This window comes from Dyadobacter sp. CY347 (assembly GCF_021502655.1).
In the GTDB taxonomy this organism is placed as follows: Bacteria; Bacteroidota; Bacteroidia; order Cytophagales; family Spirosomataceae; genus Dyadobacter.
Window position 1 is genome coordinate 57,672 of sequence record NZ_JAKFFT010000009.1, and the last position, 56,750, is coordinate 114,421.

Consider the following 56,750-nt stretch of genomic DNA (forward strand, 5'->3'; position numbering starts at 1 on the left):
GCCTGGAAAAACTGGAACCGACCATTAAGGAAACCAAAACCGCTGCCGACGGAAAGCTCACTATTGACGGCGGAACGCTCAAAACGCCTGGTTTTTTAAGATGTATTGCCTGGGTAACCGTGGATGGCAACGAATATCGCGGACTGGCAACAGCCGGATTTGAACCACAAAAAATTGAACCGACAGTGGCTAACCCGCAGGATTTCGATACATTCTGGGCTGCTGCAAAACAGGAACTGGCCGCCGTTCCGATGGACGCCAAAATGACGCTCCTGCCCGAACGTTGCACCGAAAAGGTAAATGTGTATCATTTGAACCTGCAAAATAACCGTAAAGGCGTCCGCGTTTACGGCATTTTGAGCATTCCCAAAAAAGAAGGAAAATACCCTGCGTTACTGCGTGTTCCGGGCGCGGGTGTCCGTGCTTACTATGGCGATGTGGCCACTGCCGAAAATGACATTATTACATTGGAAATCGGCATTCACGGGGTTTCGGTCATCATGGATCCTTCGGTATATCTGGACATGGGCCAGGGTCTTCTGAACGGATACCCAGCCTATAACATGGATGATCGTGATAAATTTTATTACAAAAGGGTTTACCTAGGCTGCGTACGCGCCAACGATTTCCTGACCAGCCTGCCACAATACGACGGGACTAACCTGGCAGTAACCGGCGGAAGCCAGGGCGGCGCATTATCCATCATCACAGCAGGTCTTGATCCGCGCGTTAAATGGCTGGGCGCATTTTATCCCGCATTGAGCGATGTAACAGGTTACCTGCACGGACGCGCGGGCGGATGGCCACATTACTTTGATAAGAACGGTGTGAAATGGAATAATACGAAAGAAAAAGTGAATACAGTAGCCTACTATGACGTGGTTAATTTTGCCAGAAGGGTGAAGGTCCCCGGATTTTACATTTGGGGATATAACGATGAAACCTGCCCGCCTACTTCCATGTACGCGGCCTATAATGTAACCACTGCATCAAAAGAGCTGAAATTATATCTGGATACCGGACACTGGACTTACCAGGAGGAAAAGGACATTATGAACAACTGGCTCATCGAAAAACTGACCAAAAAATAGTTTTAAAGCATTCATATGGATCGTAGAACATTTATAGAAAAGTCGGCACTATCGGGTGCGGCACTTTCGAGTGCCGCCTTCTCATCACTCCCACTCCTAAGCGCCCTAAGCCGCGCTGCCCCGTATCGCACGGCATTGATCGGAACGGGCTGGTGGGGAACCAATATATTGCGCTGCGCACTGCAATCAGGCGAAAACAAACTGGTTGCGCTGTGTGACGTGGACGATAACCAACTGAAAGTCTGCGCCGCAGAAATGTCTAAACTAACACCGGACAAACCAAAGATCTACAAGGATTACCGCGAGCTTCTGGCCAAGGAAAAACCGGAAGTGGTGATCGTTGCAACACCGGACCACTGGCATGCACTGTGCTGCATTGCGGCAATTGAATCAGGAGCGCATGTGTATGTTGAGAAACCCATTTCACATACGATCAAGGAAGGCCGGGCCATGGTGAATGCGACGCGTAAGCATGGAAAAATCGTGCAGGTGGGCACGCACAGGCGCGTTTCTCCGCATAATGTTTCGGGGATGGAGTTTTTGAAATCGGGTAAAGCAGGGAAAATCGGCATGGCGCGTGCATTTGTACATTATGGCGGCGGCCCGGGACAGAAAACGCCTGATTCGGAACCGCCGCAGGGACTCGACTGGGATTTTTACTGCGGTCCCGCGCAGTTGCTGCCGTATAACAAAACCATGCATCCGAGAGGGTTCAGGAATTATCTCAATTTTGCCAACGGAACATTAGGCGACTGGGGCATTCACTGGCTCGACCAGGTGCTGTGGTGGTCGGAACAAAAATATCCGAAGAAAATTTACTCAACCGGTGGCCGGGCCATCCGCCAGGATAGCACGGACGCGCCGGACCATCAGGTTGCTATTTACGATTTTGACGGTTTTACACTGGAATGGGAACACCGGAATTTCGCTGCAAACAATGCAGAGAAAACGCATCCGCAACAGGCAGTAGGCGTTTATTTCTATGGAACGGAAGGCACATTCCACATGGGCTGGCTGGATGGCTGGACATTTTACCCGACAGATCCAAAGAAACCGATCATTCACGAGGATGCAAAGCTCAACAAGCCGGACGATCAGAATATTAAGGAACTTTGGGCAAACTTCATCGAATCGATCAAAACAAACAAGCCGCCGATCTGCGAAATTGAGATTGGACAACGTTCAACGAATGTGGCGCTGCTGGGAATGCTGTCGCTCAAACTAGGCAGAAGCATTATCTGGGATGGAGAAAAGGAAACGATTGAAGGAGATCCGGAAGCGAACAAGCTGCTGAGCCGGGAATACTGTGGAGAATGGAAATACCCGCAGGCATAGAAACGAAAAAGGGATTGTTAGCGCTAACAATCCCTTTTTCATTTTAATCGATCTTCACAACTTCCGCCGGAATGTTGTACTGATCTATAATTTCGCGTGTGAACCTGACATGTCCTCTTGGCGCCATCAGATATAATTTAGCACCTTTCATGCCTGCAAGTTCGCTGAGCAACTTCCATTTCGAGATACTTCCCCGAAGCTGGTCTGTTTTCATTGAAACTTCCAGATAGTGCCTGTTGAACATATTTACGCCTGTCACATCGGGGGTAAATTTGGCATTATCAGCGGCCCGTTCGTAGGACTTCGGTGTTTCAAATCCTTCCATATTGGCCTGGATATCCTTGAACCCATGCGCCTGTGCCCACTTTACCACAAGTGGAATAAATAATTCCTTTTCCATAATATTAAATGAATAATTTTTTCTATCCCGTCAACCAGGGAACTCCTTAAAAATCAAACTAAACTGAGCAGAGGAAGTAATTACCGAAAGCAGTCTGGATTGTAGTACTCTTACTAATCATGAAAGGTACGGCATTTTGCGGCAATCAGCAAATTTTTGCACCAATGAGTTAGTCGTCCAATTCGTCCAGAAAGTTGTTATAAGCCCTTACAAGCTCCTGGTGTGTCCTGGTATTTTTCTGTAAAAGCGCCAGGGCCACCCCTTTGCAATAAATTTCCTCAGCCTTTTCCACTTCTTCATTAGCAGCAAAAAATGAACCAGCGTGATAGTAAGTGGCCAGATAAAGCGGATGTTCGTTTAAAAGGATGTCAAAAAAGTGCGCAGCTTTTGCCGGATCAAACTTGGCATACTCGATCGCAAGGGCATAAACATTAAAAGGATCGCCCGGATCTTCCTCATAAAAGCTGATCAGATTGTTGAGTAAAGTGGTGTTCATTATGGATTATTATGCTTGCATACTATTTAAGATTTCCCTTAATTTGCCCGGACAAAGTTATGTTCATAACAAGCAATAATTTTAAATAAAAGCTCATGAAAATACTCGTTTGTATATCCAATGTGCCCGATACAACCGCTAAGATAACATTTACGGACAACGACACCAGACTTAATAAAAACGGCGTCCAATATATCATCGGCCCTTATGACGACTACGCGCTGGCCAGAGGCGTTGAATTAAAGGACCAAACCGGAGGAACATTAACCGTGCTGCATGTGGGTGAAGCCGAAGCCGATCCACAGATCCGCAAGGCGCTCGCCATCGGTGCCGACGACGCGATCCGCGTAAATGCCGATCCCCTCGATTCCTACTTTGTGGCCGTTCAGATCGCAAATGTGGCGAAACAGAACAACTACGATCTTATACTAATGGGCCGCGAATCGATTGATTATAACAGTGGCGTTGTGCATGGTCTGGTCGCTGAAATGCTGGGAATTGCCTCTTACTCTCCCGTGATGAAACTCGACATTGCCGACGGTTCGGCCACGATCAGCCGCGAGATTGATGGTGGAAAAGAAATCCTGAAAGCACCTTTGCCGCTTGTCCTGGGATGCCAGGAGCCGATTGCAGAATGGAAGATACCGAATATGCGTGGCATTATGACGGCCCGTACCAAGCCATTAACCGTGGTTGAACCTGTTTCCGTAGACGAATTGACCGTGCCGGAAAAATACTTCCTGCCTGCCCCAAAAGGTGCCTGCAAAATGATCCCGGCCAGCGAGGCCGCAACATTGATCCGGCTTTTGCAAACAGAAGCAAAAGTGCTGTGATCTTTTTGAATCCATTATAAAATTAAAACTGAGAGAAAATGTCAGTCCTTATATATGTAGAACTGGATAACGGTTCCATCAAAAAAACATCGCTCGAAGCAGTGGCTTACGGCGCAAAAGTGGCAGAAAAAACAGGTGATAAGGCGGTGGTTCTGGCCATCGGAAGAGCGGATGCGACTGCATTGGAAATTGCCGGAAATTATGGCGCTTCCAAAGTACTGCATGCTGCTGATGACAAATTATCACATGAAAACAGTCTCGCATATGCGGACGCGTTAGCGCAGGCCGCTGAACAGGAAGGCAGTAAGATCATTATTCTTTCTAAATCCGGCCTCGGCGACGCCATGGCTGCCCGTGCAGCTGCAAAATTGAAAGCAGGTGTTGTTTCCAATGTCACCGCTTTGCCTGAGATCAACGGTTCATTTAAAGTAACCCGCGGGATTTTCACAGGAAAAGCATTTGCCACGACTGAACTGAAATCGGATATAAAAATCCTGGTGATCAAAAAGAATGTCATCGAGATCAATGAGGATGATGTGGCTTCTGCAAATGCGGTTGTGGAAACATTCTCCCCGCAATTGCGCGACGCTGATTTTCAGGCTTCCGTTGTGAATGTTGAAAAAGCGAGTTCGGAACTATCGCTTACCGAAGCACGAATTATCGTCTCAGGCGGTCGTGGAATGAAAGGACCCGAACATTGGCAGCCGCTGGTTGATCTGGCCAGGGCGCTGGGTGCAGCAACCGGATGTTCCAAACCCGTGTCAGACCTCGACTGGCGTCCGCATCATGAGCACATCGGCCAAACCGGGATCAAAGTTGCGCCGAACCTGTATATCGCTTGCGGGATTTCCGGCGCGATCCAGCATCTGGCCGGCGTGAATGGTTCCAAATGCATTGTGGTGATCAATAAAGATCCCGAAGCGCCGTTCTTCAAGGCAGCAGATTACGGAATCGTCGGTGATGTTTTCGAAATCCTGCCAAAGCTGACGGAAGCAGCCAAAAATCTGTAAAATATGCGATTTCGGGCCATATTGAAATTAATTGTAATAAATACCTGAGAGCATATCTGGAAAAATAGCTTAAAAATCAGATAATTAAGCCGCTTTATTCCCATCCGGCTGTCAATGAGCATCTTCTTAACCCGTACTTCATTTTTTTATGCAGTACGGGTTAATTATTTTTGCAACTTCGAATACATTTTCAGGCATATTCACCACAACTGTTAACCAAACTTGCGCATTTAGTTTAAACGTGAAAAAAATCAAGTTAGAAATTCTCGGGCTGTCTCCAAGCCAATCACAGGCTGGTTCCTTCGCACTGGTTCTCGGCGAAGAGCTGGGTAACCGCCGCCTGCCCATCATTATTGGTGTGTTCGAAGCACAGGCCATTGCCGTTCAAATTGAAAACATTGTCCCAAACCGTCCGATGACGCACGATCTCTTCAAATCGTTTGCGGATGGAATGAACTATACATTAAAAGAAATCGTCATTTCGGACCTCAAAGAGGGCATTTTTTATGCCAAGATCGTCTGCACAGACAATCTCCGGGAGGTGGAAATCGACGCGCGCCCTTCTGACGCCATCGCTATCGGCCTGCGATTTGACATTCCGATCTTTACATATGAAGCCATTCTTTCCGAAGCAGGAATCGTTTCAAGCTCCCTCACCGAAGACGAAGAGGATGAGGAAGATGGAGTGAAAGAAACATTAAGAACCACCGGCTCGTCCAAAGACCAGCTGCGTGACCTTACATTTGACGAGTTACAGCGCATGCTTGATGACGCCCTCTCCAAAGAAGACTACGAGAAAGCCGCAAGTATCCGCGATGAAATGGGCCGCAGAAATTAGTTTGCATTGTTTTGTTAAAGTTAAAAATAGTTAACAAAACGGCCGTTTCCGTCCATATGCCATTATAATGCTTATTTTTGCCCTCGTTCATACCAAAGTTTGAACCAACCGCTAAGCGAAACCTTACGCTCTTATGCCTAAAAAAAAGAAGATTGGAAGTTATCCCAATGCAATGATTGTAATGAGCCTCACGGCTGCATTGTTCCTGATCGGTTTTTGCGGGCTGCTTGTGATCCAATCCAAAAAACTGGTTTCCATCATCCGTGAAAACATTGAGGTCCGCGTATTTTTAAATAAAGAAGAAACCAAAGCGGGCCAGGATTCTATACTAAAAGTTATCCAGGCAAAACCTTTCGTACTCACTTCCACGGAAGTTAAGGCCATCACATTCGTTTCGAAGGAAGAGGCTGCCAAAGAATTTATCGAAGGCACGAAAGAGGATTTTGTTACTTTTTTGGGAGAAAATCCGTTGCGCGACAGTTACCGCGTAAAAATCCAGGAAGATTATTTCGAAGAAGCTAAATTACAAGCGATCAAGAAAGACCTGGAAACGATTAAAGGCGTTTACGAGGTTGTGTATCAGGAAGATCTGGCAGATAACATTAACCGTAACGTCACCAAAATCTACGTCGTGCTGGCCAGCTTCGCCTTAGTCATGCTGATCATCATTGTCCTGCTAGTCAACAACACGATCCGGCTCGCCATTTATTCTCAGCGTTTCCTGATCCGCAGCATGCAGCTTGTGGGAGCGACAAACGGTTTTATTCAACGTCCTTATGTTATGCGCGGCGCCATTCAGGGGCTTATCGGCGGCGTTCTGGCGGGAGCATTATTGGTCGGCCTGCAACAACTTGCGGTTCGGAATGTTGAAGGATTAGGCATGCTGCAGGAATATGACAAGATCACGATTTTGGTAGGATCTGTCCTGGTTCTTGGCATTTTGATCGGCATCGCGAGCACTTACCAGTCGCTTACACGCTATTTGCGGATGGCATTGGATGACCTTTATTAAGGTCATTTTCGAAAAAATATTACCGTTCAGATCATAGTAAATCTCAAAAATGATGAGCAACACAAAAAACGAACTTCCATTTTCGACATCGAACTACACCACGATGTTAATCGGCATTGCACTGATCCTGGCCGGATTCCTGATCATGACATTTGACAGCACGGAATTCGGTTTCGGCTTTCTGGGACTGACATTAGGCCCGCTGGTGACCATTAGCGGTTTCATCATAGAGTTTTGGGCGATTTTACGTAAACCCCGTAATCCATGAGTATTTGGCAAGCCATTATATTAGCAATTATTGAAGGGATTACCGAGTTTTTGCCCGTTTCATCTACCGGCCATATGATCATCGCCTCCTCATTCATGGGGATCAGTCATCTGGAATTCACCAAAATGTTCACGGTTAATATCCAGTTTGGTGCGATATTATCCGTTCTCGTCCTTTACTGGAAGCGTTTTTTCCAAACCACAGATTTCTATTTTAAATTATTCGTCGCGTTTCTGCCCGCTGCCGTCATTGGTTTTTTACTGAACGATTTCATTGACGCCATGCTGGAAAATGTGGTCGTGGTGGCCGTTTCACTGCTCGTAGGCGGGATTATCCTGATATTTATCGACCGCATTGCGAATGACAACACCCGAGAAAGAGAGATTTCCTATTTCGACGCGCTCAAAATCGGTTTTTTTCAATGCATAGCCATGATCCCGGGGGTTTCAAGATCTGCTTCGACGATTATCGGCGGCATGTTGCAGGGACTGTCCCGCAAGCAGGCAGCTGAGTTTAGCTTCTTTCTGGCAGTGCCAACTATGGCCGCAGCCGGCGGTTATAAATTGCTTAAAACCTATGATACGATCCAGGCTGAAGACATTAAGGTGCTTTTGATCGGAAATGCGGTTGCATTTGTGGTTGCCATGCTGGCTATTAAGTTCTTTATCAGCTTTTTGACCAAATACGGTTTCAAAGTTTTCGGCTATTACCGCATCATTCTCGGGCTGATCCTTTTGGGATTGCTTGCTTCGGGCTACAAGCTGGACGTTGTCTAAGCGCTTCATTTTATAGACATTCCACATTTGAATAACGACAATAACATACCGGACGAAGGCGAAGTCATTCTCATTGACAAGCCTTTAACCTGGACCTCATTTGACGTGGCCAACAAGCTCAAAAGGGCTTGCAAATTCAAGAAAATCGGCCACGCAGGCACATTAGATCCGCTTGCTACGGGTCTGCTTATTTTGTGCACAGGAAAAAAAACCAAACAGATCGACACTTATCAGGCGCAGGAAAAAGAATACACCGGCACATTGGTGCTGGGCAAAACAACTCCCTCTATTGACCTGGAAACTGAATTTGATGCGGAATTCCCTACCGATCACATCACTGCCGAGATCATGGAAACCGCCCGGCTGGCATTAACAGGCAACATTGCGCAAACGCCGCCCATTTACTCGGCATTGCGCGTGGACGGCGAGCGGCTTTACAAAAAGGCGCGCCGTGGTGAAGAAGTTGAGATCAAAAAGCGCAATGTTGAGATTTCCCTTTTCGAAATAGATACTACACATTTTCCGTCGGTCGATTTTAGGATCATTTGTTCAAAAGGTACTTATATTCGCAGTATGGTTCGCGATTTCGGCCAGATGGTCGGCAGTGGCGCTTACATGAGCGTGTTATGCAGGACCCGGATCGGGGCGTTTGAATTGAAGGATGCGTGGAATCTCACCGATTTCATTCATCAGAAAAGACTTGAATTGAAGTTAGAAGTGGACGAATGAATATTTATCACAGCCTGGATTCCTTCGAAAAACTGGAATATGGCGTCGTAACAAGCGGCACTTTCGACGGCGTGCATCTTGGACATAAAAAAATACTTTCCCGGCTCCGGGAAATCAGTGAACAGTCTGGCGGTGAAACCGTTGTGCTAACTTTCTGGCCACATCCGCGTATGGTTGTATCCGAAGACAGCCAGGGTTTGCAACTCCTTTCGACCATTGACGAGAAAATCGGGCTGTTCTCCGAACTCGGCATTCACCATTTGCTGATCATTCCCTTCACGAGGGCTTTTTCTGAGCTGTCCTGCCACGAATATATCAAAGAGATCCTTGTCGAAAAGATCGGCACGAAAAAACTCGTGATCGGTTATGACCATCGTTTCGGGCGAAATCGCGAAGGTAGTTTTGAGTTTTTGAAGGAAAATTGCGCTTCGTATGGTTTCGAAGTGGAAGAGATTCCCCGCGAAGACATTGAGGATATGGGCATCAGCTCTTCCCGGATCCGCAAAGCATTGGTTACCGGGCATGTAGGCGAAGCAAACGGATTGCTGGGCAGGCCCTACACGCTCTCGGGCACTGTTGTGAAAGGCAAGCAGCTCGGTCGCACCATCGGCTTCCCGACCGCAAATGTGCATTTGCATGAATCCTACAAGCTGATTCCGATGAATGGCGTGTACGTCATTCATGCAACCTACAACGGCGAGACATTTAAAGGCATGCTTAACATCGGTGTCCGGCCAACTGTTGATGGCACCATGCGCACGATCGAAGCCAATTTGTTTGATTTTGATAAGGAAATCTACGGCGAAGATCTCAAACTGGAACTGCTGCATTACCTGCGGCCCGAGCAGAAGTTTGAAAGCCTGGACATGCTGGTGCGCCAGATCAATGTGGACAAGGAAAATTCCCTGGCTTATTTTTCTTAGAATCTGACGGAATATATTGGAATAGGCGTGTTCCGGCGGCACGCTTTTATTGTTATTTGGTGTAATTGCATTTTCAAACTTTACAATCCAACTAACACACCGCCTCTATGCAACATTACGATGCCATAGTAATCGGTTCCGGACAAGCCGGAACTCCTCTTTCCAAAAAATTAGCCGAATCCGGTTTAAAAACAGCATTAATAGAAAAAAGATGGGTAGGCGGCACTTGCGTGAACGACGGCTGCTCACCTACCAAGGCCATGATCGCTTCGGCAAAAGCAGCCTGGTCTGTTTACCACAACAAGAGCCTGGGCGTGATCACAGATCATTTTTATCTGGATTTCTCAGCCATCATCAAACGCAAGGACGACATTGTGCATCGCATGCGCGGCAATTCTGAAAAGGGAATTAAAGAAACCGAAAATCTGGATCTGCACTACGGCACCGCCACTTTCTCCGGTCCGAAGGAAATCACAGTAACATTGAATGAGGGCGGGACTGTTGTTCTCACCGCGGATAAATTTTTTATCAATACAGGAGAAAAGCCATCGATTCCAAAGATCGAAGGCATTGAAAACATAGATTACCTGACTTCCACGACCATTATGGAGCTGGATAGCATTCCTGAACATTTACTTGTGCTCGGCAGCGGCTACATCGGGTTGGAATTCGGGCAAATGTTCAAGCGGTTTGGCAGTAAAGTGACGATTATAGAGCCCTCAGAGCGGATCCTGAAAAAGGAAGATGCCGATATTGCGGAAGAAGTTGTAAAGGTTTTGAAAGAAGAAGGCATTCAAATTCTCACAAATACCAAAGCCAAATCGATCGTTAAACAAGGTGAAAGCATTGAGGTTGCAATTGAGGCAAATGGAAAAGAAACATCACTTGAATGCTCGCATATTCTCGTGGCAACGGGCAGGAAGCCGCAAACCAAAGATCTTGGCCTGGACAAAACGGGCGTAGACGTTGATGAAAAGGGTTATATCAAAGTCAACGACAAGCTGGAAACTTCGGCTGCGGACATTTATGCATTAGGCGACGTGAAAGGCGGACCGGCATTTACACACATTTCCTACGACGATTACCGCATTATCAGCGAGAATGTTATAAACAAGGGTAATGCATCTAAAAAGGAAAGGCTTGTCCCCTACTGCATGTTCATCGATCCGCAACTAGGGCGTGTGGGCATGACGGAGCAGGAAGCACGCGAGCAAGGGCTGGACATTCTGGTAGCGACGATGAAAAATGAAAGTGTGGCGAGATCGATTGAAACCGGTGATGAACGCGGCATGATGAAAGCCGTGATCGATGCCAAGACCAAACAGATCCTGGGCGCGTCGGTGCTGGCTGAACAAGGCGGTGAAATTGTTACTATTTTGCAAATGGCAATGATGGGTAATGTAACTTACGACCGCATTATGAACGGCGTATTTGCACACCCGACCTATGCAGAGTCGCTGAATAACCTTTTCATGTCGCTGGAAAAATAACCTATGATCACTGCCGAACACATCACCAAAGTTTTTCATGATATCAAGGCAGTGGATGATATTTCTTTTGAAGTAAAAGAAGGCGAAACCATGGTTTTGCTAGGCACCAGCGGATGTGGAAAAACCACAACATTGAAAATGCTAAACCGCCTGATCGACGCATCGAGCGGTTATATTTCCATTCACGGCAAAAATATTTTTGAGCAGCAACCCGAAATTTTGCGACGTACAATCGGCTACGTTTCCCAGAGCAATGGCCTTTTCCCGCATTATTCGGTTGAAGAAAATGTGTCGGTTGTTCCAAAACTATTGAAATGGGATCAGGCAAAATCCCGAAAACGGGCGCAGGAATTGCTGGATCAGTTGAAACTGCCGCTGGAAGAGTATGGCCACAAATATCCGGATGAGCTGAGTGGTGGTCAGCAGCAGCGTGTTGCCATTGCACGTGCGCTCATTTCCAATCCCCCCGTCTTGCTGATGGACGAGCCATTTGGGGCGTTGGACCCGATCACGCGCGCGGGTGTGCGAAAGGAGTTTCTGGAATTGCCGGAACTTAAACAGAAGACCATTGTCCTCGTCACACACGATGTGCAGGAAGCTTTCGAGCTGGGCGATCACATTTGTCTGATGGATAAGGGTAAAATTGTGCAGACAGGCACTGCAAAAGAATTGATTTTGAAGCCTGCCAATGCATTCGTCAGCACTTTCTTTGATCACCAACGGCTTTTTCTCGAACTGAGCGCGCTCACATTTCAGGATATCTGGAACCTTGCTAATGATACAGGTATGAATGTTCAAGAGAATGCTGATAGAACATTTAGTGATCATATGGATGCCAAAACAAGCTTGTGGGCGGGAATGGAAATGCTTTCGAAGTCTGGTAATGCGCAGTTAAATGTGCGTAACAATGCTGACGGCACATCGAAAACATTTACAACCGCGACCATTCAGGAAGCTTACAAAAATTTAAAACAGCGGATTTGATGGAAGTGCAGCAAAGCTTGTGGGAATTCATGGCGCAGCAATCCGATAAACTCTGGAGCCAGACGCTCGCGCACATCGGGCTGACCTGCATCTCCCTCCTGATTGCCGTCGTGATAGGACTTCCACTCGGCATCTGGATCGCGCAACGGAATAAGGCGGCGTGGCTTGTGCTGGGTATTGCGGGCGTGCTGCAAACCATTCCCAGCATCGCGCTGCTAGGATTTATGATCCCATTGCTGGGCATAGGCGCGCTTCCGGCTATTACGGCGCTCTTTTTATATGCTTTGCTTCCCATTATTAGGAACACTTACACCGGCATCCGCGGCGTAAATCCGGCTGTTACCGAATCGGCTCGGGGAATGGGCATGAGCCGCTGGCAGGTTTTGTTCAATGTGGAGCTTCCGCTGGCTATGCCGGTCATCCTTGCTGGGGTCCGCACGGCGACGGTGATTAATGTGGGCGTTGCTACACTGGCGGCTTACATTGCGGCGGGCGGCTTGGGCGAATTTATTTTCGGTGGCATCGCGCTGAACAACTCCAACATGATCCTCGCCGGTGCGATCCCTGCGGCATTGCTGGCCATATTTTTTGATTTGCTGCTTTCATTGGTCCAAAAAGCGAATGTCAGGAAAATGCGCAAAGTTTCTGTCGTTATGCCTGTTCTGCTGCTTTTGCTATCCTCATTTTACATTTTTCCTTATGCCGATGCCAAAGTCCTTGGCGGCTTCACACCCGAATTCATGGGCCGGGAAGATGGTTATCTGGGTTTGAAATCGAAATACAAACTGGACATGCCGACTGTCGTCATCAGTGATGCAGTAATGTACAAGGCCGCATATGAGAAAAAAATCGATGTGATCAGCGGTTACAGCACCGACGGGCGGCTTAAAGCGTACGATCTCATTACACTGGAAGACGACAAACGTATTTTCCCACCCTATTTTGCCTCTCCATTGGTTAGAAAAGAGGTTTTAATTAAATATCCTGAACTGGAAAATGCATTAAATCTCTTGTCCGGAAAGATCAACGATTCAATCATGACGGATTTAAATTACAGGGTGGATTATCTTAAACAAAGCCCGGAAAAAGTGGCGCAGGATTTTATTTTGGCCCAAAATCTTTACAAAAAACCCCGAAACGGAAACAAAGGCATTATCCGGCTGGGCTCCAAGATCTTTGCAGAACAATACATTCTGATCAACATGTACAAAGCGTTGATCAAAGGAAATACGGATTTAAAAGTTGAAACAAAAACAGGACTTGGCGGAACGAAGATTTGCTTTGATGCATTAACCAATAATGAAATCGATATGTATCCGGAATACACCGGAACAGGGCTTTTGGTGATTTTGAAACCGTCCAAAAATGACCTGGCGGCGCTCTCGGGCAGCCGCGAAAAGGTTTTCAATTATGTCCGGAAAGGTTTTGACGAACAGTACAACCTGCAATGGCTCACACCGATCGGTTTCAATAATGCCTATGCGTTAATGATGCGTAAAGAACAGGCACAATCCTTGAATATAAGAACTATTACAGATTTAAAAGATTATGTATCCACTGACAACCACCGCCATTAGTGAAGCATACAATCGTGTCAGGCAACATTCAGAAACGATATGCGAACCGCTTGAAACCGAAGACTATGTGCCGCAGCCCGTTCCGTTTGTAAGTCCGCCAAAGTGGCACCTGGCGCATTCAACGTGGTTTTTTGAAACATTCATCCTCAAACCGTTTCATCCTGGTTACCAGGTTTTTGACAACGATTACAACTATCTCTTTAATAGTTATTATAACAATGTCGGCGAACGCACCTTGCGCACCGACAGGGGAAATGTTACACGGCCTACGACTAAAAATGTGTACGCTTACCGGCAACATGTGGATCGTCATATGTCCGACCTGCTCGAAACATTGACCGATCCCGATGCATTGACGCTGGTGGAACTTGGCATGCATCACGAGCAGCAGCATCAGGAGTTGCTGGTTACCGACATTAAATATATTCTGGGGCATAACCCGTTGTTTCCGGTTTACAAATCGGGCCATAACCTTGTTGGTGACATCAATACGGAATCTGGTTTTGCAAGAATTTCAGAGGGCGTTTACGAAGTAGGATTCAGTGGCGACGGCTTCTGCTTTGATAATGAACTGGGCAGGCATAAAGTGTATCTCCATGACTTTGAAATCTCCAAAACGCTGGTTACCAATGCAGAATACATACAATTTATGGAAGCAGGCGGTTATCAGGATTTCAATTTGTGGCTGGATGCCGGCTGGTCTTGGGTGAATGAACAGGCGATTGATTCCCCTATGTACTGGCATAAAATAAAAGGTGTTTGGCATTATTATACATTGGATGGACTACAAAAAGTAAATCCGGAAGCCATATTGAGCCACATTAACCTTTATGAGGCTTCGGCTTTTGCACAATGGAAAGGCATGCGGTTGCCGACCGAATTTGAATGGGAAATCGCGTCGGAACATTTGAATTGGGGCAAGCGCTGGGAATGGACAAACAGTGCCTATCTCCCCTATCCCGGCTTTTCCAAGGCTCCCGGTGCAGTGGGTGAATACAACGGAAAGTTCATGATCAACCAAATGGTCCTGCGCGGAGCTTCCATTGCAACTTCCCCAGAGCATAGCCGTAAAACTTACCGCAACTTTTTTCACGCACATGAGCGCTGGCAATATACCGGCATCAGGCTGGTGAAGTAATTGAATTAACACAATATTATGTCGGACAATACATTCGCAAAAGATATACACAAGGGCCTCTCGGAGCCATCGAAGCACATTTCTTCCAAATATTTTTATGATGACATCGGCAGCGGCATTTTCCAGGACATTATGAAAATGCCGGAATATTACCCTACTGCCTGTGAATTTGAAATTTTGTCACTGCAAGGGAATCAGATCATTGAAAAGCTGAACTTTGATCAGCCTTTTAATATCGTGGAATTTGGCGCTGGCGATGGCATAAAGACGCGCCAATTGCTCAAAACGCTTGTTGACAAAGGTGTGCAATTCTCATACGTGCCCATTGACATTTCAAAAAAGGCGATCGAAGAGCTTGAAGCCAACATGCTCGACCATTTGCCTGATTTACAGATCAAACCAATGATCGGAAACTACTTTTCCATGATCGAGGAACTGGCTTCTTCCGAAACGCCAAGTTTGTTCCTGTTCCTAGGAGGCAATATTGGAAATTATGAAAAAGATGAGGTGAATGATCTGCTGACCAGCTTTAACCAAAGCATGAAACCAGGAGATAAGCTGCTCACCGGCTTCGATTTACAGAAAAATCCTGCAACAATCCGCTACGCCTATGACGATCCGCAGGGCATTACCAAGGCGTTTAATATGAATCTGCTCCACCGGATCAACCGCGAGCTGGGCGGCAACATTAAAACCAACCAGTTTGATTTTTACTCCCATTATAACCCAATCAACGGCGAGGTGAGAAGTTATCTCGTCAGTCTGGTTGCGCAGAAAATCCATTTGCAACGCCTGGATAAATGCTATGACTTCGAGCAAAACGAGCTGATTCGCACAGAGTTATCCAAAAAATATACATTAAAAGAAATTGAAGGAACCGCTGAGAAAAATGGCTTCCAGGTCCTGGAACATTTCCTGGATTGCAAGCATTATTTCACGGATAGTCTTTGGGTGAAATAGTTTGTCGCTTCACCTTAAAATATATCTCGCAATGAAGATTGAGATCAATGAAAGAGAATCGCTCGACACTCGGAATCCCCGGTTGTATAATTTACTAGAATATAATAAAAACCCTTATCAAATTTTTCTATGTTAATCTCATTATGATTCAGTAGTTTAGCCGGTGTTACAATTCCATTAGAACCGAGAATATTAATATCCTTAATCGTTAAATTGTTCTTTGTCTCAATTGTAAGTTTCGAGCTTGCTGGATTCGGGAAAATTTTTAGTTCCTTGTTATCAATTCCATCCTCAAAATAAATATACTGGATGCTGCTAAAAGTAAATTTGCTATCTACATCAACCATTTTTAAACGGTACAAATTACTTTTCATAGGAAGATTATCCACAAACACGTAATTAATTGCCGAGTCCGAGTTGCTTATTGCTGGAATGGATCCAATTTGATGCCATTCCTTTCCATTATCACTTCTCTGTATTTCAAAATAATCGCTATTGTCTTCGAAGGATGTTTGCCAGCGAAGATATACCGACTCAGCCTCTTTTTCTGCAAGAAATTTTTCTAGTTTAACTGGCAGCGCATCATCATTCATATACCTGGCTACTGCAAAATCATAGTCATTTCCAAATTTTGCATAACCTCCAACAATAACTTTACCGTTTTTCTGAATTGCTACGCTAGTTCCTAAATCCCAATCATTGTAGAAGTCGGTAGTAACCTTACCATTTAAACCAAAAGAGTTATCCAAAGTTCCGTTTGCAAGATAGCGGACTAGCGCAAAATTCAGTGGGGAACCGTCGGTAAGAGCGGTAAATCCGGCTGCAATAATCTTCTGATCTGGTTGTACCAATAGGCAATTACCAACATCGTTAGTGTTGTCGAATGTAGTAATTACCATTCCATTATCTCCAAAATTTCCATCAAGAACTCCATCGTCATTATATCTCAGTAGTGCAATTTCATCATTACCGCCGCTTGTGAGACTCGCTTTACCAAGTAGAAGTATTTTTCCACCACCATCAACAGCAACAGACTTCCCTATTGAATGAGCTCCAATTAACGTCTCAACACTTCCCATATTTCCAAAAGTTGGGTCCATGGTTCCGTCAGGTAATAATCGTATTAGCAAGAAGGCCTCGGTATAAGTATTATTAACAAGTTGATGGTATTCAGTGTAACCCCCTGCTAAAATCTTACCATCACTTTGAATTACGAGGCCATTAATTGACTGGAAAAGCCCGGATTCACTGATACTACAAACAGCTTTACCACTGGTACCAAAACTAGTATTCAGACTGCCATTTTGGTCGTAACAAGCAAATGCCGCATCCATTTCAAAAAAATAGATCTCTTCAGTCGATCCGCCAGCAAGGATATTTCCGTTGGGAAGAAAAGCAAGCGAATTCACTTTGTCATCTTTACCAGCAAAATCAGTTAAGACTAATCCACCACTACCAAAAGTCAGATCTCGTTTTCCAGCGGATGTGTATCGCATAATAACAAAATCATAATTACCTCCACTCCATGCATATCCTGCAACAACTATTTTACCGTCCGGTTGTAACAGTCCTGCCTGAGCGTGAGCTTCGTCATAATTTAAATGTGTTTCTACAAACCCGTTAACTCCAAAGCTTTGATCTATTGATCCATCTGTTTTATATCTTACCAATGAGAAATAACCCTGATAAGAGCCTGACGAGGAAGAACCAATCACAATGACTTTGCCGTCGGGCTGGATTAGGGTGGCACAAGCAAGGTTGTTGACATCGTTTATGTCAGTGACAATTTTCCCTCCTTGCCCAAATGACATATCAAGTGAACCGGGCTGAGCGTTGCTACGCCCTATGAGACATAAAAATGTGACAACGAGAACTGGAAAGTGTTTAGTCATTGGGAATGTTTTAAAAATTGATTGGCTAATATAATGTCCAATGCAACCTGCAACATGCATGACTTTTCCTGGGGCAAGAATGAATTATTTAAAGGCGGACTCGCAACTAGTAAACAAAGTTGCTAGGGTAATATCATCGTCAACGACCTCTCTGCTGACTAAGAATAATTATTCGGATGCAGGCAGCTTTGCCAGTATTCAAAGATGATCCTGATCCGCTTTTTCAGGTCTTCGAAGCTGTTTTCCTTTTTAAAAAATCCTTGGATTGTAGCGTCATACGCTACGGAAATGATGTGGGGATTATCGGCTGTGCTTAAAAAAATGAATGGGATCGACTTCTTTTTCAGATACTCATTCTGCTCGATGCGCTGACGGAGTTCCAGCCCATTCATGACCGGCATGTTGATATCGCACAGGATGACGAACGGCTGCTCTGTAGTGGTTTCAAGAAAAAGTAGTGCTTCTAACCCGTTGGAAAAGAAAATAATGGGATTTGGGATTTGTAACTCCTCTACGACGCTTTTGAGCAAAAACTGATCATCGGAATCGTCTTCAATCAATATGATAGGCCCTTTTACTGACATTACAGGGATTTTAGTTCTGGTTCCTATCTGTAAATATCACATTTATTCAAACGAATACCTATTCCAACGCCAATTTGGAATAATTCGGCTTCCGAAGGTTTTCCTTCAATTTGCGCAGGCGCTTCCATGTGGACGCGCCCGCGACGATGTCTGAAATAAAACAGCTTTGAGCTGCATTAATGCCTGCCTGACAAAAGGTTGAATATCAAAGGTTCATCCCACCCGAGGCTTCGATGCGCTGAGCATTGATCCAGCGGGCCCCATCAGTGCAAAGGAATGCAACGACTGCGCCAATGTCCTGTGGCTCACCTACCCTGCCCAATGCGGTAATGGAATTTACATGGGCTTCCAGTCCCTCGTGAGCAGCAAATGCTCTTTCCGTGAAATCGGTGTGAATAATGCCTGGCGCAACCATATTAACGGTAATGCCTCTGTGACCCAACTCTTTAGCCAAGTATTTGGTCAGCACTTCGATTGCACCCTTCATGGAGGCATAAGCGGCATAACCTGGTGTCACAAAGCGTGTTAATCCGGTTGACAGGTTGATTATGCGTCCGTTATCTGCTATGTAAGGCAATGCTTTCTGAGTCAGGAAGTAAACACCTTTGAAATGCACATTCATTAATGCATCAAAGTCCTCTTCGGTTGTATCAGCAAATTGGGAATTGGCATCGATGCCTGCATTGTTGATCAGGAAATCGAAAGTTTTGCGGTTCCAGTTGGTTTCCAGAACTGTTTGAAGGTCACTGAAAAAAGTATCAAAGTTTTTTGTGTTAGCCGTATCCAGCTGCATGGCAACCGATTTCCTGCCCAATGATTCAATGCTCTTCACAACTTCAAGCGCTTCCTGTTCCTTGCTGCGATAGATGACAATGATGTCGTTTCCCTGTTGAGCCAGATTAAGCGCCATATTTTTTCCTAATCCTCTGCTGGCGCCCGTGATCAATGCTATTTTATTACCTTGTTCCATATGGTTTGTTTTTTGATTTTGATGAAACAAAAGTATGCCGTGCGACAAAAAGAATTCTGTCTGTTTCAAATCAAAACTTACGAAAATCAAATCTTATGCCCTAAAAGCGCGTGGACTCAGTGCAGTGTGTTTCTTGAAGAGATTATTAAAATGCGAAGGTTCCTCAAATCCGAGGCTATATGCGATCTCGGAAATATTCCAGTCTGTGTGTTTGAGCAAAATCTTGGATTCCTTGATAATGCGCTCAATGATGAGTTCGGTGGTAGTTTTGCCCGTTACGAGCTTCAACACCTTGTTCAGATAGTTCACATGGATTGCCAGCTGATCCGCGTAATCCTTCGCCGAACGGAACAAGAGTTTTTGATGGGGCGGTTCAATGGGAAACTGGCGTTCGAGCAGTTCGATAAACAGGGAAGAAACGCGCTTATGCGCATTGGTTTCGTTAAAAAGGCCGGTTGCCGGCTGCAATTTCTGTCCGCTATGGATCAGTTCGAGCACATAATTGCGCAACAGATCATATTTAAACGCGTAGTCAGAAGAAACTTCTCTGAACATTTTGTTAAAAATGTGCGTCACGTCTCCGATCTGCTCATCATTCAGAAAAAAAACAGGAACATTCCCTGGCTTAAAAACGGGCAGGTCTTTTAACAAAATCCCGCTGTTGTTCTGGGTTAGAAAATCTTCCGAAAAAATGCAGAATATCCCGGATTGCTTGTCATCGAGCGGCTCCCAGTTATAGGGAATCTGCGGCGTAGCAAATAGCAGCGCATTATGCTCGATATCAATGACTTTGTCAGCATACTCGGCGCGGTTTCTACCAAGGATCAGACTGATCTTATAATATGCCCTGCGGTTATAAGGCACTGTTTTTGGCTTGGAATCCCTGAAAAGATCCTCTGTTCTGAAAATGTTGAAATGACCGATCTCCTTCTGGACCGGTTCGGGGATCAGCTGTGAAGTGTCTTTGTAAAATTCCGGGATTGAAGTCGGTTTGTCCATAAACAAAGTTACAAAATTCAATCCCGGAATTTCAAGGCTTAATTGTATTCAACGAACGATTCGTCCTTATAACACCAAAGCCACTGTTCTCCCGGCTCGGCTGAGCTGGCAACGGGATGGCCTGTGTGGTGATAGTGCTTGGTCATATGCTTGGCGGGCGAGCTGTCGCAGCATAAGGTTGCTCCGCAAGTCTGGCAGGTGCGCAGATGCAGCCATCTTCCATAGACTTTTACACATTCCTCGCATTCGTATGCCGCCGCTTTTTTAATATCAGTAATCTCGCTGATGTGTTGACAAACCTGCTCCATTATACTTCACTTAAATATTGATGAACAAAACTAATCGACATAGAACCTTCCCCGACTGCCGAGGTGACCCGGTTCATTGCGCCCGCGCGCACATCGCCCGCCGCAAAAATACCGGGAGAGCTCGTTTCGAGCAAGTAAGGGTCACGCTGCATTTTCCATACCTGACGGAAGCTTTCGTGACTTTTCATATCACGGCCGGTTTCGATAAAACCTTTATTGTTTTTAATGATCTGTAAACCAACCCAGTCCGTGTACGGCCGCGCCCCGATGAAAATGAATAACGCATCGGCAGGAACGTCGCGCTCTTCCGAAGAATTGAGATCAACCAGCCTCAAACTTTCCAGATGATCATCCCCTTTTGCTTCCACGATTTCAGTGCAGCCCAGGATCGATACATTCTCGGTGTTTTTGATCTGGTCAATGAGGTAGGACGACATGGATGACGTCAGATCGTCTTTGCGGACAATAATGTAAACGTTTTTTGCAAATTTGGATAAATACATCGCCGCCTGGCCCGCAGAATTGCCTCCTCCGAGCACATATACGTCCTTATTTCCGCAAGAACTGGCTTCCGTGCTCGCGGCGCCATAGTAAATGCCTTTGCCTGTGAATTCCGAAATTCCCTTCGTTTCCAACTTCCGGTAATCAACGCCGGTCGTGATCACCACCGCTCTCGCATTGATTTCTGTCCCGTCTTCGAGGACAATGGTTTTGTACTGATCTTTTAATTTAATCTCCTTCACGGATTGTGGCGAAAGGAATTCTGTTCCAAAACGCGTGGCTTGCGTAATGGCCCGTCTTGTCAATTCCGAACCGCTTAAACCGGCTGGAAAACCCAGATAATTTTCAATACGAGAACTCGTACCCGCCTGACCACCAGGTGCTTTGCGCTCGATCAGTAAAGTACTTAAACCTTCGGACGCACCATAAACAGAGGCAGCCAGCCCAGCCGGACCCGCGCCAATAATAACCACATCATAAACCTGCAATTTCACCTTCGCATTCAACCCGATATGGGAAGCTACATCCAACAAGGAAGGCGTTCTCAGGATCGTTCCGTCGTCAAATATGACTGTTGGAAAATCGGTCGGGCACAATCCATTTGTTTTGATGATCTGTTTACCAGCATCATTTGTACTTGCGTCCATCCATTGATACGGAACCAGATTACCCGCTAGAAAATCCTTGATCTCGTGAGACTTAGGCGAAAATTGATAACCTATCACTTTAATGCCGGTGAAGTCGGGCCGGTAATTTGCCTGCCAGTCGTGCAGCAGTTCGTCGATGGCCGGATAGAGCTTTTCTTCCGGCGGATCCCAGGGTTTCATCAAATAATAGTCCAGCTGCACATCGTTGATCGCCTTAATGGCTGCATCCGTGTCCGAGTAAGCGGTCAGTAAAACCCTTTTTGCAAACGGAAAGATAACCATGGCCTTTTCCAGGAAATCCACGCCCTGCATTTCCGGCATCCGCTGGTCGGAGACAAATATGGCCACTTCCTCGCCTTTATTTTGAAGTTCTACCAGGCTTTCCATCGCTTCGCTAACAGAGGAAGTGCTCAGCACCCGGTATCTATCCCTATATTGGGCTTTCAGGTCGCGGCTGATGGCCCGCAAAACCTGTGGATCGTCGTCAATTGAAAATATAATGGGCAAACCCATAGTAAGATTGCTGTTAAAGGGTAAAGAAATCTAAATTAACTATTGATAGGAAAACAAACTAAAAATTCCGTCTTACCGGGTCCGCTATGCAGCGTTACCGAGCCATGATGCTGTTTGATAATGCGAATGACCACATCCAGCCCCAATCCCGTCCCTTTCCCAACTGACTTTGTCGTAAAGAACGGATCGAAGATTCTGTTCTTTATCTCTGCCGGGACCCCAGGACCATTGTCACAAATGGAAACCTTCACAAATTCCTTATCATGATGTGTAATGATCCGCAATTCAGGATCGGGCTGATTTTCCAGTGCATCTATCGCATTGTCGATCAGGTTCGTCCAGACTTGATTAAGCTCGCCGACCATCACCTTAACATGTGGTAGGGTAAGGTCAAACTCTTCTGTAACTTTAATATTAGCCTTTTTCAACTTATAGTTCAGCATCGTGAGCGTATTTTTGATGCCGACGTGAATGTCTATCACCTCTTTTTCTCCGCCCCTGTCCATGTGCGTGAAGGTCTTCACCGATCCGACAAGGTCAGCGATCCTTTTGGATGCTTCCTGAATGTCCGCCACCATCCGCTCAGTGGTCAGGTTATTATTGATCCAAAGCAGGATCGGCGAAAAATCGTCCTTATTGATTTTGCTTTTGAGTTCTTCCAGATCGTCCTCGGTGATGCCAAATTCTACAATATTTTCCGCAATATCGTCGCATTCCCCAATGCTGTTCACATCCAGCCAGTCCAAGATCTGATCCTCGCGCTCGGAACGCTGCATCATACTCAGCACGGGCCGGTCTTTGGTGGCCATGATTTGGAGCATTTTAGCATTGATGAGCTCAATTTCTTCGGGAGAAAGGTGAATAGAGATCAGTTTCTTAAATGCGCCCGGTTGTAATAAAAGGTGTTTTTTTAACGAAACAGAACCCCTTACAATGGCAGCAGCGGGATTATTCAGCTCATGCGCAAGGCCGGCCGACAGCTTTCCAAGTGCCATCATTTTTTCATTCTGCTGTTCCAATTCCGTGAATTCACGAACCCGCGACGTCATCACGATCACCAGCGCCTGCGTAAGCTCATAATGTGAAACGATCAATTCACGCATCAGCTCCACCGGAAACGTCATAATCTGCGTCAATTCCGTGCATTGGCCATAAGCCACGCCTACTTTTCCTCTCGAAAATGGCAATGATCCCGTAACCGTTCCGGGAAGGAGTTCGGCAATAAATAGTTTTGCATTGTTTTGAATGCGGTACAATTCGATACGGCCCGAAATGATGACATGGGTGCCGCTCAATGGTTCGCCGGGCGTTGTCATAAACTCCCCTTCCGGCAATTCGTAATGTTTACTTCTGTCGATCATCCATTGCAGCTGATCATCAGGCACATCCTGGAAAACCTTGATGGCTTTCAGGTCTCCGACTGTAATATCCTTCATACATTTAGGGCTTGGCGTAACTCAATGTCCCAATTTCGAAATAATTGAGGATTTGAAGGACATTTTTTTACGCAAACCTGCCGAATTTGAATGTGAAGTTAGGCGTGGCTTCCTAGGCGGCCCCGCCTAGGCGGCCCCGCCCGACACAATGCGGTTGTACAACTTGTATTCGGGAAATCCGCTTATGTGCTCCGCGAGGCTGATCTCAACCCAGTCGCGGTTTGCCTGATGCACAAAAACACCATTACAGGCCGGAAAAAGTGATTTCAGGATGTCCATGGATGCTTCTTCCATATGAATTTCTTCATGTCCTAGCTCGCCGGAGTGATAGTAGCCCCTGCAAAGCCCCATCGAAGTTTCGAATTCGATCTTCACCAAGCTGCCTGAAAGCTCCTCCTGCATACTTTCGACAATGATCTCTTCGCGAAGGTCTTCCGCAGTTCCCAATGTTTCCTCTTGTTCGCCGAGAATATCAATAACGCTCATCATAAATTGAGTTGGTTCGTAGCGATCAGACAAAAAACCATTCCTGCCAGCAGCTCACTGTCAAGTCGGTATGATTATTTTATTTAGTCATTCCCACATCATCGCGTTACCACCAAGATCATGAGCCTGACCAAATACAACGAAAAACGTTCCTTTGAAAAAACACCGGAACCAAAAGGCGGCAAAGCCGATTCGGAAGAACTCATTTTTGTGATCCAGAAACATCACGCTTCCAGGTTGCATTATGATTTCAGGTTGGAAATGGATGGTGTTTTGAAAAGCTGGGCCGTTCCCAAAGGTCCTTCACTCGACCCGGCAACGAAGCGGCTGGCCATGATGGTGGAAGACCATCCTTATGATTACAAGGATTTTGAAGGGATCATTCCAAAGGGCAATTACGGCGCTGGAACTGTAATGGTTTGGGATGAAGGCACGTATGAGCCGCTGGAAGAAGCCAAAACAAAAAAGGAGAAGGAAAAAATACTGCTTAAAGAATTGGCCTCCGGCTCAGTGAAGATCAGGATGAAGGGTAAGAAGCTGAAAGGAGAATTTGCTTTGGTCAAAACAAAAGGAATGTCGGAAAACTCCTGGCTGCTCATAAAGCACCGGGATAAATTTGCTTCGGAAACGGACATTACCAAAAAAGACAAGTCGGTTATTTCCAATAAAACGCTGGATGGAATAAAAGCAACCACAGATAACATTTACGGAGAATCAAAAGACGATCAGAAAAAAGACGATAAAGAAAAGAGCGATAAGACCAAAAAGAAGAAGGAAGACGAAGAACCCCCGATGGATGACATTGTGCCCATGCTTGCCACGCTGGTGGACGGCCCTTTCGATGACCCGGGATGGGAATATGAGGTAAAGTGGGATGGTTACCGTGCCATTGCCTATATGAATAAAGGGATTACGGAGCTGAAATCACGTAACAAGAAGTCTTTCAATGACAAGTTTTATTCAATTTACGAAGGGCTCTGCGATTGGAAAATAAATGCCGTGCTGGACGGAGAAGTCGTTGTGATCAATGAAAAGGGCCATTCAGATTTTGGCGCATTGCAGAACTGGCGCAGCGAAGCGGATGGAGAATTGATTTACTATGTGTTTGATATTCTGTGGTATGAAGGCAAAAATTTAATGCATCTGCCTCTTACCGAGCGGAAAGCCATTTTACAAAGCATTGTTACTGAGGATAGTCCGGTTAGGATCGGTTACAGCATCGCTTCGGAAGGAATTGCCTTTTTCGAAGCGGCAAGAGAAATGGGACTGGAAGGAATCATTGCCAAGCGCTCTGACAGTCCGTATAAGGCTGGTTTGCGGACTAATGATTGGCTCAAAATCAAAGTTAACAAGCGCCAGGAAGTCATTATTGCCGGTTATACCCGCAATGCAGGCACGTCGAAGCATTTCAGCGCGCTGTTACTGGCTGCTTACGATCAGGGAGTTTTGCAGTATGTTGGAAAGGTAGGAACTGGTTTTAAAGACAAACAGCAAAAGGAAATGCTGGAACTGTTCAAGCCTTTGGAAACGGAAGACAGCCCGTTTGAGGAAACGCCCGATTACAACAAACCTTCCCGTTTCAGACCAAACCCGCCCAAAGCCAATGCAACCTGGCTCAAACCCGAGCTTGTTTGTGAAGTAAGCTTTACAGAAGTCACATCCGACGGCGTATTCCGGCATCCGTCGTTTGAAGGCATGCGAGAGGACAAAAAAGCCAAGGATGTGGTGCGGGAAGTTGAGCAACCGACGGAGAGCGTGGTTGAAGACGAGAAAGAACCTGAGAAAAAGGCTGCCAAGAAACCCGAAAAGAAGGATGAGATCATCGCCAAACCTGCGAAGTCAAAACGCAAGACATTACTGAACCCCACCGACGAAACGCAGGTCAGGAAGATCAATGGTAATGAGGTGAAATTTTCAAACCTGAGCAAGATTTTCTGGCACCAGGAAAAAATAACGAAGCGGGAACTGATCAATTATTATTATCAGATTGCGCCTTTCATGCTGCCCTATCTTGAAAAAAGACCTCTTTCACTAAACCGCTATCCGAACGGGATCGACGGCAAAAGTTTTTACCAGAAAGACGTTACGGGCAAGGTGCCGGCCTGGGTTGAAACATTCCCCTACACGTCCAATGATGAAGAGCAGGAAAAAAACTTCATGATCTGCAATGATGAAGCCGCCTTGCTGTATATGGCTAACCTGGGCTGCATCGATATGAACCCCTGGAACAGCCGCACCGACAAGCCGGACAATCCAGACTGGTGCCTGCTCGACCTGGATCCCGACACCACCAACACATTCGAACAAGTCATTGAGACCGCGCTGGCGATCAAGCAGTTGCTGGACTCACTCGGCATTGAAGGCTATTGCAAAACTTCGGGCTCTACGGGACTGCATATTTACATTCCGCTGGGCGCGAAATATTCTTATGACCAATGCCAGCTTTTTGCGCAATGGATTGCCAGCCAGGTGCAGCAAGAACTATCCAGCTTCACGAGCATTGAGCGGATGACGAAAAACCGCAAAGGAAAATTGTACATTGACTATTTGCAAAACAGGCCCAAGGCAACTCTGGCCGCGCCATACTCGGTAAGGCCCAAACCAGGCGCTACGGTTTCGATGCCATTGCATTGGGAAGAAGTAAAAATAGGCCTGCAACTGCGCGATTTCACCATTCTGAATGCAATGGACCGATTGCAAAATGAGGGAGATCTTTTCAAACCTGTGCTGGGCAAAGGGATTGATCTGGAAGCGGCGATCGCGAAAATTGAATCTGAAACCAAAGGATAACGTTTCATTTCATGCCTGCGTGAACGTCCACACCTTGTAACCGGGAAAATATCTGTAAAAACGGGCTGTTCAGATTATGTTTATTTGATAATTTGGATATATATTGTGAATATACTCTGCGTTTACCTCCATTTTAAACCCGAATAACTAAATTCAGAAGCATGGATTTAAGCTTGGTTAATGGACTGGTCGACGAAAAGCTCCGGAAAGACGCGCAGGCCAATGCCCGTTCGGGAAGCTGGGAGGATCGCTTCGAGTCACTCGTGCAGACTGTCGATGGGATTGTCTGGGAAGCGGATATTGCTACATTAGAATTCTCCTTTGTCAGCGATCAGGCCGTTCGCATCCTCGGTTTCTCTCCCGAAGAATGGGTAAAGTCAAAAAATTTCTGGCAAGAACACATTCACCCCGACGACCGGGAATTGGCGATCGGCTATTGTCACCGCAATATCAGGGACGGGAAAAACCACATTTTCGATTATCGGATGATTTCAGCAACGGGCGACATCGTCTGGCTGAAAGACATTGTTTCCATCATCAAAACGAATGGTGTGCCGACGCTTCTGCGCGGTGTAATGGTGGACGTTACCGAAAACAAACGCTTTGAAATCCTCGAACAATTAGAGAAAAAGATCCTTGCATTGAATTCTGACGGGGAACGATCACTGCAACAAGTGCTTTCTGAATATTTGCTGGGCATTGAACAGATTTACCCACGAATGAAATGCTCCATCGTCGGCGTTGTCGATAACAAGCTGACAAACTGGTCGTCGCCCAGTTTACCTGCCGCCTATATCAGCTCGATCAATGGATTGGAAATCGGATATGAATGCGGTTCTTGCGGCACTGCTGCCTACCTGAAAGAAAAGGTGATCGCAAGTGACATTGAACATGATCCAGTCTGGACGAAATACAAACATCTTGCGCTTCCGCATCACCTCCTATCGTGCTGGTCCCATCCTATCCTGGATTCTGACGGTAATGTTACCGCAACTTTTGCCATTTATTACGACCATATCAAAACGCCCAACGAGGATGAACTGAATGTGATAGACCGGGCGGTTGCAATTTTAACGGTGATCCTTGAAAACAGAAAAAATTCTGAGATCATAATTTCCAACATGTTACGGCAGAAGGAAGAAGAACGCAAACTGCGGGAAATTGCGTTCATGCAGTCGCACGTGGTGCGTGCCCCACTGGCCCGGCTCATGGGCATCGTGGACCTGATCAAAAACTACGAGCACAGCGATATTGAAAAAAACGAACTCCTGGATCACCTGCTCATGTCAGCCAAAGAACTGGACAATGTGATCCGTGACATTGCCAGAAAAACAGGAGAAACGAACATTTAGAAGCCCAGCCGAACCCCGATTGCCAAGTTCACAATGTCTGACGGTCGCAAATAGCCCGTATTTTGGACATAACTGATCAGCAACAGATCGTAAGTTCCCAGCTCATAATACATTTCCAATGACCGCTGGCGATTTTTAAATGTCAGATCCTTGCCGACTTTACCTCCGATATATGCACCCGACCGAAAAGAGGTCGCCCACCAGTAATAGCCGACGGGATAGTGAGAAGGAAGCTTTGTATCAAACTGAGTTCCAAATGTATAGCTCAGATAGAACCCGAGCGAGAATGGTTTGATATAATAATCGCTTTTAACCGGAATACTCCATGGCGAATAGGTGGTTTTCAGCGTCGTGGTCACCAGGGCATCCCCGCCAAACTTTTGGGGCAAAAACCCGAAAAGCAAATCCGTTTCCAATGTTCTGTTTTTCGAAATGTAGCCCGGCCCGCCCGATAAGAAACCAATGTTACCGGCGAACTGCAGTTTGATATGATCGGGAAGAAACCATTTGCGACTGGCATCCACGTCATCGCGGATCTGTGCAGAAGTGAAAAGCGGTGTAAAGAGGATGAGTAGTAAAATTATTTTTCTCATAGCGCTTAATATTCAATTCGTTCTGCTTTATAACCGCCTTTCCAGGTCGTTAAAAGCCAATATCCGCGCTCTCCCATCGCAGTAGTGAGATAATAATGCACGCCGTCATTGTAAAACTCGCCGTCTTTAAATGTGTGCTGGTGACCGTAAAGTGTAAATTTCACATTCTTATCATTGGCCAGCAGGCCCGAATAATCGTCCTGCAAATTCGGGTCAAAATCTCCGTCGAAAGGCGGGATATGCGCCACGACGATCGCATTCTTATTTTCAGGATTGTCGGCCAGTTGCGATTGCAGCCAGTTAATGTCAGGAACTTCGCCGTTGAAGACGTATTCCCTGGAATTTGTATTGATGAAAATAAATTTGTTATGCCCATACTCGAACGAGTAGTTCATAGGGCCATAAATTTTTTGGTAAGCAGCAGGACCGTTTGCTACAAGGTCGTGATTCCCGATGACCGTCAGATATGGGCAATTAAGCTTCACCATAATCTTGTTCACCCACTTGAATTCCTGCGAAAGGCCAAAATCGGAAATGTCCCCGGCATGCACGACAAATGCAACGTCTTTCTGACTGTTGGCACTTTTTACAAAAGCATCTGTCTCGTCATACCAGCGCTGCGTGTCACCCATGAGGATAAACCTGACTGTATCCTTCAATGGAATCGCCTGGATGCGATCAATGTTCTTTTGATTTAAATTGGTCTCGTTCTCCTTAAAAATAACCTGATTGGGATTGTACTGAAATACGCCTTCGCAAGCTGTTAAAGTCATTCCCCAAATCAGCAGAAGTGCTTTTGGAAAATTTTTCAATGTATGGCTAATTTAATTTGCTAATTGATGCAGGCCGTTGCAGCCTGTCTTGTAACCGGGAACCAATGCTTATAATTCCCACAAAAGCAGGCTTTTTTCCCAAAAACAGCATTTTTCAGAGGGCACGATTATTGCAATGTTGCTTTTGACCTTACAATAAAAATTATGAAAATTAAGACCATCCAGACACTAGCGTTGCTAGGACTCCTCTCTATTGCAATGCCACTGACCGCTCAGGTCGTATCCAAGGATTCCTTGAACACCTTGAAAGAGCAAAAGGAGAACATTGAATTGAATAAAAAATTAAATGAGCGCAAAACGGAGCTCGCGAAGCTTGAAAATGAACTTGAAGGCGCAACAAGGGATGTTGAAAAAACCGCTGAGCAGGCGCAACAGTCAGCCGATGACAACCGGAAGAATGCGGAAAAACTAGGTGGCGATCCGCAGGACAAAAAGCTCGCGCGCCGTGCAGGAAATAGCGCAAGCGGAGCCCGAAAAGATGCAAAGCGCGCCAGAAAAGCCGCAGATCATCTGGATGATTTGAGAAAAGATATTGAATCATTAAAGAGAAAGATCGCTGATGACGAAGCCAAGTTGGCGAACATGCCAGGCTGATCTTCTTCGAGGTAATCACATGATCCTCTTCTTTTTAGCGGGTGTATCCAATATTTTGGGTACCCCCTTTTTTTGTGATTCCGCGGCATGCTTTTTTAACAAGACGGCTTAAATCAACAAACAAAATCATGGCTACTACAACAGCAAAATCAGATACAAAAAAATCAGAATCAAAAACCGCAACGAAGTCCGCACCGAAAGCTGCTGCTAAGTCGGATGCTAAAAAAACAACGGGCTCGGCCGCTAAGAGCACTGCGGATAAGGCACCTGCGAAAACGGCCGCCAAAACTGATTCAAAAACAGATTCAAAGAAGACCGCAACTTCGGCAAAAGGCTCAGCAGACAAAGCTGCGACTAAGGCGCCGGCAAAAACTGCTTCGAAAACCGCTTCAAAAACGCCTTCAAAGAGCACTGCGAAGAAAGACAGCGATTCCGATTCCAAATCGAACACGACAACCGACCATGAAGAAATTCGCGCATGGGTAGAGCAGCGGGGTGGAAAACCAGCAATGGTAAAAGGCACAAGCAAGAAAAAATCTGATGCTGGAATATTAAGGATCGACTTCCCTGGATACTCAGGAAAAGACACATTGGAGGAGATCGGTTGGGACGAATTCTTTGAAAAGTTCGACGAAGGAAACTTGCAATTCCTTTATCAAACGGAAACCGCGGACGGAAAAGAAAGCCGTTTCAGCAAGTTTATCTCAAAATAGACTGGCCAAATAACAATGAAAAGCCGTGCATTCAGCATGGCTTTTTTTTTGATCAACTAAAAATACTTTTAATAATAATTATACATTAAAACAATATGCAAAGTATCTAATATATGTAAATTGGATGGTCATTAAAAACAGCAAACATAATCCGATAATTCGGCGGAAACATTATTTTTGGTGCGGCAACACTAGCCAAATCCAACCTGCGAATGATCCGGGAATTTATTAATAAGCACAAACCGACAATTCTTTACGGCATATCCCTGGCCCTGCTGCTATTTCTGTTGAAGTGGCTCGAACTTCGGTTTATCATTATCAATCACATTTTCGAAATTTACGCAGGAGCAATCGCTTTGCTCTTCACAGGCCTGGGCATCTGGATCGCCATGAAACTGACCAAACCAAAGGTTGAAACGGTTGTGATAGAAAGGGAAGTTTTGGTTGAAAAGAAGCATTTTCAATTCAACGAGCAACAGCAGGCCCAGCTCGGATTGAGCAAAAGAGAACTTGAAGTCTTAAACCTGATTGCAGAAGGCCTGAGCAACCAGGAAATTGCCGGGCAGCTTTTTGTCTCCCTCAACACGATCAAAACACATTCTTCCAAATTATTCGAAAAGATGGAAGTCAAGAGTCGCACGCAGGCTGTCGAGAAAGCCAAACGGCTGAGCCTCATTCCCTAGCGACAAATCATACTTTGGTGTGAAAAAGTCTTTACAATGGTAAAATCACCCAAAAGTATGAGTTAATTTAGCGACCTACTCTTCAATTTTGCTGCATAACCAAACCAAACGATCGCGTTATGAGAAAAATAATCCTTGTTTGCGGCATCATTGCCGGGATAATTGTTTCAGTGTTTATGGTATCGTCCATCGCAGTCTGTTATTCAAGCAATAACTTTGAAGGGAACATGTTGCTGGGCTATGCGGCAATGCTCCTTTCCTTTTCATTGATTTTTGTGGGTGTCCGCAATTTCCGGGACAAATACAATGGCGGTTTTGTCTCATTCGGCAAAGCATTCCAGATCGGCCTTTACATTTCATTAATAGCATCCACAATTTATGTGATGGTCTGGCTCATAGACTATTACTTTTTCGTTCCCGAATTTATGGATCGCTATTCCACGCATGTCATGCGCGAATTACAGCAAGAAGGAGCAACGGCTCAGGAAATACAGGCTGAATCCGTGAAAATGGATGGTTACCGTGAAATGTATAAGAATCCGCTCATGGTCATTTTGTTCACTTACTTTGAAATCCTGCCCGTTGGACTTATTGTATCACTCCTGTGCGCATTGATCCTGAAAAAGAAACCAACGCAATCGCTTCCAGCGGCTTGATTTTGCATTTTATAAAATATTAACCAATCGATAAGCAAATGAAAATTATTGTAACAAGTGTGATGGTCAATGACCAGGAGAAGGCCAGGCAATTTTATACTGAAAAACTGGGCTTTACGATAAAAAACGAAATCCCGCTCGGAGAATACAAATGGCTAACGGTCGTATCGCCGGAAGATGCTCACAATGTGGAATTGCTGCTGGAACCGACCGCGTTTGGTCCGGCGCAAGTTTACCAGAAAGCACTGTTTGATGCGAAGATCCCCGCGACCATGTTTGGGGTCGATGATATCAGCGAAAGTTATGACAAGCTGGTGAAACTTGGGGTAATGTTCACCGGGGAGCCCAAAACAATGGGTAATGTTACTATTGCAGTGTTTGATGACACCTGCGGAAACCTGATTCAAATCGCCGAGCAACATTAAGTGAAGCACATTCGGCGTTAGAACAAATTGGGATAGCTTTTATCTTTTTGTATCCCAAAATAAATATAGTGTGCGTATAGGTGAAAAATAGTGTGTGTACCAGAACTTTTATAAGCCGTTACAAATAAACGTTAATAGAATTTTGTTCTCAAAGCCGATGATTGACTGGCAGGGTTCAGTTAGCGATCGGTAAATTGAAGGGGTAAATGTCGGTTTTGTACAAGTTTTCGAATGCTTCCTGCTATTACATTTACTGACGTCGAGCCTCTAAGGCTTATTTATCTCTGTTTTGCAACAAAAATGTACTACATATGAAGCCAATCATCAGGGAATCAACCCTTAAAAAGTACATTAAGAACATTTGGGTCCTGGAAAATCATGACATTGAGAAAACGGACCACTCGCTAAAATTCTTCGCCGACGGGTGTTCAGGGCTCATGTTCCAACAAACCGAGTCGGGTGTTTATATTGGTGATAAAGCGCTGTCCAGCTTTCTGTTATATGGCCAGACGGTCAAACCGATTGAAATGAAATGCTCAGGCAGCTACAAAATGATCGTGTTCGTGTTATATCCTTATGCCATTCACGCGCTGTTTGGCATCAATGCCTGTGAATTAACCGACACTTGCCTCGATATGCTAAGTTATTCCTCCGATTCAAATGGAGTCGAGGAAAATTTACGGAAAGCAGTTACGACCGAAGAGCAAGTGAGCTTAATGGAAGCATTTCTGCTGAAACAGGCCAGCGCTGCAAATGCCGACCAGCAAATACAAAATATGACGATGTTCATGATGAATTCGAACGGCACATATTCCATCAAGGATTTGCAGCAAAAAACCGAAATGTCTGAACGTACATTTGAAAGAAAATTTGCCACCCAGGTTGGCGTGCCTCCGAAATTATTTTCCAAAATCGTTCGCTTCCATTCTTCCATCCGGCAAATGGATAAAGGCAAATACGAAAAACTGTCGGACGTCGCCTATGAAAACGGTTATGCAGATCAGTCCCATTTTGTCCGGAACTTCAAGGAATTCACGAGCATTACGCCGCGCGCTTACAAATCGAAAAAATCAAAAGAAAAAAAGCCGGTTGACGGTTCTGTTCAATTTTAGGCTTTTTGGCTGCCGTAGTTTTGGTCAAAATTATTATTGATCCAAAACAATTAGCTCATGAAAACCTTAGTATTGGGAGGAACCGGGAAAACAGGCCGCAAGGTTGCACAAAGATTACAAGCGAGGCATGCAGATGTCAGAATCGGTTCACGCACCGCATCACCCGCTTTTGACTGGGAAGATCCATCCACCTGGAACGGCGCGCTCGAAGGCATAGGCCAGGTCTACATTTCTTATCAACCTGACCTGGCCTCACCGGGAGCGCTCGAAGCGGTCAGCACTTTCACAAAGATCGCATCGCAAACGGGCGTTAAGAAACTTGTCCTGTTATCCGGACGCGGTGAAGCGGAGGCGAAGCAATGTGAACAGGTCGTCATGGGTTCGGGATTGAACTGGACGATCATCAGGGCCAGCTTCTTTAACCAGAATTTCAGCGAAAGCTTCATCGTCGATTCAATTCTGGCCGGATATGTGATGCTTCCCGTCGGAGACGTGCGGGAACCATTCATCGACACCGACGACATTGCGGACATAGCCGTGGCGGCACTGACTGACGAAAAACACAATGGTAAGCTCTATGAAGTGACAGGCTCCAAGCTCTTGACTTTCCGCGAGGCAGTTGAAGAAATCGCCGAAGCCTCGGGCAGGGAAATTGTTTACCAGGAAATTACAGGCGACGAATACGAAGCAATGCTCACGAAATACCAGGTTCCGGCGAATGTCATTTCCCTATTAAAATATCTCTTCATCGAAGTCCTTGACGGCCGGAACGAATATCTCTCAAACGGGGTCGAAGAAGCACTCGGCCGCAAGCCAACGGATTTCAGCACATTCGTAAAAAAGGCAGTCCAAACGGGTGTTTGGAACCAGCGGGAATAGAAATGAGCGGTTTGGTGAGCAATCCGCGTCATTTTTGACCCTACCAAAATTTCCATCGGCCTATTATCACCTGATTGATTTCAAGTGTTAATAGGCCGATGAAATATTACAATCCTCCACGAGAAATACGTTTACTTCCGAACGACAATTTTTGTCTTAATAATGTGCCCCTCTTCGTCGACGAATTTAAAAATGTATGAACCGTTTTCAAGCTTCTGAATGTCCAACTGATCATCGGTTTGGGATACCGAATGGCTGCGGTCACGACCACTTAAATCTGTAACAGTAATGCTTAATCGGTCAAGAGAAATGTGCTTAGATCGAATGGTTAAAAAGGACGAGGTCGGATTGGGATATAAAAGATCATTTTCTAAAAATTGGTCGAAAAATACCGATCGGACGGCGCTGTACGTAAAAGATTGATCTGCATCTACCATTTTTAGTCGGTAAAGACTGGTGCCGGAAACTGGTTTTGGATCGACAAAACTATAATCTTTTCGCTCTGTACTTTCCCTACCAGATACAACCTCTCCAATTCGCTGCCATCCTTTTCCATCGCCACTTCGCTCAATGACAAAATGATCACTATTTGTTTCGAATGTCGTCCTCCAATCCAAAACCACCGCAGCACTTTCAGCCCTTGCCGTAAAATGACTTAATGTAACAGGAAGCGAGCCTGAAACCGTGCCGAAGGTGTAAAATTCATAGCGGTCCGGAAGCAATGTATTGGAGGTAGTTATAGATCCAGTTTGAAGGGACGAAGTTCTGCCCAGGATTGACGTGACATCAACCACCGACGGAATCAATTCCCATTTACCATTCCTCCATCCTACAATAGTAAGCTGATCCATTTCATCCGCAAATGATGGAATCGCACTGGAGTTTTCCCACGTCAGCGTAAGTTTTGTCGGATTTGTGCCATTGATGTCCCAATACTCTGTCTCGCTGACTGCTGCTACGAAAACATCTTTGGCGGTTGTATTCAGTGACGCAGCAGATGGGTTCGAATGGAAGTACGCACCGGTGGTATTGTCTGCCGCGGCTGCGAAAGGTCCGTAAAAGCCATTATTACCAACGGGAAAAACAAATAAAGAAGCACCGAATTTCCGGACATAGCCATCAACAAACCCATTTGCCCCTGCATTGCTAACCTGCACATTTTGCGCAAAATTCAAAACTCCAAAGGGTGATGTACGCGCCACAAGGACAATAGCAGCAGAAACACCGCTTCCGCCAGCAAAGCTCTGCGCTCCATAAAGTGTTATTTGACTACCAGAAGGAATTTGCATATTGCCATATATCCGTTGCTGCGCATTGCTGCTAAGAGCCGTAGCAAAAAGGGAAAATGAGATAAGACATTTGGCATACCTTCTACCAAAAGAGAATACCAGTCGCTGTTTGGTTACTAACACAGGTCGAATCATGGGAGATAGCTAATTTTAAATTCCCCGCCGAGCACTTTAACGACACAGCCATCCTGAGGCGACTTGATATTTGGTAAAATTGAAAATGACAAATTTGAGTTTGGCATCAAGTTGGTGAGAACAGTTGCTTTCAAAATGTATCTATCCTGATAAACAGGTGCGAGCCTTTCATCTAAGACGGCATACTCTGATAAAACTCCGCTATAAACCGGATTTACCTCGATCCCCATCAAGGATGTGCCTGTGCAACCTTCGCTATTTTCGATTGTAAGGCTGGTTTCTACGTTATATTTACCTTCGTACAAAACATTGTAAACGCCACTAAGCGGGATGTGAAAGCCGCCTTGTGCCCACATCAGCGATGGGAAACTAAGATAAACACGCTCTCCATTTGTCAACGGGCCAGTTGCGGCTCCCGCTGCCAGCAAAAAGGGAAAAGCACTCAAATTACTCGGTGTCAAAAGCCTCCACCTGGCATTACCTTCGGCGTCAGAAACCAAAACCTTTTCATTTTCCTGAGATCCATCTTTAATGGTAACCGTTCCAGTGGTCTTGTCTATTTTGAATTTTCTTCCATCGGAAGCCTCCACTTCAAGGTTCGAAGTTGCTTCAATGGTGGCAGGATTGTTCCCGATTTTAAGTTGTGCCATCAAATCATTACCACAGAGATTGATGAGCAGGAAGGTAAAAACTAAGGGTAGAATTTTAAATTTCATAAATGGAATGAAGAGTTAAATAAATGTTCTCAGTAAAGATGTAACTTTTTTGTGTAAATGAAGGTCCGAATAGGCTTCATCATTCACATTCCCTAACACCCGGAGCAAATGCACAAAAAAAAGCTGGCGGCCACATTCGTGGCCGCCAGCTTCACCATTGCTTGCTGCAAATTATTTCATCTTATCCAGACTTTTTGCATGTTCTGCGTGCGCTTTGATCACGGGCAGCGTTTTATCGATAAACGCTTTCAGCTCTGCGTCTTTCACTTCTGTTTGTGCGTCTTCAAAAAGTTTCACAGTTTCATCGTGATCCTTTTTCATTTGTGCCACGTAGGCTTTGTCAAAATCACTTCCGCTTTTGCCACCCAGGTCAGCTGCTGCCTTTTGCTTTTCTTCATTTGGTGCCGAAGGCAAGGTAATGTTTTTGCTTGCAGCCAGTGTTTTAAGCTCATCATTTGCTTTCGAATGATCTTTAATCATTTGTTGCGCAAATTCTTTCACTTTCGGATCTGTTGCTTTGTCTACTGCGATTTTACTTAATGCAACTTCCGCCATTCCGCCATTCGCAGCTTCTACTGCAAATTCAGCATCGTCTCCCGCAGAAGCGGATGAAGTGTCTGAAGCGGAAGTGTCGGCGGCAGCCTCGTTGGTGCTGTCTGCAAACTCAGTCGTGTCCGTTGTTTCAGTCGATTTTGACCCGCAGCCGGATAGAATTGCTATCGTTCCCAGCGCCATGATTGTTGATGCGATTTTCATTGGTAATGTTTTGTTTAAGTGGTGATAAAATCAGCTAGGCCGGATATGCCGGCATATGTCGCACTCATGTATAAAAAAGCATGCCCGGCCAGGCTGAGATTGCAGCGATTTAGCCCGGCAGTATGAATGGAGATATTTCGACGTGAAAATCACAGTTAGTGAAATCGTCGCTTGGATAGTAAGATTTTGATAATCGTGCTTTTATACAGAGGTTAGGAAATTCACTTAACGTAAAAATAAACAATCCTCTTTTCTTAAAAACAACTCATTATCATGAAAATCATTATCATCGGCGCTACGGGAACAATCGGTAAGCACGTCGTAAAAGCACTGGAAAACGGAAACGAAATTGTTCAGGTCGGTTCAAAAAGCGGCGATTTACAGGTCGACATTGCAGATGCTGCATCAATCACAGCTTTATTTGAGAAAGTTGGACCGTTTGACGCGATCGTTAGCACTGCCGGTTATGGCCACTTCGGTCCGCTCGCCAACATGACGGAAACGGAGTTCCGTGCGGGAGTAGACAGCAAACTAATGGGCCAGGTAAACCTTGTGTTGATAGGCCAGAAATACATTAACCCAAACGGTTCATTCACATTAACATCAGGAACCATGGGTGACGATCCGATCGTACTTGGGGCCGCTGTAAGTGCGATAAACGGTGCTATCGACGCTTTTGTCAGAGCTGCTGCCATTGAACTGACGAATGGCGTCCGCATCAATGCAGTCGGACCAGACGTAGTGGAAGAGTCGCCGGGTTATTTCCCTTTCTTCCCGGGCCACGTTCCGGTTTCCATGCACCGCGTCGCACAAGCTTATGTAAAAAGCGTAGCAGGCGGTCAAACCGGCCAGAATTATAAGGTTTTGTAATAATTGAAATAAACATAGACTAGCATAAGAAAGCCCTGGCAATGCACCAGGGCTTTTTTTAGTATTAGTATAAGCAGGTTGCTGACTGAATAACTGCGTCGGCCGAAAATTTTTAATAAAATAGTTTTTTGTCAGGCAACCATTCGTTCTGCAAGATTATTCTTACCAATAGAACATTCGCAAGGGACATTGATTACGCTCTTAATTATTCATCAAGCTCAGCAAAAAGACGTCTGTTCGCAGCGAAAGCTTTTTGATGCCTACGGGAAAATCCTGCACCGCACTGCAAGACGCTATCTGCCGGATAATAACAAAGTAGAAGATGCCGTATCCAATGCGATTTTTATTATGCTCGAAAAAATGGGCCGCTGCCAGTTTGAATCGGTAGGCGCGTTTGAAAGCTGGATAAAAAGAGTTGTTGTGAATGAATGCCTCGCGATCATTAAAAAAGAGAAGCCCTTTAAAATGTTGGAGGATCAGGAAACAGAAAGTTATTTTCTCGACGAAATTGTCATTGAAAACCTGACTGCGGACAGGATCATGGAAGTGATCGCAGGGCTTCCGGTTGGCTATCGGACGGTATTTAACCTCTTCGAGATTGAAGGTTACTCCCATTCTGAGATATCAGAAATGCTGGGGATCAGACTTGGGACATCAAAATCCCAGCTTAGTAAGGCGAAAGTAATGTTGCAAAAAAGAATTATCGACTTAGATCCGAGTTATGAAAAACGAAGACTTGTCTTGTAAGATCAGAGCGCTGCTGGATACGTCTGATAAAAGTGACCCCGATTGGGATCCCGATAAGTTTTGGGACCGGTTCGAGGCCCGAAAGAAAAGACAGCAGAGATGGGTCGTGCTCTCCTATTCAATGGCGGCGATGGTAATTTTTGGGATATTGTCTATTGTTGTCACGGGTGATGGCATGAATGGTTACTTCGGGACCAAACCTAGGGTAAGCAGCATTAGTCAAACTAAAAACATTGATCCCACATTAAAATTAGAAACTCGCAGACCTTTGCGTCGTGATGCAGAAACGCCTGTGCAGCATAGCGTTTTTAAACCAAACATCAAGCAGAATGTATCTCATGTTGCAAGTTCTAATTCAAATAAGCCATTAACAGAACCATCTGAGGTTTTTGCAAAGAAACGCGGCAATTCTTTCCGGCAGGTATCTTATGGGAATGACCTTTTATTCGGGCAAAGCATCCCTGTCTCAGACGAGGAGCATAATGAACTGCCTTCCCTGCTGGAAATGTTTGAGCAGGCCAAAAAGGAACGCGAGCTTCGCAATCAAAGTGTCCAGCTACAAGACCCGGCAAACTTCCGCAGTTTCTGGCTCACTGTAAATCAGCACGTTCTGGCGAGTAAGCTTAGCAGCGATCAGCTCCATTACGAGCGTTACTGATTGTTTTTTGATTAAACAACATTAAGCCGAAATGCGCTTTTAATTTTCTAATAAAAATTTATATACATGAAACGTTTAACAAACTTAGGTCTGTTTGCCTGGATGATATTGACCCATTTGCAAGCTTTTAGCCAGGCAACTGAATCTACTGACACCCCGAAAATTGGTTATACAAATGTTGATTTGGTCATGGCCCGGTTGCCGGAAAGCAAGGCTATGTTCAATGAACTGGAGATCACCAAGACCCAGCTCGAAAAAGCGATCGATGAATCCATCAAAGAGTTTCAGGGGAAGGCTGATGCCTACCAGAAAACAGCCAGTCAGATGACCGATATCATCCGGGCTGATAAAGAAAAGGAGTTGGAGAATTTACAGACACGTATCCAGGAAATGCGCAGTAAAGCGCAATACTCACTGCAAAACAAACAGCAGCAGCTTATGGCGCCCATTCAGGATAAAGTCAATGCCGCGATTCAACAGATTGGTAAAGAGCATGGTTACGTTTATATTTTAAATATGGACGGCGGGGAAGGAACAGTGCCATTTATACTATTCGCCTCTGCGCAGGAGAATAATGTTACCAATTTGATATTGGAAAAATTAGGTGTAGATCCGAACCAGCCTGAGCCGTCTTCGAAATCCGAAAAGTCACCAACCAGTCCAGCCCCCTCAAATCCAGCCAAGCCAATTCCCGCCACTAAAAACGCCAAGCCGTAAACACTCCACGCCAATGACTTTCATGGATTGTCATACCGTATAAATTGTTGCGGGAATATCACGTATATTCACAAAGGCCAGCAAATGTGCCGCTTTGAATATTGTTTTGTATGGTATTGGAAATTACGCAGTTGAGGCAGCGGTATGGCGAGCGCGAAATCCTATCGATCCCTTCTTTTTCAATTGAAAAAGGCATTTATTGGATACAAGGAGAAAACGGCGCTGGTAAGTCGACACTTTTCAGGACGCTCGCCGGAATGTTACCGTTTGACGGAAGCATCAGGCTGGAAGGTAAATATGATCAGAAAAAAGATCCCGTCGAATACCGGCTCCGCCTCAACCTCGGGGAAGCAGAGCCGCTTTATCCGTCTTTTCTCACGCCAGCCGACCTGATTGCATTCGTCGCCGAAGCACAGCGAGCCAGCGATGCGCAATGTGCGATGCTGATAAAAGCATTCGGGATCAACTATCTGGATAACCCGTTTGGGAGCTGTTCCAGCGGCATGGTGAAAAAAGTTTCGCTGGTACTTACCTTTCTGGGCAACCCGGCGGTCATTATTCTCGACGAGCCGCTCATAACCATCGACCGCGAAGCCCGGGAAGTGCTTCTTGAATTGATCAAGGAATACCATCGCAACGGCGTTACATTCCTGCTATCATCACACCAGCAATTCGAGCAGGAAGGGCTGCATGTTTCTCAAAGTTTCCAATTGAAGGATCAAACGCTCATAGCCAACGGTGCCCTATGAACATGCTGCTGCTTTCCACCGTTTCAGTATTTTTCAGGCAGCGCGCGGGAACATTTCTGATGTTGTTATGTGTGCTTTTCGGATTCCTGAGCGCCAATGAGCACCACGCTTTCGCCGTATTTTTCCTGACCGGAACCTATGGAATGCTTACGCTTTTTGGGATCTGGTTGCTTTACAGCCTACTCTGCGGACAGTTCGTGATTAGCACATGGAAGTTACCAGAATACAGGTTCATCTATCACAGCCGCGCTTGGCCTGTGTTCGTACGCACGCGTAGATTTTTATTACAAGCATTGGGCTTTCTTCAACCCATTCTGTATTATGGCATTTACCTGTTGATCATGGCCGTTCAGGATAAGCTGCTAAATCGCTTTTGGCCGGTCATTCCTTTTTATATTTTGTTAATATTACTCCTCGCCGTCACAGCAGAATGGCGCATCAGGAAGCCAGTTTTGTATGTGCCGGTCAGCCGCAAAAGCATTATTAAATGGTCTATCCCAAGACCCGCATCCCCGCTTTATTGGTCCATGGAGTGGCTCGTGCGCGAACGGGGCATTACTTTGTTAGTTGGAAAAACAGGCGGAATGCTGGTAACCGCCGGAACAATGCTTTATTACAGCTCGGGCGAATACGACATCAGAATGCCGGCCGTCGGCATGTCGCTGGCCTATTTGCTCAATCTGGGAATTTCATTGGAGTTATATAAATGGGAAGCGGAAATCTGGCTCTGGGGCAGATCGCTGCCTGTTTCATTATGGAGGCGATGGGCCGGGATTGTCGTGCCGCATTTGCTGCTGCTCTTGCCCGAGACAATCGTCGTGATGCGAAATGGTGCAATCGGCATTTCCGGGATCGTACAATTGTATATGCTGGGTGTGACCATTCTTATACGGTCGCATTTATATATTTATAAAAAGTCAGGACTGCCTGAGAATGCCATGCAGGTTATCCTGTTCGGTTTTACCATTCTAACCTTATTGATTTTATATAAAATACCCCTCCTCCTGCTTTCTGCCTGCGGCCTGATGTTTTCACTTTATGCCTTTCCCAAATTTTATCCTCTTCGCAGGATTAGAAATTGTTGAACTGCAACTAAAACAGACCCGTTACATGGGTTACAATGTTCCTAGTCATTGCTATTGGTATGATTCTTTCCCTGCTCACCAAAAATCGCAAAATCTTAACTTACTGTACTTTGGACTGGCAAGAATTGTTTATTAACGACCTGGATTGGGAATTCGCCATTGAAATCGTAATCCGAACCTTAATCATGTTTGCCGCAATTCTGATCTTCCTAAGAACCTCGGGCAAAAAAGGAGTCAAGCAGCTTTCCATTTTCGAAGTTGCCATTATTCTAGGCTTAGGCTCGGCAGCCGGAGACCCAATGTCCAACAAAAAAATGCCATCATACCCGCCCTGCTGGTTTTCATTACAATATTGGGGTTTTATCGGTTGATCACCTGGTTTGCCATGAGGAATGAAAAATTCGAAAGAGTGTTGGAAGGTAGCCCGGTTTACCTGATCGAAGACGGCATATTTAACTTAGACACGGGCGACGAAACCTATGCAAAAGACGAATTTTTTTCTGAAATGCGCCAGCAAAGCATTGAGCATCTCGGCCAGGTCCGGACCGCCATACTTGAACCCAATGGAAATATCAGTTTCTTGTTTTTCGAGGACGATGAGGTAAAACCGGGGCTTCCCGTGATGCCCAAACTTTATAAACAAACAACCAAAAATGTAAGCGAGCAAGGTAAGTATGCCTGCGTTGTTTGCGGAAACATCGAGCACATTCCCACAGGCCCAAAAAAGTGTGGAAGATGTGAAAACAACGACTGGGTGAAAGCAATACAAACCAAACGCGTGGCTTAACGGCAGGTTTCCCGATTTCGCTTACGTCCCATGAGTTTAGAGAAGTTTCCGGTTACAACCAGTAAAATTCCACGTTTCTGAGTTATTACTGATATGAAAACGAAATCGATCATTTTAGTAATCCTCGTTGTTACTGCAGCTGTCCTGGTATATTTTGGCCTGAGGACAAACCCGGTTGTAACAAAAGCGCAGGAACCAACATTACCTTATCCCTATCAAAGTGAAGATGTGACTTTTGCAAATAATAAGGCCGGCATCAAGCTCTCAGGAACATTTACCTATCCTAAAAAAGAAGGCGCGTTTCCAGTAGTGATATTGATCAGTGGAAGCGGACCGCAAGATCGAAATGAAGAAGTATTTGGCCATAAACCGTTCCTTGTCATTGCCGATCACCTCACCCGACAGGGAATTGCTGTCCTGCGCTATGACGACCGGGGCATTGGTAAGTCAACAGGCAACTTCATGATGGCCACCACGCTCGATTATGCAACGGATGCAGAAAGTGCCGTAGCCTATCTCAAAACGAGAAAAGAGATCGATTCGCAAAAAATTGGCTTGGCCGGGCATAGCGAAGGTGGATTAGTGGCTGCTATTGCCGCGTCCCGGACGAAGGACATTGGCTTTGTTATTTCGCTTGCCGGGCCGGGTGTCAAGGGGATTGAAGTCATTAAATTGCAATCCGAGCTGATTGCGCGTGCTGGCGGCATTGAGGAAAACGAGATAGCCATGATGAAGAAAATGGACGAGGAAACGATTGAAATCCTACTTAGCACACCAGACACCACTTTATTGCGGACAAAAATGGCAGCACATGCTAAAAGAAATTTGAAAAACTTTCCCGAGAAAGTGCTTCCCCCCGGTCAGAGCAAAGAGCAATTTTTTGCCAGCCAGATCAATGCAATGTGCACACCTTGGTATCAGTTTCTTTACAAATCAGACCCGGCGGCGTATTTTAGCAAAATCACTTGTCCTATCCTGGCTTTAAATGGCGCCAAAGATTTGCAGGTAAGTGCGTCGCAAAATCTGCCTGCCATTTTAAAAGCTGCAAGCGACGGGAATAATAAAAATGTTACAATTAAAGAGCTGGCTGATCTCAACCATTTTTTTCAGTCGTGCAAAACAGGCCATCCGAATGAGTATGCAGGTCTTCCCGAAACCTTTTCACCGGTAGCCCTCGCTGCCATATCCGATTGGATTACTACGCAAATCAAACTATCAAACAAATAAACCAGGAAACCTATGTACCTACTTCACGGAAAATTAAATGCAAAGGCAGGCCATGCCGAAGAACTCGCCAACATCCTGTTAGAAGCATCCCAACTGATGTCCACTGCAAAAGGATGTAAAGTTTATGCGGTTGGAAAGGATGCAAATGACCTAAATGCCGTCTATGTAACGGAAATCTGGGACAGCAAAGAGGATCATGACAATTCCTTAAATGTGAACGGAGTCAGAGAATTAATAGGCAGAGCCATGCCAATTTTCGACGGCCAACCATCCAAGGGACAGGAATTAGAAATTTTAGGAGGAGCAGGATTGTAAGCCTGCTCTGCTGCTAGGCAATAGTTGTTTCGGTTAGATGGCGCAACATTCGCCTACCGACTGAGTTTCGAGATCGAAAACAACGTTCCTTTTGAGTTAAAAAATAGTGTTAAGAAACTATCCTCGTAAACCGTGCCGTTTTTTACTTCATTGATGCTTGCGGATTTGTAGCGTAGGTTTTGAGACACGCCGTCGTGGTGGGTAATTTGAAATCCTTTAAAATTTAATGGCTTTCCTGAGACTGGGACCAGTTTATCTCCCACTTTAAATGTTTGTCCACCCACCTGTCCGACTGAGATTTTGCTGTCCAGTAAATGCCAATTATCTAATTTTCCTTTCAGGAAATACAGCTCGTTCTTGCCATACCTGTACAGCTTCAATGTATCCGCATCGATTTCGGAATAGTGATTTGAAATGCTATCAGGCTTTCCGAAGACCTTTACACAAGCTGCAAAGCTGGCTCCTGACAAAACTCCCTCAGCTTCATTATTTGGACTGATCAAAGCGATCTGCTGAACATCCACTTCCGGAATCTGGGCTTTCGAATAGGCGGAAACCAGAGTAACCAACATTAACACAAAATATTTCATGCGCGCACCTGTTAATTGGATTTACAAATAAAGCAAAAAGCACCTGGCAAATGAATGCTAAGTGTTTTTGAAGCGGCAAAACGGCATTTTTTTTAGCGCTAGTTTCATTTTCCCAGGCGTAATGATTCTGCGTAAGCATCCGGAAGGATACAGTCTTCCACGGCCTTGGCCGCTTTTTCAATGTCATAATCAAAACGTATAAAGTCCACCATAATGCTCTCCTTGCTTGATATTGATGCATCGGCATTGATATGCAGGATCACATAGCCGCCCCTTAGATCTCCATCCTTCGGTTTACCGACAGAACCAATATTGATCGCATGCCGGAAATGATCTGTGCCGTCTGGCTCAACTGAGCCCAAGATCCTGTGATAAGGTTTGTGGGTATGCCCGAAAAGCATCACATCAGCACTGGCCTGCTCCATAATGCGTAACATGCTTTTTTCGTCGCGGTCCTCAAATAGGTATTCATTGATCCGTCGCGGGCTACCATGTACCAAAAGCAACGATAACGGTTTGTGATTTAATTGAAATTCGAGACGGATGTGTGCCGGCAGCGTTCTTAGGTAGGCCCGCTGCTCGTCTTTGACAATTTCGTTTGTGTAAGCAATCGATACTCTGCCATTTTCTTTTTCTTCGTCTGTCTTATATGCGCAGCCGCAATCGTCGCTGCTCCTTCCAATCCCAAAGTCATAATTACCAGCAATGGTAGGGATACCGCGCTTTCTAATTGCGTCAATAACTTCATTAGGCCAGACGTTATAACCAACCAGATCACCCAGACAATAAATGGCGTCAGTATCTCTGGTTTCAACATCTTTGAAAAACGCCTCCAATGCCGGAAGGTTGGCGTGAATGTCTGAAAAAAGGGCAATTCTCATTTAAAAAGTGGTTAGTTGAAAAACTTGTGCTGTTGTTTGAGTGCAAAATTGACCATCAGGATCAACACCGGCACTTCGATTAGCGGGCCGATTACAGCAGCGAATGCAACCCCCGAATCAATACCGAATACAGCGATTGCGACCGCGATCCCGAGCTCAAAGTTGTTACCTGCGGCAGTGAAGGCCAGGGAAGTAGATTTGGCATAATCCGCGCCTGCACGCTTCGACAGGTAAAAAGCAGAGAAAAACATGATTGCAAAATAGATTGTCAGTGGCAGCGCGATACGCAGCACATCAAATGGTATGCTGACAATCAGCTGACCTTTTAAACTAAACATCACCACAATGGTACAGAGCAAGGCAATCAAAGTCATCGGGCTGATTGCCGGAAGGAATTTCTTCTCATACCATTCCTTACTAAATAGCTTCGTTAACACGATCCTGGAAATAATGCCAGCCAGGAATGGAATGCCCAGATAAATGAAAACACTTTGGGCAACCTGGCCGATGGTGATGTTTGCCGCCAGGCGGCCCTGCTCAAATCCTTTTAAGCCAAAAAGCGATGGCAAAACTACTACAAACACATACGCGTAGACCGAATAAAACAAGACCTGAAAAATGCTGTTGAAAGCCACCAGTCCTGCCGCATACAGGCGGTCACCATTGGCCAGGTCATTCCAGACAATCACCATGGCAATTCAGCGCGCAATGCCGATCATGATCAGCCCTATCATGTATTCCGGCTTATCTGGTAAAAAAATTACTGCCAATCCAAACATTAGCAAGGGACCGATAATCCAGTTTTGAAGCAGGGAAAGCCCGAGGATCCTGGTGTTTTTAAAAACCTTTGGCAGCTCTGCATAACGCACCTTGGCCAGTGGCGGGTACATCATCAGCACAAGTCCAATGGCCAGCGGAACGTTCACGCCTGACACCGAATTAAATTGGTTGATAAAATCAGGTGTGCCCGGTAAGAAATAGCCAACTGACACACCAATCAGCATGGCTAAAAAGATCCATAAAGTCAGGTAGCGGTCTAAAAAGGAAAGACGGGGGTTATTCATTCTTTTTGATGACAGGGGCTGGCGCGCAGCATGAAGCTCCTGCTGACGCTGTGCCGCAGCTTTGTTTTCGGGTAAGTGCCTTGCATTGGGTGAAATCCGGGACCAGGTTTACTGTAAATGTTTTACCATCGGAAGCAAACTCTCCGGGATACATCTGGCGGGTATCAAACTTCGAATTGCCAAATTCAATTTTAACAGTCGCAGTTGGGTTTAGTGGAAGCGATTTTTCAACCAGGTCAACAATTTCCATCGCCTTGCCAGTTTTCATCGAACGGTCTACTTCTTGTTCTGATGGCTCCCAAAGCTGCACGATCACTTCTGTCCAGCTATTCATTACGCCGCCGCAATCGACTGAAACGATCGGCGCTTGCTTAATTTCGGTAATGTGGTAAGAGCTGTCCACAAACTTTCCCTCCTCAAATTGAAATTGCAGGTGCAGGTCAGGATTTTGCTTAAGGGTATTTTTGAAATCACCCCACGTCATCGGACCGCGGGTTTCCGGATCGCCGGCCGCCGGATCGCCGGTCGCCGGATCGCCGGCCGCCGAATTTAATTGCCTCATAGCTTCTATTGGTTAAATGTAATATTACGATTGATATTTTCAAAAAAATGTCCTGCCTAGTTACAGCAGGAATTAGTAAGTGCAAATGTATCCAGCAACGAACCAAATGTGCTTTGTGCTTCCTGCCACACGACCGGGTTTATGCAATAACATACCCTTGGCGGATTGATTTCACCATGGATAATCCCAATCCTTTTAAGCTCTTTAAGATGCTGGGACACAGTCGCCTGGGCAAGTTCGAGTTCATCCACCAAATCACCGCAAACGCACGCTTTTCTAGAAATCAACAATTGGAGGATCGCAACCCTGGCCGGGTGCGAAAACGCCTTTGCCAGATCCGCGATACGGTTCTGCTGCTCGGTAAATATTTCGGTTTTGGTAACTCCCATGCCGCAAATATAGATAGAATTTCAATAATTGCAATATTACGATGAATATTTTTGTTTGATAGAATCTTACGATGAATTATAACTTACTTGATCTTCAAAAACAGAGGCACACGCAAATCCCTGCAGAAAAGCTGTTACTGGCATTTCCAAAGGTTTGCAGATCCACCCCCTCTTATGTGTCCCGGGAGTTTCTATCCTTTGGATGCAGCGCTCATTAGTATTGCATTTGAATTGCTAGACATGAAGAAGTGATCATTATTAAAACTCCTTATCTCCAAACTCGCTGGCCGGCAGCTTGGCCTTCTTTGAGCTTTGGTTGAGGTTGTAAGTCAGGTTTAAGAGGAAGATATCCGTCTCTTGAATGTAGTTGGTGGTCGTAAAGAAGTCCTTTCCGCAGGTTGTGATCCGTTGCTGGTTTGAGCCAATGAACCCAAGGTCCACATTTTGCCATTGAAGTGTGGCAGCCAGTTTCCCTTTCAGAAAGGTTTTTCTGGCAGAAAGATTGGGTGTGACAAATTGCGAATCCCTACCCTGGGCAGTAACCTGCTTTGACAAATAATTCATTGACGCTTGCAGCTGAAAGGTTGAGGAGAATTTGAAGGTCGTATTGGCATTAACCGCGTAGATCCAGCTTGATCTGTTCACCCGCACATCGTTATTGAATAACGAACCATTAAACAAAATTACAATTTAACGTCTTGGCCGTGAGGTAAAATAACTGAACGGTGTTGCATTGCCGAAGTTTTCATTAGACCAGCCGCAACCCAAATGCGGGTATACTCAAAATTAAATTGATTCATCATTTAATAAGATTTCGAGTATTTCAAATAAAACAAAAAGCACCTAGCAAATGAATGCTAAGTGCTTTCGGAGCGGCGAACCGCATTTTTAAGAGCCCCCAGTCGGGATCGAACCAACGACCTACTGATTACAAGTCACGTAAAAATAGTATTTTTTGCTACTTTTTTATTTTTTGTTATTTCTGTAAATATTTGGAAAATAGACTGTTATCGTTATTTCAGGCATTTTTATTTTTTGTTATTTTTGGATGTTTTTTAAATTTGTATTGCAAGTTTATTGCAACCAATACCAAATGACAAGAAATCATGGGCGCTATAACAGTCAATTTATTCCTTGATAAACGTACTTCAAATGAGGGTGCAGGCATTGTAAAATGGTTGGTTTCCTTCGAGGGAAAACAACGACTATTTACCACAGGGATCAAAGTCCAGGATGAGGATTGGACATTTCTAAAAAAACACAAAAATGGAATTCCCGGACAAGTCAAGAATGACTATCGCCGGAAATTATGGAACATGTTTTACGGGAATTACTTCGAAGACGATCAAACCGGAAAGGAAGTAGAAAGTTACCTGTCCCGAGCTAAGACAATTATCTCAAAGCTTCAAAGTGATTTTAGCTTCGAGTTGTTTGCACACGAGATAAGCATATACGGCCAGGACCGAAAAATCTTGGAAAACCGCAAGGATGATAATAACGTTGTTGCTGCACTGAAATCAAAAGCCGAATCCATGACACAACAAGGCAGGATCGGTAATGCAACCAGTTATCTTTCAGCCGCTGCTTCCCTAAGCCGTTTCGTAAGTTCGCTGACGATTGAGCAGCGGTATGAATACCTAAATTACATTGCGCCCAAAGGAAAGGCTGTTGCAGCTGAGGACCTCGTCATAAAATTTGAACACCTGACACCGCAGATGCTGGCTCTATATGAAAGATGGATGCTCAAATACGGTAAAGCCGCAAAAAGCGAAAAAGGAAAAGCTGTTGCTGCTTCCCTGACGACAGTCGGTATTTACGGCCGCCACATACGGTCAGTGTTTAATGATGCTATTGAAAAGGGCATCGTCAACCGGGATTTGTACCCGTTCTCTAAAAATCGTTACACCATTCCAGCTGGCAGCAATACCAAAAAGGCGCTAACGAAAGGTGAAGTATTAAGGATCATGGAATACCAGTGTGCACCTGGCCTGGAGCAACGAAGCCGAGACTTATGGGTATTTTCTTATTTGTGCAATGGGATGAATGTCAATGATATCTGTCGATTAAAATGGGAGGATATTCAGTCTGACAAGTTGACTTTTGTCAGGCAGAAAACGGCCAGGAGCAGAAAGAGTAACCAGACCCGTATTAAGGTTACCCTGTTCCCGGAAACGCTGGCAATCATAGAAAGGTGGGCAGGCAAGGACCGACATGCCAAAAAACACATTTTCCCATTCCTTGAGAATGATATGCCGGTGTTGAGAGAGCGCATCATCATCAGCCAAGTCATTAAGATTACCAATCAATATATGAGAGGCATTGCCAAAGAGCTTGAAATCGAAAGCGACGTTAATACTTACAGCGCCAGGCACTCTTTCGCAACAATTCTGCTGCAATCAGAAGCGCCACTCGCATTCATCAGCCAGTCGCTTGGCCATACTTCGATTTCGACCACGGAAAGCTACTTAGGTAGTTTTGATGATGAAAAAACAAAGAAATATCTCAGCGCGTTGTTGTAGTTACTGACCTTGAACATCGTCTAAATAGCCAGTAATGTAATTTCAAAGCATGGAACACTTCAAGGAATATTTCACCTTCTTACAAAAATTTGACCTTCGACTAACTGAAATCAGGGACAAGCGCGAGCCTGCCGAACTCGGACCAGTCTTCAAAGCTGGCTATGATATTACGCAACAGACCCCAAATTTATCATTACAGTTTGCAAAGCACTTGCAGATCTTAAAGGACCTGGCTGTCATTGACATCATTGGCGCAGATCCCGGGAGGAGAAAAGCATATGTGGGTCAGGCAAGGAAGCTTTTATCTCTATTCAACAGGTTTTGGCAGAATTACTTCCGTCATTACCCAGCGAATGGCGAAAGTTTCCAGGATAACTTTTTGCTGATTATCGAATTCGCAGAGATTTTCTACAATGATATTCTGGAGCCTAATAAGACGGAGGCAATTGTCACCCCTGAGTTCGTTGAGGATCTTTGTGATTCAATTCGGGAAAGAGAAGAAAGCTTGGCGGGCTTTATAGCGGAAGTCACTGCGCTTGCAAAGATAGAAGATCAAAATTCTGAGATTGAAAAAGCAACTGCTGACGAGTCAACGCCAGTCCGCATTCGCCGCTACCCTGTATTTGTCGAAGGAATAGCTGATCAATTTTTTAAAATCTTTAAGGAGTATTTTGAAGAGAATGAACAGCAACCGCTATTCTCACTGCTAACCGACAACTTTTCTCCAAAAGACAAACTGCTTTTCAATAGCAATGGCAACCAGCTTGCTGATGCCTTCAAACAGCTCATTGAAGCGAATTTGATTGTTTCCTGTAACAAGGCCGAACTTGAAAGCTGGATCATAGCGCATTTTCAATATGTTTCAAATGGCCAGGCCAAGCCGTTCACGACTGGCTACCTGAATGGTATCATTTCTTCGGATACTAAAATCTGCAAGTCGCCAATTCTTGATGTCACCAGGAACAGCGCCAGTGGCTTTGCCTTAATTCCTATGGCCAGGAGCAAAAAAGGAAGGGACAACTAAATAAAAATCAAAAAATATCGGTAGGCAAATGCGGGGTAATACTGCTTCCAACTTGTAACCCTCCAAACCAAGCACCTAACATTGCGGTATCAAACAAAAACATGCAATGTTATGGAGCAATACTCATTTGATCAGCTGCCACGGGCAGTTTCCGAGCTTCACCAGAAGCTTGACAGCATCCAGGATCTACTTTTGGAATCCCGACAGCCAGCCCCGTCAGCCATCGAACTAATGACGATTTCCCAGGCAGCTGAGTTTCTTAATCTTTCCGTGCAAACACTTTATGGAAAAGTCTGCCATCGGGAGATCCCGGTCAGCAAGAAGGGCAAACGGCTTTACTTCTACAAATCCGAGCTGGAAGAGTGGATCAAATCTGGCAAGAAAAAAACAATGTCTGAACTCCGCGAGCAACTTCCGTCCCTGGTAGTTGGGCGCAAAGCAAAACGTCACTAAGCTGTCTACCTGATGATGACCGCCAACAATTATCCGTTGAACCTGCCAGGCAGTTATATACGGGTGCAGACCGGCTATTACAAAAAGTGTATGCAGCCCATGGTCAGCAAGGAATTTATGGAGATGTGGATTCCATGGTCAGCCGAAATGCTCAGGCAAGACCTGGAACCCAGCCAGATCAAGAAGATCAGAAAGTTTGATGGTTTTTGCTGCGTCCCTGATCATCTGGACTACAAAGAGATTGTCGGAAACTTTTACAACCTCTATCACCAGCTGGATGCAAAGCCAGAGCCAGGTAACCTGTCCAATACGCTCGGGTTTATACGGCACATTTTTGGCGAGCAGTTTGAGCTTGGCCTGGATTATCTAAGCCTTCTTTACCAAAAGCCGACACAGAAGCTTCCGGTGCTTTGCCTGGTCTCCAAAGAGCGTAAAACCGGGAAGACCACTTTTCTGAATTTTCTGAAACTGATCTTTGGAAAGAACATGACCTTTAACGGCAACAGTGATTTCCGCTCGCAATTCAATTCCGACTGGATGAACACTTTGATCATTGCCGTTGATGAAGTGCTGCTAGACCGAAGGGAGGATTCAGAAAAGATCAAGAACCTGAGCACGGCCCGCAGTTCCAAGGTAGAAGCCAAAGGCAAGGACAGAAAAGAAACCGAGTTCTTTGGCAAGTTTGTCCTGTGCTCTAATAATGAAGAGAACTTTATTGTCATTGACCCGGCCGAAACCCGGTATTGGGTACGCAAGGTGCCCGTGCTTCCCTCTGAAAACATCCACCTATTGGACATAATGGTAAATGAGCTTCCGGCCTTTCTGCATTACCTGATCTCGCGAAATCTGTCTGTGCCGGTCGCGCAAACCAGGATGTGGTTTTCGGAAAGACAGATCCGTACCGATGCATTGATGCGCGTGATCCGAAACAACCGTAACCGCCTGGAAACCGAAATGCTATTTATCCTCAGGGAGATCTTTGAGACTACCGGCATCAGTAAACTCGAATTTACAAACAAGGACATGCTCGAGCTTTTGAAACGGAACATGCCCAGGCTCACTCGACAGCAGGTTTCTAGTGTCCTGCAAAACGATTGGGGATTGAAGCCGGTAGCCAACAGTTTGAACTACCAGACCTATTTGTATAACAGCTGCAATGAGCTTGCTGCGGTGCATTCAACGGGAAGGTATTACAGTGTTTCTATGGACTGGATTAGCCAAAAGTTTGATGAGGAGCCATAAAATGCTGCCTAACAAGCTAAATATCAGCATGTAATATGCTCATCTAAGTATCTTATTTTATGATGAGGTATGATGAGCACGATGAGAAAACTCATCATGGTAAATATGCTTGATGAGGCTTTGATGAGCCCGTAACTTATATCATTATCAATTATTTACATCCATTTCTCATCGTCTCATCATAAAAACGGCTTCTACCAGCCTGCTTAAAACAGGTGTTTGCTTATCAAAGAATAAAATCATGAATATCAAGCAATTAAACCAGCTACCAATCACTGATTTTCTGAGTAAAATCGGTGTCGACCCTAGCTATAAAAGAGGAGAAAGTCAATGGTACGTATCGCCTATCCGTGAGCCAGAGCATTCCCCTTCGTTTAAGGTGAACACGGCCATTAACAGGTGGTATGACTACGCGCTCATGCAGGGTGGCAAATTATTTGATCTGGCAGAAAGGCTTTATCCCAACCAGGATGCAAGTAGTCTAGTGGAAAAATTGAACAGCCTTTTTCTCTTTGAACAGCAAATGCCCAATCATGCATTGTCGGCTAAACCTATATTGCCGAGGGTTACCGAACCAGTTACTGCTGCTGCTATCACTATCAACGAGGTGAAGCCTCTAGGAAACAACCCAATGATAACCAGCTATCTGGAAAGCCGGGCTATTGCGATCGACGTGGCAAAGCGGTATTGTAAGGAAGTGTATTATCAGCTGGAAGACAAACAGTACTTCGCGGCAGGATTTGAAAACAGATCCGGCGGTTATGAGCTTAGAAATGCTTACTTCAAAGGATCAACTTCTCCCAAGGATATTACCCACATTGAAAACGGGGCACAGTCCATTTGCGTGGTTGAAGGGTTTATGGATTTTCTTTCCCTACTCACCCTGCAAAAAAACATCCATCCGATCCGCAGTGATTTCCTGGTACTCAACTCGGTGGGTATGGCAGACAGGAGCCTGGATATTTTAGAAGGTTATCGTAGTATTTTCCTATATCTGGACCATGACAATGCTGGAAGAAAGACGCAGGAAAAATACGAGTCGGCAGGGCTTAAAACAGTTGATGCCTCGATCATTTACAAGCAGTACAAGGACGTAAATGACTACTTAGTCAGTCAGAAATCAAGCCAAGGAAAGGTGAAAAAGCAGCAGGCTATTAAAAAGTCTGGCGGGCTGCATTTGTAAAAGTCATCATAGAGCAAGTTTGTGTTTTCGCTTCGCAAAAACCCGTCCCGCTCCCGCGTGACTGGAAACTTGCCTTTTACTCCCGTTGGTCGCAAAAGGTTTCAAACAAATAATGGAATGTGAGATGGAAAAGTCAGAAATCAAAGACCCAAAGCCCTACAATCCGAAAGGCGGCAGGCCGCGCAAAAAAGTAAAAAGGGAAACTCAGCTAATGGTCAGGCTGACGGAAAACGAGCGTTTTCTGGTCGAAGAAAAAGCCAGGGATGCCGGAATGAAACCAAGTGCCTGGTTTCGGCAAGCTGCAAAGAAAGCGAAAGTCTTAGCCAGGCTCAAACCCGATGACCTCAAACATCTCAGGACACTGACGGGTATTGCCAACAACCTGAATCAGCTGACGCACCTTGCTCACAAGGAAGGCTTGACATTCGTTCGGCAATCCTGCAAAGAGCTGCTTTTGCAAATTGATGTGATCTTAAAAAAGCTCGGGAGCGATGATCGGTAAGGTTACGATTGGATGCAGTTTTGGTGGTGTCGTCCGGTATGTGATGGAAAAGCAGGAGGCTACTCTGCTAATGGCTGAAGGTGTCAGAACAGGTGAAGTCCGCTGCATGATAGAAGATTTCAACATGCAAAGGAAAGTAAATCCGGACTTGACGAAAGCTGTCGGGCATATTTCGCTGAGTTGGAGCAAACAGGACCAAGCTATGCTTTCGCCTGAGATTATGAAGCAACGTGCATTAGACTATATGGAAAAGATGAAGATCACCGAGACACAGTTTATTCTGGTCGAGCACCGGGACAAAAACCATCCCCATCTGCATATCATCTACAACCGGGTGGATAACGAAGGTAAGACGATCTCAGACCGGTTTCAGAAAGAGCGGAACTACAAAGCCTGCAAAGAGATCACACTAGAATACGGATACTATTTAGGAAGTGGCAAACAGCAGGTCAACCGGCAGCAGCTTAAAGGTGCAGACAAAGTCAGATATGAATTGTATGATGCAATAAAATTGGCAAGTGCTAACGCTGGCAGCTGGACAGAGTTGAGCACAAAGCTGGAAAGGCAAGGTATCCAGACCATTTTCAAGTATAAATCTGGCGCGAGCGAGATCCAAGGTGTGAGCTTTGCCAAAGACGATATGCAATTTAAAGGATCAAAAATCGATCGTAGTTTAAGCTTTGGCAGGCTGGATGCGTTGATCCGGCACAATCAGAAACTGGCGATGACGCAGCCGTTTCGGATGCAGCCAGAATATCTACCCGACCACCCACAGGAAAGATTCCGCCCCACTCCTTTCTCCCAGCAGATTACGGACGACAAAATACTTGATGAGTTGCTCCTACCTGTCCAGCAATACAACCAGCAGGTCACGGATCCATCAAAAAAGAAAAAACGTAAAAAACACTTAGGACAAAGCTTATGAAAAAGATAGAAGAACAACTCGAGTCGATTGAAGAAGTGCTTTCACTTCTTATCAGGAAAAACGCGTCAATTGAGAACCTGATCCAAACTGCGACTGACACTCAAAACAAGACGCTTGCCGATGCCTTGATTGAGTTAAAAACGGATTTAATACAGGAGCCGTCTGCTCAACAGTTGGAGACTTACTTTTCCCAGATAAAGCAAGCAATTGTAAATGTCCAAAAAACGTCAGAAGTCAGGCATCACCATCACTTCGACCTTCAATCGAAAGGCTTCATTATCTCGGCAGCAGCGCTATTGCTCTCAACGGCTATAAGCGTCGCCGTGGCCATAAGCAACTATAATGAAAGCAGCAGACTGCATGAAAGCAATCTCAAATTCCGCATTGCCAGGCAGCTTAGTCCGGCGCTTACAGCCAGAGTTGATAGTATTTACTATAAAGACCCCGAACGAGCAAAACTTGAAACGCAAAAGCGAGAGGCACGTGATCTGTCTGTAAAAGAGGTAGAAGAGCTTTTAAAAAACAAGCACAATGAAACG

62 protein-coding genes and 1 pseudogene (2 of these 63 cut by a window edge) are annotated in these 56,750 nt (G+C 45.3%); 42 read left to right on the forward strand and 21 right to left on the reverse strand.

What is annotated here, in order from left to right; all coding sequences use genetic code 11:
- Positions 1-1,091 carry the 3' portion of an acetylxylan esterase gene (locus L0659_RS21085; RefSeq protein ID WP_235128561.1) on the forward strand. Its footprint begins 208 nt before the window's first position, so 1,091 of the gene's 1,299 nt are visible here — the last part of the coding sequence; its start codon lies off the left edge, out of view; its stop codon occupies positions 1,089-1,091.
- A 15-nt stretch (positions 1,092-1,106) separates the two neighbouring features.
- Positions 1,107-2,426 (forward strand): Gfo/Idh/MocA family protein, encoded by a 1,320-nt coding sequence (locus L0659_RS21090; RefSeq protein WP_235128562.1) that lies wholly within the window; start codon positions 1,107-1,109, stop codon positions 2,424-2,426.
- 43 nt (positions 2,427-2,469) lie between these two features.
- On the opposite strand, the gene L0659_RS21095 is transcribed toward L0659_RS21090, so the two are convergent.
- Positions 2,470-2,826: a hypothetical protein gene (locus L0659_RS21095; RefSeq protein ID WP_026632110.1), complete on the reverse strand. Its 357-nt coding sequence runs from the start codon at positions 2,824-2,826 to the stop codon at positions 2,470-2,472.
- Positions 2,827-2,995: 169 nt separating this feature from the next.
- Positions 2,996-3,322, reverse strand: coding sequence for a tetratricopeptide repeat protein (locus L0659_RS21100; RefSeq protein ID WP_235128563.1), 327 nt, complete (start codon positions 3,320-3,322; stop codon positions 2,996-2,998).
- Between the two features lie 95 nt (positions 3,323-3,417).
- Here L0659_RS21100 and L0659_RS21105 point away from each other — a divergent pair, with 95 nt between their 5' ends.
- The 13 genes from L0659_RS21105 to L0659_RS21165 all read left to right on the forward strand — a co-directional run bounded on the left by L0659_RS21105 (position 3,418) and on the right by L0659_RS21165 (position 15,860).
- Positions 3,418-4,155, forward strand: a complete 738-nt coding sequence (locus tag L0659_RS21105; RefSeq protein WP_235128564.1) for an electron transfer flavoprotein subunit beta/FixA family protein — start codon at positions 3,418-3,420, stop codon at positions 4,153-4,155.
- 38 nt (positions 4,156-4,193) lie between these two features.
- A complete protein-coding gene (locus tag L0659_RS21110; RefSeq protein ID WP_235128565.1) occupies positions 4,194-5,165 on the forward strand; it encodes an electron transfer flavoprotein subunit alpha/FixB family protein in 972 nt (323 codons plus the stop codon).
- Positions 5,166-5,406: 241 nt separating this feature from the next.
- Positions 5,407-6,003: a bifunctional nuclease family protein gene (locus tag L0659_RS21115; RefSeq protein WP_235128566.1), complete on the forward strand. Its 597-nt coding sequence runs from the start codon at positions 5,407-5,409 to the stop codon at positions 6,001-6,003.
- 133 nt (positions 6,004-6,136) lie between these two features.
- Positions 6,137-7,015: an ABC transporter permease gene (locus L0659_RS21120; RefSeq protein WP_235128567.1), complete on the forward strand. Its 879-nt coding sequence runs from the start codon at positions 6,137-6,139 to the stop codon at positions 7,013-7,015.
- Between the two features lie 49 nt (positions 7,016-7,064).
- Positions 7,065-7,283 (forward strand): DUF3098 domain-containing protein, encoded by a 219-nt coding sequence (locus tag L0659_RS21125; protein WP_235128568.1) that lies wholly within the window; start codon positions 7,065-7,067, stop codon positions 7,281-7,283.
- On the forward strand, positions 7,280-8,059 hold the full coding sequence (locus L0659_RS21130) for an undecaprenyl-diphosphate phosphatase (protein WP_235128569.1): 780 nt from the start codon (positions 7,280-7,282) through the stop codon (positions 8,057-8,059). Before L0659_RS21125 ends, L0659_RS21130 begins: the two co-directional genes overlap by 4 nt.
- A gap of 27 nt (positions 8,060-8,086) precedes the next feature.
- Positions 8,087-8,788, forward strand: coding sequence for a tRNA pseudouridine(55) synthase TruB (truB, locus tag L0659_RS21135; RefSeq protein ID WP_235128570.1), 702 nt, complete (start codon positions 8,087-8,089; stop codon positions 8,786-8,788).
- On the forward strand, positions 8,785-9,711 hold the full coding sequence (locus tag L0659_RS21140; RefSeq protein WP_235128571.1) for a bifunctional riboflavin kinase/FAD synthetase: 927 nt from the start codon (positions 8,785-8,787) through the stop codon (positions 9,709-9,711). Before truB ends, L0659_RS21140 begins: the two co-directional genes overlap by 4 nt.
- A gap of 107 nt (positions 9,712-9,818) precedes the next feature.
- Positions 9,819-11,201, forward strand: a complete 1,383-nt coding sequence (locus L0659_RS21145) for a mercuric reductase (RefSeq protein ID WP_235128572.1) — start codon at positions 9,819-9,821, stop codon at positions 11,199-11,201.
- A 3-nt stretch (positions 11,202-11,204) separates the two neighbouring features.
- Positions 11,205-12,185 carry an ATP-binding cassette domain-containing protein gene (locus tag L0659_RS21150; protein WP_310590709.1) on the forward strand — a complete coding sequence of 327 codons (981 nt, stop codon included), beginning with the start codon at positions 11,205-11,207 and terminating at the stop codon, positions 12,183-12,185.
- Positions 12,185-13,762 carry an ABC transporter permease/substrate-binding protein gene (locus L0659_RS21155; RefSeq protein WP_235128573.1) on the forward strand — a complete coding sequence of 526 codons (1,578 nt, stop codon included), beginning with the start codon at positions 12,185-12,187 and terminating at the stop codon, positions 13,760-13,762. Before L0659_RS21150 ends, L0659_RS21155 begins: the two co-directional genes overlap by 1 nt.
- Positions 13,734-14,900, forward strand: coding sequence for an ergothioneine biosynthesis protein EgtB (gene egtB, locus L0659_RS21160; RefSeq protein ID WP_235128574.1), 1,167 nt, complete (start codon positions 13,734-13,736; stop codon positions 14,898-14,900). The genes L0659_RS21155 and egtB overlap by 29 nt, the downstream gene beginning before the upstream one ends.
- Before the next feature lie 18 nt (positions 14,901-14,918).
- Complete coding sequence (locus L0659_RS21165; RefSeq protein WP_235128575.1) at positions 14,919-15,860, forward strand: L-histidine N(alpha)-methyltransferase; 942 nt, start codon at positions 14,919-14,921, stop codon at positions 15,858-15,860.
- A gap of 44 nt (positions 15,861-15,904) precedes the next feature.
- On the opposite strand, the gene L0659_RS21170 is transcribed toward L0659_RS21165, so the two are convergent.
- The 8 genes from L0659_RS21170 to L0659_RS21205 all read right to left on the reverse strand — a co-directional run bounded on the left by L0659_RS21170 (position 15,905) and on the right by L0659_RS21205 (position 24,199).
- A complete protein-coding gene (locus L0659_RS21170) occupies positions 15,905-17,752 on the reverse strand; it encodes a T9SS type A sorting domain-containing protein (protein WP_235128576.1) in 1,848 nt (615 codons plus the stop codon).
- 158 nt (positions 17,753-17,910) lie between these two features.
- Complete coding sequence (locus L0659_RS21175; protein ID WP_235128577.1) at positions 17,911-18,336, reverse strand: response regulator; 426 nt, start codon at positions 18,334-18,336, stop codon at positions 17,911-17,913.
- A 205-nt stretch (positions 18,337-18,541) separates the two neighbouring features.
- Positions 18,542-19,306, reverse strand: coding sequence for an SDR family NAD(P)-dependent oxidoreductase (locus tag L0659_RS21180; protein ID WP_235128578.1), 765 nt, complete (start codon positions 19,304-19,306; stop codon positions 18,542-18,544).
- A gap of 93 nt (positions 19,307-19,399) precedes the next feature.
- Complete coding sequence (locus tag L0659_RS21185; RefSeq protein WP_235128579.1) at positions 19,400-20,305, reverse strand: AraC family transcriptional regulator; 906 nt, start codon at positions 20,303-20,305, stop codon at positions 19,400-19,402.
- A gap of 38 nt (positions 20,306-20,343) precedes the next feature.
- Positions 20,344-20,613, reverse strand: coding sequence for a UBP-type zinc finger domain-containing protein (locus L0659_RS21190; protein WP_235128580.1), 270 nt, complete (start codon positions 20,611-20,613; stop codon positions 20,344-20,346).
- A complete protein-coding gene (locus L0659_RS21195) occupies positions 20,613-22,274 on the reverse strand; it encodes a response regulator (protein WP_235128581.1) in 1,662 nt (553 codons plus the stop codon). Before L0659_RS21195 ends, L0659_RS21190 begins: the two co-directional genes overlap by 1 nt.
- Positions 22,275-22,309: 35 nt before the next feature.
- Entirely contained in the window at positions 22,310-23,710 is a 1,401-nt protein-coding gene (locus tag L0659_RS21200) for an ATP-binding protein (protein ID WP_235128582.1), read from the reverse strand.
- A gap of 126 nt (positions 23,711-23,836) precedes the next feature.
- A complete protein-coding gene (locus L0659_RS21205; RefSeq protein ID WP_235128583.1) occupies positions 23,837-24,199 on the reverse strand; it encodes a hypothetical protein in 363 nt (120 codons plus the stop codon).
- Between the two features lie 117 nt (positions 24,200-24,316).
- On the opposite strand from L0659_RS21205, the gene ligD reads away from it, so the two are divergent.
- Positions 24,317-26,986 carry a DNA ligase D gene (gene ligD, locus L0659_RS21210; RefSeq protein WP_235128584.1) on the forward strand — a complete coding sequence of 890 codons (2,670 nt, stop codon included), beginning with the start codon at positions 24,317-24,319 and terminating at the stop codon, positions 26,984-26,986.
- 161 nt (positions 26,987-27,147) lie between these two features.
- Entirely contained in the window at positions 27,148-28,338 is a 1,191-nt protein-coding gene (locus tag L0659_RS21215) for a PAS domain-containing protein (RefSeq protein ID WP_235128585.1), read from the forward strand.
- Here the strand turns inward: L0659_RS21215 and L0659_RS21220 are convergent.
- Together L0659_RS21220 and L0659_RS21225 are read right to left on the reverse strand one after the other, a co-directional pair.
- Positions 28,335-28,931: a hypothetical protein gene (locus L0659_RS21220; RefSeq protein ID WP_235128586.1), complete on the reverse strand. Its 597-nt coding sequence runs from the start codon at positions 28,929-28,931 to the stop codon at positions 28,335-28,337. The genes L0659_RS21215 and L0659_RS21220 overlap by 4 nt on opposite strands.
- A 5-nt stretch (positions 28,932-28,936) precedes the next feature.
- Entirely contained in the window at positions 28,937-29,743 is an 807-nt protein-coding gene (locus tag L0659_RS21225) for a metallophosphoesterase (RefSeq protein ID WP_235128587.1), read from the reverse strand.
- Positions 29,744-29,908: 165 nt separating this feature from the next.
- Here L0659_RS21225 and L0659_RS21230 point away from each other — a divergent pair, with 165 nt between their 5' ends.
- From L0659_RS21230 to L0659_RS21260, 7 genes are all read left to right on the forward strand, one after another.
- Positions 29,909-30,358 (forward strand): hypothetical protein, encoded by a 450-nt coding sequence (locus L0659_RS21230; protein ID WP_235128588.1) that lies wholly within the window; start codon positions 29,909-29,911, stop codon positions 30,356-30,358.
- 128 nt (positions 30,359-30,486) lie between these two features.
- A complete protein-coding gene (locus L0659_RS21235) occupies positions 30,487-31,071 on the forward strand; it encodes a hypothetical protein (RefSeq protein WP_235128589.1) in 585 nt (194 codons plus the stop codon).
- Between the two features lie 212 nt (positions 31,072-31,283).
- Positions 31,284-31,754: a LuxR C-terminal-related transcriptional regulator gene (locus L0659_RS21240; protein ID WP_235128590.1), complete on the forward strand. Its 471-nt coding sequence runs from the start codon at positions 31,284-31,286 to the stop codon at positions 31,752-31,754.
- Between the two features lie 119 nt (positions 31,755-31,873).
- Positions 31,874-32,410, forward strand: coding sequence for a DUF4199 domain-containing protein (locus L0659_RS21245; RefSeq protein ID WP_235128591.1), 537 nt, complete (start codon positions 31,874-31,876; stop codon positions 32,408-32,410).
- Between the two features lie 38 nt (positions 32,411-32,448).
- Positions 32,449-32,835: a VOC family protein gene (locus L0659_RS21250; protein ID WP_235128592.1), complete on the forward strand. Its 387-nt coding sequence runs from the start codon at positions 32,449-32,451 to the stop codon at positions 32,833-32,835.
- A 311-nt stretch (positions 32,836-33,146) separates the two neighbouring features.
- Positions 33,147-33,947 (forward strand): helix-turn-helix domain-containing protein, encoded by an 801-nt coding sequence (locus L0659_RS21255; protein WP_235128593.1) that lies wholly within the window; start codon positions 33,147-33,149, stop codon positions 33,945-33,947.
- Positions 33,948-34,004: 57 nt separating this feature from the next.
- The gene (locus L0659_RS21260; RefSeq protein ID WP_235128594.1) at positions 34,005-34,826 is read left to right on the forward strand and encodes an NAD(P)H-binding protein; all 822 of its coding nucleotides are present in this window, start codon (positions 34,005-34,007) and stop codon (positions 34,824-34,826) included.
- A 131-nt stretch (positions 34,827-34,957) separates the two neighbouring features.
- Here the strand turns inward: L0659_RS21260 and L0659_RS21265 are convergent, their stop codons facing one another.
- From L0659_RS21265 to L0659_RS21275, 3 genes are all read right to left on the reverse strand, one after another.
- Positions 34,958-36,115: a T9SS type A sorting domain-containing protein gene (locus tag L0659_RS21265; protein ID WP_235128595.1), complete on the reverse strand. Its 1,158-nt coding sequence runs from the start codon at positions 36,113-36,115 to the stop codon at positions 34,958-34,960.
- A gap of 131 nt (positions 36,116-36,246) precedes the next feature.
- Positions 36,247-36,966 (reverse strand): hypothetical protein, encoded by a 720-nt coding sequence (locus L0659_RS21270; protein ID WP_235128596.1) that lies wholly within the window; start codon positions 36,964-36,966, stop codon positions 36,247-36,249.
- A 171-nt stretch (positions 36,967-37,137) separates the two neighbouring features.
- Positions 37,138-37,722, reverse strand: a complete 585-nt coding sequence (locus L0659_RS21275; protein WP_235128597.1) for a DUF4142 domain-containing protein — start codon at positions 37,720-37,722, stop codon at positions 37,138-37,140.
- 273 nt (positions 37,723-37,995) lie between these two features.
- Here L0659_RS21275 and L0659_RS21280 point away from each other — a divergent pair, with 273 nt between their 5' ends.
- The 10 genes from L0659_RS21280 (at position 37,996) to L0659_RS21325 (ending at position 44,877) form a co-directional block, all read left to right on the forward strand.
- Positions 37,996-38,592 carry a short chain dehydrogenase gene (locus L0659_RS21280; RefSeq protein ID WP_235128598.1) on the forward strand — a complete coding sequence of 199 codons (597 nt, stop codon included), beginning with the start codon at positions 37,996-37,998 and terminating at the stop codon, positions 38,590-38,592.
- Positions 38,593-38,781: 189 nt separating this feature from the next.
- The gene (locus L0659_RS21285) at positions 38,782-39,339 is read left to right on the forward strand and encodes an RNA polymerase sigma factor (RefSeq protein WP_235128599.1); all 558 of its coding nucleotides are present in this window, start codon (positions 38,782-38,784) and stop codon (positions 39,337-39,339) included.
- Complete coding sequence (locus tag L0659_RS21290) at positions 39,314-39,997, forward strand: hypothetical protein (protein ID WP_235128600.1); 684 nt, start codon at positions 39,314-39,316, stop codon at positions 39,995-39,997. Before L0659_RS21285 ends, L0659_RS21290 begins: the two co-directional genes overlap by 26 nt.
- Before the next feature lie 66 nt (positions 39,998-40,063).
- Positions 40,064-40,714 carry an OmpH family outer membrane protein gene (locus L0659_RS21295; protein ID WP_235128601.1) on the forward strand — a complete coding sequence of 217 codons (651 nt, stop codon included), beginning with the start codon at positions 40,064-40,066 and terminating at the stop codon, positions 40,712-40,714.
- A 110-nt stretch (positions 40,715-40,824) separates the two neighbouring features.
- Positions 40,825-41,463 (forward strand): ATP-binding cassette domain-containing protein, encoded by a 639-nt coding sequence (locus tag L0659_RS21300; RefSeq protein ID WP_235128602.1) that lies wholly within the window; start codon positions 40,825-40,827, stop codon positions 41,461-41,463.
- Entirely contained in the window at positions 41,460-42,548 is a 1,089-nt protein-coding gene (locus L0659_RS21305; protein WP_235128603.1) for a hypothetical protein, read from the forward strand. Before L0659_RS21300 ends, L0659_RS21305 begins: the two co-directional genes overlap by 4 nt.
- Positions 42,549-42,583: 35 nt before the next feature.
- Complete coding sequence (locus tag L0659_RS21310; protein WP_235128604.1) at positions 42,584-42,919, forward strand: hypothetical protein; 336 nt, start codon at positions 42,584-42,586, stop codon at positions 42,917-42,919.
- 14 nt (positions 42,920-42,933) lie between these two features.
- A complete protein-coding gene (locus L0659_RS21315) occupies positions 42,934-43,335 on the forward strand; it encodes a YetF domain-containing protein (RefSeq protein ID WP_235128605.1) in 402 nt (133 codons plus the stop codon).
- Positions 43,336-43,428: 93 nt separating this feature from the next.
- On the forward strand, positions 43,429-44,562 hold the full coding sequence (locus L0659_RS21320) for a S9 family peptidase (protein ID WP_235128606.1): 1,134 nt from the start codon (positions 43,429-43,431) through the stop codon (positions 44,560-44,562).
- A gap of 12 nt (positions 44,563-44,574) precedes the next feature.
- The gene (locus L0659_RS21325) at positions 44,575-44,877 is read left to right on the forward strand and encodes a putative quinol monooxygenase (RefSeq protein WP_235128607.1); all 303 of its coding nucleotides are present in this window, start codon (positions 44,575-44,577) and stop codon (positions 44,875-44,877) included.
- A gap of 53 nt (positions 44,878-44,930) precedes the next feature.
- Here L0659_RS21325 and L0659_RS21330 read toward each other — a convergent pair whose 3' ends face one another.
- The 6 genes and pseudogenes from L0659_RS21330 to L0659_RS21355 all read right to left on the reverse strand — a co-directional run bounded on the left by L0659_RS21330 (position 44,931) and on the right by L0659_RS21355 (position 49,014).
- Complete coding sequence (locus L0659_RS21330; RefSeq protein ID WP_235128608.1) at positions 44,931-45,467, reverse strand: hypothetical protein; 537 nt, start codon at positions 45,465-45,467, stop codon at positions 44,931-44,933.
- Positions 45,468-45,571: 104 nt separating this feature from the next.
- Positions 45,572-46,348, reverse strand: coding sequence for a metallophosphoesterase (locus L0659_RS21335; RefSeq protein WP_235128609.1), 777 nt, complete (start codon positions 46,346-46,348; stop codon positions 45,572-45,574).
- A gap of 11 nt (positions 46,349-46,359) precedes the next feature.
- A pseudogene (gene arsB / locus L0659_RS21340) lies at positions 46,360-47,412 on the reverse strand (ACR3 family arsenite efflux transporter).
- Entirely contained in the window at positions 47,405-47,974 is a 570-nt protein-coding gene (locus L0659_RS21345; RefSeq protein WP_235128610.1) for a DUF6428 family protein, read from the reverse strand. Before L0659_RS21345 ends, arsB begins: the two are co-directional and overlap by 8 nt.
- A gap of 56 nt (positions 47,975-48,030) precedes the next feature.
- Complete coding sequence (locus L0659_RS21350; RefSeq protein WP_235128611.1) at positions 48,031-48,363, reverse strand: helix-turn-helix transcriptional regulator; 333 nt, start codon at positions 48,361-48,363, stop codon at positions 48,031-48,033.
- A gap of 258 nt (positions 48,364-48,621) precedes the next feature.
- A complete protein-coding gene (locus L0659_RS21355) occupies positions 48,622-49,014 on the reverse strand; it encodes an outer membrane beta-barrel protein (RefSeq protein ID WP_409019373.1) in 393 nt (130 codons plus the stop codon).
- 455 nt (positions 49,015-49,469) lie between these two features.
- Here L0659_RS21355 and L0659_RS21360 point away from each other — a divergent pair, with 455 nt between their 5' ends.
- From L0659_RS21360 to L0659_RS21395, 8 genes are all read left to right on the forward strand, one after another.
- The gene (locus L0659_RS21360; protein WP_235128613.1) at positions 49,470-50,882 is read left to right on the forward strand and encodes a site-specific integrase; all 1,413 of its coding nucleotides are present in this window, start codon (positions 49,470-49,472) and stop codon (positions 50,880-50,882) included.
- 49 nt (positions 50,883-50,931) lie between these two features.
- The gene (locus tag L0659_RS21365; protein ID WP_235128614.1) at positions 50,932-51,906 is read left to right on the forward strand and encodes a hypothetical protein; all 975 of its coding nucleotides are present in this window, start codon (positions 50,932-50,934) and stop codon (positions 51,904-51,906) included.
- A gap of 111 nt (positions 51,907-52,017) precedes the next feature.
- On the forward strand, positions 52,018-52,359 hold the full coding sequence (locus L0659_RS21370; RefSeq protein WP_235128615.1) for a helix-turn-helix domain-containing protein: 342 nt from the start codon (positions 52,018-52,020) through the stop codon (positions 52,357-52,359).
- Between the two features lie 12 nt (positions 52,360-52,371).
- Complete coding sequence (locus L0659_RS21375) at positions 52,372-53,601, forward strand: primase-helicase family protein (protein ID WP_235128616.1); 1,230 nt, start codon at positions 52,372-52,374, stop codon at positions 53,599-53,601.
- 241 nt (positions 53,602-53,842) lie between these two features.
- Entirely contained in the window at positions 53,843-54,784 is a 942-nt protein-coding gene (locus L0659_RS21380) for a toprim domain-containing protein (protein WP_235128617.1), read from the forward strand.
- Positions 54,785-54,908: 124 nt separating this feature from the next.
- The gene (locus tag L0659_RS21385; RefSeq protein ID WP_235128618.1) at positions 54,909-55,286 is read left to right on the forward strand and encodes a MobC family plasmid mobilization relaxosome protein; all 378 of its coding nucleotides are present in this window, start codon (positions 54,909-54,911) and stop codon (positions 55,284-55,286) included.
- On the forward strand, positions 55,276-56,211 hold the full coding sequence (locus tag L0659_RS21390) for a relaxase/mobilization nuclease domain-containing protein (RefSeq protein ID WP_235128619.1): 936 nt from the start codon (positions 55,276-55,278) through the stop codon (positions 56,209-56,211). Before L0659_RS21385 ends, L0659_RS21390 begins: the two co-directional genes overlap by 11 nt.
- Positions 56,208-56,750, forward strand: partial view of a hypothetical protein gene (locus L0659_RS21395; protein WP_235128620.1) — the 5' portion only. The gene runs 42 nt beyond the window's last position; only the first 543 of its 585 coding nucleotides appear in the window; its start codon is at positions 56,208-56,210; the stop codon falls past the right edge of the window. Before L0659_RS21390 ends, L0659_RS21395 begins: the two co-directional genes overlap by 4 nt.

Excerpts from the sequence above, each read along its gene's own strand:
- L0659_RS21185 (WP_235128579.1), bottom strand. The coding sequence starts at position 20,305 with ATGGACAAACCGACTTCAATCCCGGAATTTTACAAAGACACTTCACAG.
- ligD (WP_235128584.1), top strand. The coding sequence starts at position 24,317 with ATGAGCCTGACCAAATACAACGAAAAACGTTCCTTTGAAAAAACACCG.
- L0659_RS21330 (WP_235128608.1), bottom strand. The coding sequence starts at position 45,467 with ATGAAATATTTTGTGTTAATGTTGGTTACTCTGGTTTCCGCCTATTCG.
- L0659_RS21155 (WP_235128573.1), top strand. The coding sequence starts at position 12,185 with ATGGAAGTGCAGCAAAGCTTGTGGGAATTCATGGCGCAGCAATCCGAT.
- L0659_RS21170 (WP_235128576.1), bottom strand. The coding sequence starts at position 17,752 with ATGACTAAACACTTTCCAGTTCTCGTTGTCACATTTTTATGTCTCATA.
- L0659_RS21385 (WP_235128618.1), top strand. The coding sequence starts at position 54,909 with ATGGAAAAGTCAGAAATCAAAGACCCAAAGCCCTACAATCCGAAAGGC.
- L0659_RS21345 (WP_235128610.1), bottom strand. The coding sequence starts at position 47,974 with ATGAGGCAATTAAATTCGGCGGCCGGCGATCCGGCGACCGGCGATCCG.
- L0659_RS21390 (WP_235128619.1), top strand. The coding sequence starts at position 55,276 with ATGATCGGTAAGGTTACGATTGGATGCAGTTTTGGTGGTGTCGTCCGG.
- L0659_RS21105 (WP_235128564.1), top strand. The coding sequence starts at position 3,418 with ATGAAAATACTCGTTTGTATATCCAATGTGCCCGATACAACCGCTAAG.
- L0659_RS21250 (WP_235128592.1), top strand. The coding sequence starts at position 32,449 with ATGAAAATTATTGTAACAAGTGTGATGGTCAATGACCAGGAGAAGGCC.
- L0659_RS21280 (WP_235128598.1), top strand. The coding sequence starts at position 37,996 with ATGAAAATCATTATCATCGGCGCTACGGGAACAATCGGTAAGCACGTC.
- L0659_RS21370 (WP_235128615.1), top strand. The coding sequence starts at position 52,018 with ATGGAGCAATACTCATTTGATCAGCTGCCACGGGCAGTTTCCGAGCTT.
- L0659_RS21350 (WP_235128611.1), bottom strand. The coding sequence starts at position 48,363 with ATGGGAGTTACCAAAACCGAAATATTTACCGAGCAGCAGAACCGTATC.
- L0659_RS21190 (WP_235128580.1), bottom strand. The coding sequence starts at position 20,613 with ATGGAGCAGGTTTGTCAACACATCAGCGAGATTACTGATATTAAAAAA.
- L0659_RS21165 (WP_235128575.1), top strand. The coding sequence starts at position 14,919 with ATGTCGGACAATACATTCGCAAAAGATATACACAAGGGCCTCTCGGAG.
- L0659_RS21320 (WP_235128606.1), top strand. The coding sequence starts at position 43,429 with ATGAAAACGAAATCGATCATTTTAGTAATCCTCGTTGTTACTGCAGCT.
- L0659_RS21270 (WP_235128596.1), bottom strand. The coding sequence starts at position 36,966 with ATGAAATTTAAAATTCTACCCTTAGTTTTTACCTTCCTGCTCATCAAT.
- L0659_RS21235 (WP_235128589.1), top strand. The coding sequence starts at position 30,487 with ATGGCTACTACAACAGCAAAATCAGATACAAAAAAATCAGAATCAAAA.
- L0659_RS21360 (WP_235128613.1), top strand. The coding sequence starts at position 49,470 with ATGGGCGCTATAACAGTCAATTTATTCCTTGATAAACGTACTTCAAAT.
- L0659_RS21150 (WP_310590709.1), top strand. The coding sequence starts at position 11,205 with ATGATCACTGCCGAACACATCACCAAAGTTTTTCATGATATCAAGGCA.
- L0659_RS21095 (WP_026632110.1), bottom strand. The coding sequence starts at position 2,826 with ATGGAAAAGGAATTATTTATTCCACTTGTGGTAAAGTGGGCACAGGCG.
- L0659_RS21130 (WP_235128569.1), top strand. The coding sequence starts at position 7,280 with ATGAGTATTTGGCAAGCCATTATATTAGCAATTATTGAAGGGATTACC.
- L0659_RS21375 (WP_235128616.1), top strand. The coding sequence starts at position 52,372 with ATGATGACCGCCAACAATTATCCGTTGAACCTGCCAGGCAGTTATATA.
- egtB (WP_235128574.1), top strand. The coding sequence starts at position 13,734 with ATGTATCCACTGACAACCACCGCCATTAGTGAAGCATACAATCGTGTC.
- L0659_RS21305 (WP_235128603.1), top strand. The coding sequence starts at position 41,460 with ATGAACATGCTGCTGCTTTCCACCGTTTCAGTATTTTTCAGGCAGCGC.
- L0659_RS21120 (WP_235128567.1), top strand. The coding sequence starts at position 6,137 with ATGCCTAAAAAAAAGAAGATTGGAAGTTATCCCAATGCAATGATTGTA.
- L0659_RS21295 (WP_235128601.1), top strand. The coding sequence starts at position 40,064 with ATGAAACGTTTAACAAACTTAGGTCTGTTTGCCTGGATGATATTGACC.
- L0659_RS21180 (WP_235128578.1), bottom strand. The coding sequence starts at position 19,306 with ATGGAACAAGGTAATAAAATAGCATTGATCACGGGCGCCAGCAGAGGA.
- L0659_RS21365 (WP_235128614.1), top strand. The coding sequence starts at position 50,932 with ATGGAACACTTCAAGGAATATTTCACCTTCTTACAAAAATTTGACCTT.
- L0659_RS21200 (WP_235128582.1), bottom strand. The coding sequence starts at position 23,710 with ATGAAGGATATTACAGTCGGAGACCTGAAAGCCATCAAGGTTTTCCAG.
- L0659_RS21100 (WP_235128563.1), bottom strand. The coding sequence starts at position 3,322 with ATGAACACCACTTTACTCAACAATCTGATCAGCTTTTATGAGGAAGAT.
- L0659_RS21265 (WP_235128595.1), bottom strand. The coding sequence starts at position 36,115 with ATGCAAATTCCTTCTGGTAGTCAAATAACACTTTATGGAGCGCAGAGC.
- L0659_RS21325 (WP_235128607.1), top strand. The coding sequence starts at position 44,575 with ATGTACCTACTTCACGGAAAATTAAATGCAAAGGCAGGCCATGCCGAA.
- L0659_RS21335 (WP_235128609.1), bottom strand. The coding sequence starts at position 46,348 with ATGAGAATTGCCCTTTTTTCAGACATTCACGCCAACCTTCCGGCATTG.
- L0659_RS21310 (WP_235128604.1), top strand. The coding sequence starts at position 42,584 with ATGTTCCTAGTCATTGCTATTGGTATGATTCTTTCCCTGCTCACCAAA.
- L0659_RS21260 (WP_235128594.1), top strand. The coding sequence starts at position 34,005 with ATGAAAACCTTAGTATTGGGAGGAACCGGGAAAACAGGCCGCAAGGTT.
- L0659_RS21145 (WP_235128572.1), top strand. The coding sequence starts at position 9,819 with ATGCAACATTACGATGCCATAGTAATCGGTTCCGGACAAGCCGGAACT.
- L0659_RS21300 (WP_235128602.1), top strand. The coding sequence starts at position 40,825 with ATGGTATTGGAAATTACGCAGTTGAGGCAGCGGTATGGCGAGCGCGAA.
- L0659_RS21290 (WP_235128600.1), top strand. The coding sequence starts at position 39,314 with ATGAAAAACGAAGACTTGTCTTGTAAGATCAGAGCGCTGCTGGATACG.
- L0659_RS21205 (WP_235128583.1), bottom strand. The coding sequence starts at position 24,199 with ATGATGAGCGTTATTGATATTCTCGGCGAACAAGAGGAAACATTGGGA.
- L0659_RS21240 (WP_235128590.1), top strand. The coding sequence starts at position 31,284 with ATGATCCGGGAATTTATTAATAAGCACAAACCGACAATTCTTTACGGC.
- L0659_RS21230 (WP_235128588.1), top strand. The coding sequence starts at position 29,909 with ATGAAAATTAAGACCATCCAGACACTAGCGTTGCTAGGACTCCTCTCT.
- L0659_RS21195 (WP_235128581.1), bottom strand. The coding sequence starts at position 22,274 with ATGGGTTTGCCCATTATATTTTCAATTGACGACGATCCACAGGTTTTG.
- L0659_RS21380 (WP_235128617.1), top strand. The coding sequence starts at position 53,843 with ATGAATATCAAGCAATTAAACCAGCTACCAATCACTGATTTTCTGAGT.
- L0659_RS21110 (WP_235128565.1), top strand. The coding sequence starts at position 4,194 with ATGTCAGTCCTTATATATGTAGAACTGGATAACGGTTCCATCAAAAAA.
- L0659_RS21315 (WP_235128605.1), top strand. The coding sequence starts at position 42,934 with ATGAGGAATGAAAAATTCGAAAGAGTGTTGGAAGGTAGCCCGGTTTAC.
- L0659_RS21090 (WP_235128562.1), top strand. The coding sequence starts at position 1,107 with ATGGATCGTAGAACATTTATAGAAAAGTCGGCACTATCGGGTGCGGCA.
- L0659_RS21220 (WP_235128586.1), bottom strand. The coding sequence starts at position 28,931 with ATGAGAAAAATAATTTTACTACTCATCCTCTTTACACCGCTTTTCACT.
- L0659_RS21255 (WP_235128593.1), top strand. The coding sequence starts at position 33,147 with ATGAAGCCAATCATCAGGGAATCAACCCTTAAAAAGTACATTAAGAAC.
- L0659_RS21140 (WP_235128571.1), top strand. The coding sequence starts at position 8,785 with ATGAATATTTATCACAGCCTGGATTCCTTCGAAAAACTGGAATATGGC.
- L0659_RS21215 (WP_235128585.1), top strand. The coding sequence starts at position 27,148 with ATGGATTTAAGCTTGGTTAATGGACTGGTCGACGAAAAGCTCCGGAAA.
- L0659_RS21245 (WP_235128591.1), top strand. The coding sequence starts at position 31,874 with ATGAGAAAAATAATCCTTGTTTGCGGCATCATTGCCGGGATAATTGTT.
- L0659_RS21175 (WP_235128577.1), bottom strand. The coding sequence starts at position 18,336 with ATGTCAGTAAAAGGGCCTATCATATTGATTGAAGACGATTCCGATGAT.
- L0659_RS21275 (WP_235128597.1), bottom strand. The coding sequence starts at position 37,722 with ATGAAAATCGCATCAACAATCATGGCGCTGGGAACGATAGCAATTCTA.
- L0659_RS21125 (WP_235128568.1), top strand. The coding sequence starts at position 7,065 with ATGATGAGCAACACAAAAAACGAACTTCCATTTTCGACATCGAACTAC.